We start from the raw sequence: 57,671 nt of genomic DNA, 5'->3' as shown, positions 1-57,671 counted from the left end.
AGTCGGAGGCCTCGGTCGCGCCGTATCTGATCGCCGCACTCGTCGCCGTCGGTGCTGTCGGGGCCGTCAGTCTCGTGCGCGTCCTCAGCCGGGATAGCCGCCCGCAGAATTCAGGGTCACTCCGCGGGCTACGCTCCTGGCTTGCGGCAGGCGTCGCCTCCCTGGCCGTCGGTGTAGCGGCAGCACTCGCGTTCGCGTTCACCGCACCCGACGCCTCGATCGGCGCCCTCCTCGGCGCCGGTGCATTCCTGCTGGTCTCGGCGGCCGCCTACCTCGCCGCCGCAGGTGCGATTCAGCGGGTGCTCGGTGCAGCCGTCGGACAGGCGGTCAATCTCGCGCTTCTGCTCGTACAGGTCGTCGTCTGCGGCGCGGCGTACGCGTCGAACGCGGCGATCTGGGGTCAGATGTCGGCCTTCGTGCCGATGGCCTACACCGCGGCCGGTGCCCGCGACATCGGCGACGGGACCATGACGTCGACGGCCTGGGTTGCCGTCGCACTCACCGTCGTTCTGCTCGTGATCTCCGGTCTCGTGTACCGAGGAGTCTCGACGACGCGGGTGCCCGAGGAGTCCGCAAGCCTCGCGTAGCCGTCGAATTGTCGGAAAGCGCCGGTACGGTCATATCGGACGCTCCACCCGGCACCCGACGCGAAGGGGAATCGTGCACGACAAGGCGACGCGGAAAGACTGGCTCGGGCTGAGTGTCCTCGTCATTCCGATCCTGCTGGTCTCGATGGATATCTCGGTGCTGTACCTGGCCTTGCCCGCGGTCACCGCGGATCTCGAGCCCAGCAGCAATCAGACGCTCTGGATTCTCGACCTGTACGGATTTCTGCTCGCGGGCCTGCTCATCACGATGGGATCGGTCGGCGACCGCATCGGCCGACGCAGGTTGCTGCTGATCGGCGCGCTCGTGTTCGGTGCGGCATCGCTCATCGCCGCATTCTCCACCTCGCCTGAGATGTTGCTCGTCGCGCGAGCCCTGCTCGGCGTCGGTGGCGCCACCATCGCGCCCAGCACGCTTTCGTTGATCCGCAACATGTTTCACGATCCCGCGCAGCGCAAGGAAGCCATCGGACTGTGGACGGCGGGCTTCGCGGGCGGCGGCGCGATCGGGCCCGTCGTCGGCGGCTTCCTGCTCGAGCATTTCTGGTGGGGTTCGGTGTTTCTCGTCAACATCCCGGTGATGGTGCTGTTGCTGGTCAGTGCGCCCCTGCTCGTCCCCGAATTCAAGGATCCCGATCCCGGGAAGTTCGATCCCCTGAGCGTCGTACTGTCGATCGCCGCGATGCTCGGGGTCGTCTATGCCATCAAGCACGGCGCGCAGGACGGACTCGACGCCGCGACCATCGGGGCCGCCGTCGGCGGGCTGATCCTCAGCTTCTTCTTCGTCAGGCGTCAGCGCCGCGGACGAGACCCGCTCATCGATGTCACCCTGTTCTCCGAACGTGCCTTCACCACAGCCGTTCTCGTGCAGTTCCTCGTCATCTTCGCGGTCACGGGTTTCAGTCTGTTCGCGTCGCAGTACCTGCAACTGGTGGTCGGACTCGGCCCGCTCGCCGCCGGCCTGTGGCTGCTCATCCCGGCCGCGGCTGCCGCAGCGGGAGCCGTCTTCTCTCCGGCCGTCAGCAAGGTCGTCCCGACGGGTGTCATCATCGCCGGTGGTCTGCTGCTGATCAGCATCGGCGCATTCACGATGACCTTCATCGAAGCCGGATCGGGACTGCCACTGCTCATCACCGGTATGACGGCGATGATGCTCGGCATCGGTGCGGCGTCGACGATGAACTCGGACATCGTTCTCACCGCAGCGGCACCGGAGAAAGCAGGTGCCGCATCGGCGTTGTCCGAGACCGGTGCCGAGCTGGGAGGCGCCGTCGGCATCGCCATCCTCGGCACGATCGGTACCACCGTCTACCGCAACCGTGTCTCCGACGCCCTACCGCCCGAGACACCACCCGAGGTCGCCGGCCCCGCGTCGGAAACCGTGGGTGGCGGTATGGCCGTCGCCGACTATCTCCCAACGCCGCTGAACGACATGCTGCGTGAGTTGGCCGCATCGAGCTTCGTCGACGGCTTCAACCTCGCCGCGGCATGGAGTGCAGCGGGAATGGGTGTCGCCGCGGTGGCCGTCTACCTGCTGCTTCGTTCGCGGCAGGCCGTCGTTGACAAGGTCTAGGCCTTGCTGCGCAGATAGTTCGCCAGCCAGGTCGTCGCGCTCGTTCCGTTCGCGTCGACGGCGTAGCTGCCGTACTCCTGGTGGATGCCGGAGCGGTAGAACGCGTCGATCTCGCGTCGACGCTGCTCGTTGGCCTGATCGGTCAGCTGGCCCTGCAGGATCGGTAGGCCGCCCGCGTCGGCGATGTCACCGAGCAGAACCTGCGCCTCCTGCCCAGCCTGCTGCAGCACGTTCGGATTCGGATCGGACGACACCGCGAGGAACCCGGCGAGGCGCGCGATGTAGTCGTCCTTCGGCGTCGAGCAATACAGATCGCCGACGGCGCAGAACGTCCGAACCACCGGGCTGACGAATCCGAAACCGCCGACCCGAGGCCCACCGACGCCGGTGCCGACGACCTCGGGCCCGACCAACGCGTCGACGTCGGAACGCTTGGGGTCGGAGATGAGTCCGACGGCGACCAACCGATCCGCGGGTACGACGCCCAGACCGCTGCCGATCGAGGCCGCGAGGTCGCCTGCCGCGTCGGCACCCTGGCTGTAGCCGATGACCGCGAGTTTCGTTGCGCCGCAACGATCCGCCATCGCCTTCAGCATGCCGCCCGCATTGGCCGTCGCGATCGCGCGTGACTCGCCGTACACGCCGCCCTCCCACGGGAACGCGGTGGCGGGGTACGACACGTACTCGGTGCGAATGTCCGCGCTCGCGATGCGATCCGTGACGGCGGTCAGCATGCCCGGCCGCGGGGCTGCGCCCGAACTGGTCTCCCACGTGCCGGGAATCGCGGCGACGTAGAGGCTGGGACAGTCGGCAGGATCGGCCGACACGGGACCGGCAGTCAGAGCAGCGGTCCCCGCGACGACGGCCGCAAGTGTTCCGACGGCAGCGACGAGCTTCTTCACACGCATTCTGGACGGCCTCACTGATACTCGGGCGTGACGTTGTCATCCGTGACAATGCCAGCCGTCCATGTCGAAACGATGCCCGTCCGGTTAACGGAGGTAACCGAAGCGCTCGCCCACGAACGCACGCCCCCCAAACGCATCGATGGACCGTAGCAACCGTCTATCGGCTGCTGCGGTCCATCGATGCCGGCCGGGAGCGGAGCCTGCGGAGTGACCCAACGATGCCCGGGGGCGGGAGAAACTACCGCTGCGGCGCCTGCGTCGGCACGATCGGCGCGGGGAGCGCCGTTGCACCCTGCAGGAACGTGTCGACAGCTGCTGCGCAGGAACGACCTTCGGCGATCGCCCACACGATGAGCGACTGGCCACGGCCCATGTCACCGGCGACGAAGACGCCGTCGACGTTGGTTGCCCATTCGTTGGTGCGCTTGACGTTGCCGCGCTCGTTCAGGTCGACACCGAGATCGGTGAGCAGACCCGGCTTCTCCGGTCCGACGAAGCCCATCGCCAGCAGGACGAGATCGGCCTCGAGCGTGAACTCGCTACCCTCGACCTTCTCGAACTTGCCGCCCTTGAACTCGACCTCGTGCGCCTCGAGCGCGGTGATCTTGCCGTCCTTGCCGACGAAACGCTCGGTGTTGACGGAGAACACGCGCTCGCCGCCTTCCTCGTGCGCGGACGCGACGCGGAACATCAGCGGGTACATCGGCCACGGCGTCGAGGTGGCGCGCTCGGCAGGCGGGCGAGCCATGATCTCGAACTGGTGGACACTCTCGGCACCCTGACGGTGCGACGTGCCGAGGCAGTCTGCACCGGTGTCACCGCCACCGATGATGACGACCTTCTTGCCCTTGGCCGACACGGGCGGCTCGGCGTAGTCGCCCTGCTGCACACGGTTGGCGTGCGGCAGGAACTCCATCGCCTGGTAGATGCCCTCGAGCTCGCGGCCTTCGATCGGCAGGTCGCGCCACGCGGTGGCACCACCGGACAGCACGACGGCGTCGAACTGCGCGCGCAGCTCGTCGGCGGTGATGTCGACACCGACGTTGACGCCGGTACGGAACACCGTGCCCTCGGCCTCCATCTGAGCCAAACGGCGGTCGATGTGGCGCTTCTCCATCTTGAACTCGGGAATGCCGTAGCGCAGCAGACCACCGATGCGGTCGGCACGCTCGAACACCGTGACGGTGTGGCCGGCGCGCGTGAGCTGCTGTGCCGCAGCCAATCCCGCGGGACCGGAACCGACGACGGCGACCGTCTTGCCGGTCAGATGCGTCGGATAGACCGGAGCGACCCAGCCTTCCTCGAACGCCTTGTCGATGATCTCGACCTCGACCTGCTTGATGGTGACCGGATCCTGGTTGATGCCCAGGACGCACGACGCCTCACACGGCGCCGGGCACAACCGACCGGTGAACTCCGGGAAGTTGTTGGTCGCGTGCAGACGGTCGATGCTCTCGCGCCAGCGATCCTTGTAGACCAGGTCGTTCCACTCGGGGATCAGATTACCGAGGGGGCAACCGTTGTGGCAGAACGGAATTCCGCAGTCCATGCAGCGGCTGGCCTGTGTCCGCAGGGTGTCCTTCGAGAAGTCTTCGTAGACCTCTTTCCAGTCCATCAGACGCAGGTCGACCGGCCGACGCTTCGGCAGTTCGCGGACGGTGTTCTTCAGAAATCCCTGTGGGTCACCCACGAGCTGCCTCCATGATCGCCTCGTCCACGTCCGCGCCCGACTTCTCGGCCTCGGAGATGGCAAGCAGTACCTTCTTGTAGTCGCGCGGCATGACCTTCACGAAATGGTTCACCTGCTGTGACCAGTCCGCCAGGATGCGTTCTGCGACTGCGGATCCCGTTTCCTCGTGGTGACGGGTGACGATGTCCTTGAGCCACGTGAACTCGTCGCCCTCGAGCTCCTCGATGTCGACCAGCTCGGTGTTCAGGTTTGCCTCGAACGTCTTGTTCGGGTCGAACACGAACGCCACGCCACCGGACATACCGGCGCCGAAGTTGCGTCCCGTCTCACCGAGAATGACGACCTTGCCGCCGGTCATGTACTCGCAACCGTGGTCGCCGACGCCCTCGACGACGGCCACCGCACCGGAGTTACGGACGGCGAAACGCTCGCCGACGACGCCGCGGATGAGAGCCTCACCCTGTGTCGCACCGAACAGGAAGACGTTGCCACCGATGATGTTGTCCTCGGCGACGAAGCCCTCGGGAGCGTTCAGCGACGGGCGCACGATGATGCGTCCACCCGACAGACCCTTGCCGACGAAGTCGTTGGCGTCGCCGTGCAGGCGCAGGGTCATGCCCGACGGAACGAAGGCACCGAAGCTGTTGCCCGCCGAACCGGTGAACGTGATGTCGATCGTGTTGTCGGGCAGGCCGACTCCGCCGTACGCCTTGGTCAGCTCGTGTCCGAGCATGGTGCCGACCGTGCGGTTGACGTTCGTGATCTTGGTTTCGAACGTGACCTTCTCGCCCTTGTCGAGAGCGTTACGGCTTTGGACGATGAGCTGCTGGTCGAGAGCCTTCTCGAGTCCGTGATCCTGGACGCCCGTGTTGTAGAGGTCCTGGTTCATGAACGCGGATTCGACCTCGTCGAGGATCGGCGACAGATCGAGCTTCGACGCCTTCCACGCTTCCTTGGCAGCGGTCGTGTCGAGCAGCTGGACCTGGCCGATGGCCTCGTTCAGCGTGCGGAAGCCGAGCTCTGCGAGGAGCTCGCGAACCTCTTCTGCGATGAACATGAAGAAGTTCTCGACGAACTCCGGTTTGCCGGCGAAACGCTTGCGCAGCACGGGGTTCTGCGTCGCGACACCCACCGGGCAGGTGTCGAGGTGGCAGACGCGCATCATGATGCAGCCCGACACGACGAGAGGTGCTGTGGCGAAACCGAACTCCTCACCACCGAGCAGTGCGGCAACCATGACGTCGCGACCGGTCTTGAGCTGGCCGTCGACCTGGACGACGATGCGGTCGCGAAGTCCGTTGAGCAGCAACGTCTGCTGGGTCTCGGCGAGGCCGAGCTCCCAGGGTCCACCGGCGTGCTTGACCGACGTCAGCGGCGTGGCTCCCGTGCCACCGTCGTGACCGGAGATCAGGACGACATCGGCGTGCGCCTTGGAGACACCTGCTGCGACGGTTCCGACACCGACCTCGGAGACCAGCTTCACGTGGATGCGTGCCTCGGGGTTGGCGTTCTTCAGGTCGTGGATCAGCTGTGCCAGATCCTCGATCGAGTAGATGTCGTGGTGCGGCGGCGGCGAGATCAGGCCGACGCCGGGCGTCGAGTGACGAACCTCGGCGACCCACGGGTACACCTTGTGCGCCGGAAGCTGGCCGCCCTCACCGGGCTTCGCTCCCTGCGCCATCTTGATCTGGATGTCGGTGCAGTTGGTCAGGTAGTGCGAGGTGACACCGAAGCGTCCCGACGCGACCTGCTTGATGGCACTGCGTCGCCAGTCGCCGTTCTCCTCCGGCTCGAAGCGCGAGACGTCCTCGCCGCCCTCGCCCGAGTTCGACCGTCCACCAAGGCGATTCATCGCGATGGCGAGAGTTTCGTGCGCCTCGGCCGAGATGGAGCCGTAGCTCATCGCACCCGTCGAGAAGCGCTTGACGATCTCCGATGCCGGTTCGACCTCGTCGATCGAAATCGGCTGGCGCTCTTCGGTCTTGAAACGGAACAGGCCACGCAGCGACGCGAGACGCTCGGACTGGTCGTCGACCATCTTCGTGTATTCCTTGAAGATGTCGTACTGACCCGTGCGAGTGGAGTGCTGCAGCTTGAACACGGTGTCGGGGTTGAAGAGGTGGTACTCCCCTTCACGACGCCACTGGTACTCGCCGCCCGTCTCGAGCTCGCGGTGTGCGCGCTCCTGGCGGTTGTCGAGGTACGCGACGCCGTGGCGCGTGGCGACGTCCTGCGCGACCTGATCGAGGTCGATGCCGCCGAGGTGGCTGTTGAGGCCGGTGAAGTACTCGTCGACGAGCTCCTGCGACAGGCCGATGACCTGGAACAGCTGCGCACCGGTGTACGACGCGAGGGTAGAGATGCCCATCTTGGACATCACCTTCAGGACACCCTTGCCTGCTGCCTTGATGTAGTTGGCGACGGCCTTGTCGAACTCGATGCCGGTGAGTGCGCCGCGCTCGATCATGTCCTCGATGGACTCGAAGGCCATGTACGGGTTGACCGCTGCCGCACCGAAACCGATGAGCAGAGCCATGTGGTGCACCTCGCGGGCGTCACCGGACTCGATGATCAGACCGACCTTGGTGCGCGTCTTCTCGCGAACCAGGTGATGGTGCACAGCCGAGGTCAGCAGCAGCGACGGGATCGGCGCGAGCTTCTCGCTCGATTCGCGGTCGGACAGCACGATGATGCGTGCGCCACCGGAGATCGCGGCAGACACCTGAGAACGGATGGCCTCCAACGACTTCCGGAGTCCTTCACCACCCTCGGCGACGGGGTACAGACCACGCACGACGACCGAACGCAGTTCGTCCTGGGTGCCGTCGTCGTTGATGTGAACGAGCTTGGCCAGATCGTCGTTGTGCAGGATCGGCTGCGGAAGCACGATCTGCTTGCACGCGTCGGGGCCAGGGTTGAGCAGATCGCCCTCGGGTCCGATGGTGCCACCGAGACTGGTGACGATCTCTTCGCGGATCGCGTCGAGCGGCGGATTGGTGACCTGCGCGAACAGCTGCGAGAAGTAGTCGAACAGCATGCGCGGGCGCGCCGACAGGACGGCGATCGGGGTGTCGGTTCCCATCGAACCGATTGCCTCGGCACCGGTCTTCGCCATCGGCGAGACGAGGACGTTCAGCTCCTCGGTGGTGTAGCCGAAGATCTGCTGACGGATGAGGACGCGGTCGTGCGGCATGTGCACGTGCGGGCGATCCGGCAGATCGTCGATCGAGGTCAGACCCTCGTCGAGCCACTGCTGGTACGGGTGCTCGGCGGCGAGTTCGTCCTTGATCTCGTCGTCGGAGACGATGCGTCCCTGTGCGGTGTCCACGAGGAACATGCGACCGGGCTGCAGACGAACCTTCTTGACGACCTTCGCCGGATCGATGTCGAGGACGCCGACCTCGGACGCCATGACGACGAGGCCGTCCTCGGTGACCCACAACCGGCTGGGGCGCAAGCCGTTTCGGTCGAGAACCGCGCCGATCACGGTGCCGTCGGTGAAGCAGACCGATGCAGGTCCGTCCCACGGCTCCATGAGCGACGAGTGGTACTGGTAGAACGCCCGACGAGCGGGGTCCATGGACTCGTGACGCTCCCAGGCCTCGGGAATCATCATCAGGACCGCATGCGGAAGGCTGCGTCCGCCGAGGTGCAGCAGCTCGAGGACCTCGTCGAACCGAGCGGTGTCACTGGCACCGTGGGTGACGACGGGGAAGATCTTCTCGAGCGCCTCGGATCCGCCGAACACGTCGGAGGCGATCAGAGCCTCGCGAGCGCGCATCCAGTTCTCGTTGCCGGTAGCGGTGTTGATCTCGCCGTTGTGGGCGACGCGTCGGAACGGGTGCGCCAGCGGCCACGACGGGAACGTGTTGGTGGAGAAGCGGGAGTGGACCAGGCCGAGAGCACTCTCGAGCCGATCGTCCTGCAGATCCAGGTAGAAACCCTTGAGCTGAGGCGTCGTCAGCATGCCCTTGTAGACGAACGTCTGCGACGACAGCGAGGGGAAGTAGACGGTCTCGCGACCGGGAACGTCCTTTCCTGCACCCTCTTCGCCGAGCTCGTGCTCGATGCGCTTGCGAATCACGAAAGCGCGGCGCTCGAGTTCCAGGTCGGTAACGGAGAGGTCGGGAGCGGCGAAGAACAGCTGACGGAACGTCGGCATCGCGTCGCGCGCAAGTGCACCGAGGGAGGAGTCGTCGGTGGGGACCTCACGCCAGCCGAGGACCTGCATGCCCTCGTCCTCGACGATTCCGGCCACGTCTTCGCACGCACGCGCGGCGTCCTTCTTGCCCTGCGGCAGGAACGCAACTCCGGTGGCGTACGCGCCTTCGGCGGGCAGCTCGAAATCGACAACGGCACGGAAGAAGGCGTCCGGTACCTGGATGAGGATTCCGGCGCCGTCACCGGTGTTCGGCTCGGAGCCGGCGGCGCCCCGATGTTCGAGATTGACCAGCGCGGTGATGGCCTTCTCGACGATGTCTCGACTACGACGACCATGCATGTCCACGACGAACGCGACACCACAGGAGTCGTGCTCGTTACGGGGGTCGTAGAGGCCTTGCGGGCCCGGAGTGTGCTTCATACCTAGCCTTCGGATAAGTCCAGCCTTCAAGTACGTCGGATCGGCTCGGCACGAATTGCCGGCCGTCGCGGACGGCTCTTCGGTGCCGTTCGCCGTTGAAGCAGCACCCCCGGATCGACGATCTTCGACTAACCTCGAGCGGGTGGGCTCCGGTGTAGTTCGCAGCGTCGTACGGGCGGATCGGGCATCGGGTACGCCGGTCCAACCACAAACGATAAGTCAGTACCTAGCCCACCTCGCAAATTAGGTATACCTATTCAGGCCCTCTACCTGGTGTTTCGTGATTTCTCACGTCGCTCACAGCGCCCCCCTGCGCTCGAAAATGCATGCGTCGTAACCACCCTCGGCACGGAAACTACTCCCACGGGGGTCCACGCGCACCGAGATCCGCGCTCTGGGGCGGGATTTGGGGAAATTACACACCTGTGGTTTCGCCGCGTCGCACAGGCACGTGCATTCGTGGGAGAAGGCAGAGTTTGCCGGGCTCGCACCGGGGGTATGAAGCGGCGGGCTGTGGACAATCCCAGAAATGACAACTGGCCGCAGCGATCGAATCAGCTGCGGCCAGTGTTGTGGGCGGAGGGGGACTTGAACCCCCACGTCCCGAAGGACACTGGCACCTGAAGCCAGCGCGTCTGCCATTCCGCCACCCGCCCGGGCGACGTCGAAAACACTAACACGCACATCCGGCAGCGATGAAATCGCGTCGTTACCAGCCCATCGGCGGCGACGCCCGGCAACCGGCAACGTATATCATGCTTGGACGACGACCTCGAGCCGACACGCGCTCGTCGGTCACAGGAGGATCGAGACCGGGAGGAGAGGTCACCCATGGGCATTGTCCAGCGCTTCGAGCGAAAGTTGCAGGGAGCGGTCGGTGACGTGTTCGCCCGCGTGTTCGGCGGCGGTGTGGTTCCGCAAGAAGTGGAAGCCGCGCTTCAGCAGGAGGCGTCGGACCGAGTCACACAGCTCGAGAGTGGCCATTACCTCGCACCGAACAGCTATGTGATCACCATCAACAGTTCCGATCACGACGAACTGGCTGCCGACCGAGATCTGACGGTGAAGGCGTTCTCCCGTCACCTCGGCGATTACATCCGAGATCAGGGCTGGCAGACGTACGGCGACGTGGCAGTCAGATTCGAACCGTCACCCACTCTGCACACCGGACAATTCCGGGCCAGTGGTTCGGTGGATCCCGATGTGGGACGATCACCGACTGCAACCGCACGACCTCCGCGCCCGTCAGCCCCACCCCAGTCGACATCAGGAGCCGGCCCAATGACGCAGAACCCAGGCTACGACCCCAACCGCGATCCGGCCGACGGCTCTCGCCAGGATCCGCGGAGTCGTGGCGGATACCCGGCACCCGGGCAGGATCCGCGGTACGCGCAGCAGAACGGCTACGACGCGCAGGGACGCGACCAGGGCTACCGCAACGGCACGCCTTACCCGGGCAACGCGCCTCAGGACGATCGCTACGACCCGCAGTCGTACGACCAGGGCTCCTACGAGCGGGGTTACGACCAGCAGGCGTACGGACAGCAGGCCTACTCCGACCAGAACTACGCCGACCAGGGCTACGGCCAGCAGGCGTACCCGGAGCAGAACTACGGCCAGCAGGCCTACGAGGGCCAGGGTTACGCCGATCAGGGCTACGGCCAGCAGGCCTACTCGGACCAGAACTACGATCAGACGGCCTACGAGGGCCAGCGCTACGACCAGCAGGGGCGCCAGGGCTACCAGCAGCAGCCGTCGTACGACTACCCGCCGCAGCCGCAGGGCGGCTACCAGCAGGGCGGCTACCGCTACGACGAGCCCACGTACGGCGACAGCCAGGGCTTGACGGCGACGCTGCAGCTCGAGGACGGCAGCGGCCGCTACTTCCAGCTACGCGACGGCCAGAACATCATCGGCCGCGGCCAGGACGCTCAGTTCCGCCTGCCCGACACCGGCGTGTCCCGTCGCCACGTGGAAATTCGATGGGACGGACGCGTCGCGATGCTGTCGGATCTCGGCTCGACCAACGGCACGACCGTCAACGGCGCTCCGGTGCAGGACTGGCAGCTCGCCGACGGCGACGTCATCCGCGCCGGACACTCCGAGATCTTGGTCCGCATCGTTTAAACGGCCCCACCAGTATGGTGATCTCCACACGCAGCTTCACCCTAGGATGCTGCGTGAGATGCCGTGTCCGCACGACGGGCACGGCCACGGGGGCCGAATTCGGGGCTCGTCTCACCGTGAACGAACAAGATGGTGGCGAAGGAGGTGGACGGCTGTGCAGGGCTTGATTCTGCAGCTGACCCGAGCAGGCTTTCTACTGTTGCTGTGGTTCTTCGTCTGGGCCGTCCTCCGGACCCTTCGTAGCGACATCTACGCAGCGTCCGGCATGCGGATGCCCGCGCGGTACACGGGTGGCTCGAAGGTGCTCCCGTCGTTCTCCAAGCAGAAGGTTGCCAAGAATCTCGTGGTAACGCAGGGCGGTCTCGCCGGAACCCGCATTTCACTCGGCACGCAGCCGGTTCTGATCGGCCGAGCCGACGACTCGACGCTCGTGCTGACCGACGACTACGCGTCGACCCGTCATGCTCGCCTGTCGCCACGCGGCGGCGACTGGTACGTCGAGGATCTCGGTTCGACCAACGGCACCTACCTGGATCGCGCCAAGGTCACCACCGCCGTCCGCGTTCCGCTGGGCACGCCGGTGCGCGTCGGCAAGACCGTGATCGAGCTGCGCCCGTGACTCTGGTACTCCGCTATGCGGCCCGCAGCGATCGCGGACTGGTCCGTTCGAACAACGAAGATTCCGTCTATGCCGGTGCGCGCCTGTTGGCACTCGCCGACGGTATGGGCGGCCATGCGGCAGGCGAGGTCGCGTCGCAGTTGATGATCGCCGCGCTGGCGCATCTCGACGACGACGAACCGGGCGACGATCTGCTCGGCAAGCTCGAGGCAGCGACGCGCGAAGGCAACGCGTCCATCGCCGACCAGGTCGAGGACGAGCCAGAGCTCGACGGCATGGGTACGACCCTGACCGCAATTCTGTTCGCGGGCAAGAAGATCGGGCTCGTGCACATCGGCGACTCCCGTGCCTACATGTTGCGCGAGAAGAAGCTGACGCAGATCACCCGCGACGACACGTTCGTGCAATCGCTCGTCGACGAGGGACGCATCACGCCGGAACAGGCGCACACGCACCCACAGCGATCGTTGATCATGCGTGCGTTGACCGGCAACGAGATCGAGCCGACGCTCACCGTGCGCGAGGTTCGTGCCGGGGACCGCTACCTCCTGTGTTCCGACGGCCTGTCCGACGTGGTCAGCGACGAGACCATCGAGAACACGATGAACGAGGGCGACTCCGGTGAATGCGCCGACCGCCTCATCGAACTCGCGCTGCGCAGCGGTGGACCGGACAACGTGACGGTCGTCGTCGCCGACGTCATCGACCTCGACTACGGGCAGAGCCACCCGATCCTCGGCGGCGCTGCCAGCACCGAGGACGAAGAGGACTCCCCTCCCCCCAACACCGCTGCCGGACGCGCCGCGGCGATGCGGCCTCCGCGCGCGACACCCAAGCGGATCACGACGCCCCCGCCCGAGCCCGAGAAGAAGTCGCACAAGCTGCGGTGGACTCTCGTCGCGCTCGCCGTCGTCGCGCTGCTCGTGGGCGGCGCGTTCGTCGCCAACACGCTGATCCGAAACAACTACTACGTCGGTGAGGACACGGGCCGCGTCGCCGTGCTGCGCGGCGTGCCCGGATCCATCCTGGGCTATTCGCTGCAGTCCGTACACACCATCGGCTGCCTCGACGCCGAGGGCGCGTTGAAGTTGACGGCGCCGGACACCGCGCCGAGCGACTGCGACGCCTTCGAGATCGACGACTTGGCACCGGCTGCGCGCGAGCAGGTTCGCGCCGGACTGCCGTCGGGACGGCTCGAGGACGCGAACGGTCAGATGTACCGCCTCGCCGACGGTGATCTGTTGCCTCCGTGCGAAGCGACCACCGAGACGGCGACGCCGACACCCACCCCGAACCAGCCGGTGACGACGCCGGAACCCGGGGCACCTCCCGTGGTTCCGACCACGGATGCTCCGCCGGCGCCGGAGGCACCGCAGCCGCCGGTCACGACCGTCGAACCCACTCCCTCGGTGCCTCAGGTGGCGGGTCAGAACTGCAGGGCCGGTACCGGATGAGTTCCAATCCATCTGTGGGCGCGTCGTTTCCGAGTCCACCGGGAGGATTCGCTCCTGCTCCGGTGCAGTCGAACCGTCGCAACGTCGAGTTGTTGCTTCTCGGTGCCGCGGTCCTGATCACGACGCTGTCGTTGATTCTGGTCGAAGCGAGCCAGGAACAAACCATCACGTGGGACATCGCGAAGTACGGACTCGCCTACCTCGCACTGGTCTCCGTGGCGCACTTGGCCGTTCGTCGGTTCGCGCCGTACGCGGATCCGTTGTTGCTGCCCATCGTGGCGTTGCTGAACGGACTCGGCCTCGTGTTGATCCATCGCCTCGATCTGGCGGATCAACAGACGGCCGCCTATCTGGGACAGGAGATTCCGTCACCCGACGCGACCCAGCAGGTGCTGTGGACGACGCTGGCGATCGCAGGTTTCATCGCCCTGCTCGTTCTGTTGCGCGATTACCGCACGTTGGCTCGCTACAGCTACACCGTCGGGCTCGCCGGCCTGGTGTTGCTGGCCATCCCCGCGATCCTGCCGTCGGCGTTCTCCGAGGTCAACGGATCGAAGATCTGGATTCGGTTGCCCGGCTTCAGTCTTCAGCCCGGTGAGTTCGCGAAGATCCTGCTGCTGATCTTCTTCGCGTCGCTCCTCGTCGCCAAGCGTGAACTGTTCACCACGGCGGGCAAACACGTCCTCGGCATGGACTTCCCGCGTGCACGCGACCTGGGTCCGATCCTGCTGGTGTGGATCGTGTCGGTCGGCGTTCTCGTGTTCGAGAAGGACCTGGGCACGTCGCTGCTGATCTTCGGCACGGTGCTGGTCATGATCTACATCGCGACCGAACGTGTCGGCTGGTTGATCATCGGCTTCGGCTTGCTCCTCGTCGGATTCCTGTTCGCGTACCAGGTGTTCGGACACGTCAAGATTCGTACCGACACGTGGCTGCACCCGTTCGACGACTACAACGACACCGGCTACCAGATCGTGCAGTCGATGTTCAGCTTCGCGACCGGTGGCCTCGCGGGCACGGGCCTGGGCAGCGGACGGCCGTCGCAGGTGCCGTTCGCGAAGACCGACTTCATCATCGCCACCGTCGGCGAGGAGCTCGGTCTGATCGGTCTCGCGGCCGTGCTGATCCTGTACCTGGTCTTCATCATCCGTGGCCTGCGGACCGCTCTCGCCGTTCGCGACAGCTTCGGCAAACTGCTGGCCGCGGGCCTGTCGTTCACGATCGCCATCCAGCTGTTCGTCGTCGTCGGCGGCGTCACCAAGCTCATCCCGCTGACCGGCCTGACGACGCCGTATCTGTCCTACGGAGGATCGTCTCTGCTCGCCAACTATCTGCTGCTCGCGCTTCTGATCAAGATTTCCGACGCCGCCCGTGAACCCGCGACGCCGAAGAAGAAGCCGGCTCCGGCCGCGCCGATCGCCGACGCACCGACCGAGATGGTGAAGCGCAAGTGAACACTCCCCTCCGGCGCGTCTCCATCGCCGTCATGGTGATGGTCGTCGCCCTTCTCGCCAACGCCACCTATCTGCAGGTCATCAAGGCGGACGATCTGCGCAGCGACCCGCGGAACTCCCGCGTCCTTCTCGACGAGTACTCCCGCCAGCGCGGGCAGATCTCGGCAGGCGGTCAGGTGCTCGCCGCGTCCGTCGCCACCGACGACCGCTACAAGTACCTGCGCACGTACCCGCCGAATCCGCTGTCGACGTCGAGCCCGTTGGCCAACGCTCCGGTCACCGGCTTCTACTCGATGTTGTTCTCGAGCAGCGGACTCGAACGCAGCGAAGACGAGGTGCTCAACGGATCCGACGACCGACTGTTCGGCCGCCGACTGTTCGATCTGATCTCCGGTCGCGATCCGCGGGGTGGCAACGTCGTCACCACGATCGATCCCGTCGTGCAACAGGTCGCGTACGACCAGCTGACCTCGCGCGGATACACCGGTTCCGTCGTCGCGATCGAGCCGTCGACCGGCAACATCCTCGCGATGGCGTCGACACCCAGTTACGACCCGAACACCCTCGCCAGCCACGACGGCGAGCAGACGACGGCAGCGTGGGACGCCCTCAACGCCGACCCGAACAAGCCGCTGCTCAATCGCGCGATCTCGGCGACGTATCCGCCGGGTTCGACGTTCAAGGTTCTGGTCACCGCTGCAGCACTCGAGGAGGGCGCGACGCCGGAGGATCAGCTCACCGCCGCACCGAACATCACGCTGCCCGGTACCGAGACGACCCTCGAGAACTACAACGGCAGCACGTGTGGCGGGGCACCGACCGCGTCGCTGCGGGAAGCGTTCGCCCGGTCGTGCAACACAGCCTTCGTGGAGCTCGGCATCAAGACGGGTGCCGACGCGTTGCGCGACACGGCGTCGGCGTTCGGCATCGGTTCCGAGACGACGTCCGTACCGCTGCCCGTCGCAGACAGCACGATCGGTTCGATCCCCGACGACGCCGCCCTCGGCCAGACGAGCATCGGCCAGCGCGACGTGGCGCTGACGCCGTTGCAGGACGCGATCATCGCGGCGACCGTCGCCAACGGCGGCGTCCGCATGGCACCGCACATGGTCGCGCAGCTCCAGTCTCCCGACCTGTCGGATCTGGCGACGACGACGCCGCAGTCCGAAGGGCAGGCGATCAGCCCCGAGACTGCTGCGACGCTGACGTCGTTGATGATCGGAGCGGAGAACAACGCCGGATCCGAAGGCAAGATCCCCGGCGTGCAGATCGCGTCGAAGACGGGAACGGCCGAGCACGGCACCGATCCGAGGAACACGCCTCCACACGCGTGGTACATCGGGTTCGCACCCGCCGACAACCCCAAGATCGCGATTGCCGTCATCGTCGAGGACGGCGGCGACCGGGCACTCGCCGCGACGGGTGGTTCGGTGGCCGCCCCGGTGGGACGCGCCGTCATCGCGGCCGGATTGCAGGGGAGGTGACGTCATGCCGTTGAGCAACGGTGCACTGATCGCACAGCGCTACCGACTGATCCGACTGATCGCCACGGGCGGCATGGGTCAGGTCTGGGAAGCGATGGACACCAGGCTGGACCGCAAGGTCGCCGTGAAGGTCCTCAAGGCCGAGTTCTCCGAGGACCCGGAGTTCCTGCAGAGGTTCCGGTTCGAGGCGCGAACGACCGCCCAGCTCAACCACTCCGGCATCGCAGGCGTCTACGACTACGGCGAGACCCGGGACGAAGCAGGCGAGTCGCTCGCGTACCTCGTCATGGAACTCGTCAACGGAGAACCGCTCAACGCGGTGCTCGGACGCGTCGGCCGACTGCCGCTCGGTCACGCCCTCGACATGCTCGAGCAGACCGGTCGAGCGCTGCAGGTCGCGCACTCCACGGGCGTCGTGCACCGCGACGTCAAGCCCGGCAACATCATGATCACGCCTGCAGGCCAGGTGAAGATCACCGACTTCGGTATCGCCAAGGCAGTCGACGCGTCGCCCGTCACCAAGACCGGCATGGTCATGGGCACGGCCCAGTACATCGCACCCGAGCAGGCTCTCGGCAGCGAAGCGACCGCGGCCAGCGATGTCTATTCGCTCGGTGCCGTCGGCTACGAGGCGTTGTCGGGATCGCGGCCGTTCACCGGCGAAGGCGCCCTGACGGTGGCGATGAAGCACGTCCGCGAGATGCCTGCTCCGCTCCCGACCGACCTTCCGCCGCACGTGCGCGAGCTCATCGAGATCACGATGGCCAAGGATCCCGTCGCGCGCTACTCCAACGGCGGCGAGTTCGCCGACGCCGTGGCCGCCGTCCGCGCGGGCCGTCGCCCACCCGCCCCCGGGAACGGACGAGGACCGGGAACCGGACGCGTGATGATGCCCGGTGTCGTCGCACCCAGCAGTACGCAGATGATGCCGACGTCGCAGAACCAGTACTCGGGACCGCAGACCGGCGCGGCCGTTACACCGCCGCAGGACGAGAAGTCCGGCATGACGAGTGCGCAGAAGGCGCTCGCGTGGGGCGGTGCCGGTCTGCTCGTTCTCGCGCTGCTGATCGGTGGGTTCGTCCTGTTGAACGGGCGTGACGACACGCCCGCCCCGTTCACGCCGCCGACGACGACCACCGCACGGCCTACGACCACGACGACCACCGTCGAACCGACGACCGAGCCGCCGACCACACGGCCGACGACCACGACTGCGGAACCGACGACCACCACCCCCGAGCCGACCACCACCACACCCGAACCCACCACGACGACGCAGCCGCCGACGACGACAGCTGCTCCGACGACCACGACGGGTGGCGGCTTCACCTTGCCCAGCTTCACGTTGCCCGGGCTGCCGGGCGCAGGCGACGAGGACAGCCAGGGCGAGGAACCCTCGAACCCCTTCATGCCAGATCGACAAGGACAGCGATGACGACTCCCCGCAATCTCTCATCCCGGTACGAGCTGGGCGAGATTCTCGGCTTCGGTGGCATGTCCGAGGTCCATCTGGCGCGCGACGAACGACTGGATCGCGACGTCGCCATCAAGGTTCTGCGTGCCGATCTCGCGCGTGACCCTACGTTCTACCTGCGATTCCGCCGTGAAGCTCAGAACGCGGCAGCACTCAACCACCCGGCCATCGTCGCCGTGTACGACACCGGTGAGGCCGAAACCGAGGCCGGACCGCTGCCGTTCATCGTCATGGAGTACGTGGACGGGCACACCCTGCGCGACATCGTGCGCGCCGAAGGCCCGATGGCACCGCGTCGTGCGATGGAAGTGATCGCCGACGTCTGTGCCGCGCTCGACTTCAGCCACCGCAACGGCATCGTGCACCGCGACGTCAAACCCGCGAACGTGATGATCAACAACGCGGGTGCGGTCAAGGTGATGGACTTCGGCATCGCCCGAGCCATCGCCGACAGCTCGAGCCCGATGACGCAGACCGCCGCGGTGATCGGCACGGCACAGTATCTGTCGCCCGAGCAGGCCAGGGGCGAGCAGGTCGACGCGCGTTCCGACGTCTACTCCCTCGGCTGCGTCCTGTACGAAGTGCTCACCGGCGAGCCGCCGTTCAAGGGTGACTCACCCGTCGCCGTCGCGTACCAGCACGTCCGCGAAGATCCGCAGCTGCCGTCGCGCGTCAACCCGTCGGTGCCGCGTGAACTGGACTCCATCATCTTGAAGGCGATGGCGAAGAACCCGGCGAACCGGTACCAGACCGCCGCCGAGATGCGGACCGACCTCGTCCGTGTTCTCGGTGGGCAGCGACCGAGTGCGCCCACGGTCATGAACGACGAGGACCGCACGACGATCCTCGGCTCGATGGATTCGCGTTCGTCGCACAGCTCCGAATCGCGGGCCGTGTCGACGTCCGGGGGACGGCATTCCGACGGCCGCGACGACCAACCGAAGCGACGCGGACTCCGCATCGCGTTGTTCACCCTCGCCGCAGTCGTCGTCATCGGCATCGTCGGCGCGTTCCTGTGGTCGCTCGGTCCCGGATCGAGTCCGGACCGCGTGTCCATTCCCGACGTCACCAACCTGTCCTCGTCCGACGCCGAATCGCGCCTGCTCGAGGCGGATCTGCGCGTCGCCATCCAGGAGAAGGCCGACGCGACCGTCCCCGCAGGCAACGTCATCACGACGCGGCCGGGCGCCGGCTCCCAGGTCGACTCGAAGAGCACCGTCAACCTCGAAGTGTCGACGGGCCCGGAGCAGGTGCAGGTACCGCAGCTGAACGGCAAGACGCAACAGCAAGCCGCGCAGGCCCTGTCCGCGCTCGGGCTCGAACTCGACGGAAACGTCGGGCGAGCAACGTCGACGCCGGAGAACCTCGACAAGGTCGTCGACCAGAACCCGTCGTCCGGTGTGAGTATCACGGTCGGTTCCGCGGTTCGAGTGACGCTCGGAAGCGGGCCGGCTCAGGTTCGCGTGCCCGACGTCGTCGGACAACAGCTCGAGGTGGCACAGCCGAACATCGAAGGCGCCGGATTCAAGGTGCAGGTCGAGAACATCGACTCGAGTCAGCCCGCCGGGCAGGTCGTATCGACGTCGCCCACGGGTGGATCGAACGCCACGGACGGTGACACGATCACCCTGCGCGTGTCCAACGGCGACAAGATCCCGATGCCGGACCTACTCGGACTGACGCCGACGCAGGCACGAGATGCGCTAGAGGCCGCCGGGTGGACGGGTACCAGCTCGAGCATCACCTCGACGAACCAGAGCACGCTCGACCCGACGCTCGTCGGCAAGGTCGTCAATCAAGCCGAGCCCGCCGGGTCGGAGATCACGAAGCAGCAAAGCCTGAGCATCAGCGTCGGCACCCTCGGAATCCCGCCGCGATAGTGCGCTCCGCGGCCTCGATGGGTCGTTCCTGCAGGCTCCACTCCCGGCTTCGCCGCCTCGATGGGTCGTTCCTGCAGGCTCCACTCCCGGCTTCGCCGCCTCGATGGGTCGTTCCTGCAGGCTCCACTCCCGGCTTCGCCGCCTCGATGGGTCGTTCCTGCAGGCTCCACTCCCGGCCGTGCGCGAATAGTTGGAACCTTGGCCAACTAAGCACGCACGGGTGGCGCAGCCGCACTCGCGACCTGCGCCTCGAGCTCACGGACCAGACCGTCGTTCAGCTCCATGCCGCACACCGCGAGCCAGTTCGCCAGCATCCGGTGACCGCCCTCGGTGAGGATCGACTCGGGGTGGAACTGGACACCGTGGATCGGCAGCTCGCGGTGACGCATCGCCATGACCAACCCGGTATCGGTGCGGCCGGTGACTTCGAGAACGTCGGGAACGGTGTCGGCCAGTACCGTCAGCGAGTGATACCGCGTCGCGGTAAACGGTTCCTCCAGGCCGGCCAGCACGCCTTCGCCCGAATGATGAACCTTGCTGGTCTTGCCGTGCAGCAACTCGGGTGCACGATCGACGGTACCGCCGAACGCAGCACCGATCGCCTGGTGGCCGAGGCACACCCCGAGCAGAGGCGTGCGTGCTTTCGCAGCAGCTTCGACCAGGTCCATCGTCGCGCCCGCTCGCTGCGGCGTACCCGGTCCCGGGCTCAGCAGAATGCCGTCGAACTCCTCGGCGACGGCGTCGCGGTCGGCGAGCCGGTCGTCGTCGTTTCGCCACACCGTCGCGTCGACCCCCAGCTGCCCGAGGTACTGCACGAGGTTGAAGACGAAGCTGTCGTAGTTGTCGACGACCAGGATGCGCATACGGCAAGGATAGGCGAGCCGCTCGACACGAGCCGACGTCACCTCGCGGGCTGAGCGAACCTCGTCCGGACGACTCCCGTATATCCCGGCACCGAGAGCTCGTCCGCCGATCTCGCCTCGTATCCGAGCCCGTACCGCTGCGCGTACTGCTGATACACGCGGACGCCCCGGTCGTTGTCGAGTGCCGCCGTCAGTCTTCGAGGATCGCCGAGGGCGGTGACGACGTACGGCGGACTGTAGGTGCGGCCACCGAGCAGCAGCGTGTTCCCGATGCATCTGGGTGCGATCTCGCTGACGATCCGCTGGTCCTGCATCGCGATCGCCGACGCGCCCCCGGTCCACAGCGCGTTCAATACGCTCTGAACGTCCTGTTGATGAACGACGAGGTCGTCAGGTCTGGCGTCGGTCGCATAACGGCCGTCGGCGCCGCGCGACGCATCGGTCAGCGTGACGACGACGCCCGCGCCCGACTCCGGGTGCAAACCCGCCGCACCTCCCAGCGCATCGGACTGCGCGAGGGCGTCGCCCACCTCGGCGTCCCGTGAACCGGCCGAGCTCTGCAACTCCTCGAGCCGACGCGTCAGCTCGGCGCGGGTGGCCTCGGCTTCGTCGGTGCTGCTCTGCGCGCCCCGTACGAGGTCCGACACCCGGGTCGTGTCCGACCTGCGGATTTCGTCGCCCGCGGAGATCTGCCTGGTCGTCGCGAGCAGGATTCCGGTCACGACGCACACGACGACCACCATGATCTGCCAGACGCGGTCCGTCGGACGCTGTCGGTGATGGTCGGTCATGTCGAAAGTCCGGTGCTCTCCCAAGAGAAAGTCCTGCGCTAGCGTGTACTGGACGAGTATCGCCACGTGCGACGCTCTCTCCGCAAGCAGACGCTACCCGCTCGCGCGCACAGGCGTTGTCCACAGTCTGTCCCATGGTTGTCCACAGGCGAGACGACGTCCGCGAGCAACGACGACGAAAGGGTTCACCCATGCCCAAATCGAAGGTTCGCAAGAAGAAGGACTACACGGTCGCCCCGGCGACCCGAACGCCCGGCTCCGTGAAAGCGGGCCCGTCCAGCACCCTCTACGTGTCGGTCATGCTCGGATTGATGCTGGTAGGGCTTCTGTGGCTGCTCGTCTACTACCTCGCTGCCGAGAACCTTCCGTGGATGGACGCACTCGGTGCGTGGAACTTCCTGATCGGTTTCGGATTCATGGTCGTCGGGCTCGTGATGACCATGCGGTGGCGATGACGACGGGACGCTCCCGCCTAGTTACACACATGTCATTCACTAACAATGTGGATAACTACTGTGGATAAGTCTTCGAACCATCCACAGGATGTGCACAACCTGTCCTGGGCGACGCCTATGGCCGCAGTGATTGCACTCGCGGTCGGCGGATTCGTGCTGGTCATCGTCGCGTTCGTCACAGATGTCGATCCTGCCGGCCGGTTTCTCGTGTCGGCTGCAGCCCTCGGCCTGTGGATAATTGCCGGATTGGCAGCATTCCAGCGGCCGCGGCTGTGGATAGACGGTGGATCGTTGTCGATGAAGCGTCTGTCGGGGGTGCACACCTACCGAGCCGGCGAGGTCAGCCGGATCAAGCTCGTCCGCTACCCACGCCTGGGTCGACGCGTCCCGATGCTCGAACTCGATCTCCGCCGAGCCGGCGAGGACGACGACCGGCTCGTCATCCTCGGTCGCTGGGACCTCGGCGCCGATCCACGAGACGTGTACGACGCACTCGAGCAACACGGGTTCGTGCCACCGCACCGTTAGATGCGGGTGAGCACCTCCACGCCGTCGTCGGTGATGGCGATCGTGTGCTCGCTGTGTGCGGTCCGGCACCCGGTCGCGCTACGCAGAGTCCAGCCGTCGTCGTCGGTGACCAGTTCGTCGGTGTCCACCATGACCCACGGCTCCAGCGCGAGAAGAAGTCCCGGTCGGAGCGTGTATCCACGGCCGGGGCGTCCGGTGTTCGAGACGTGCGGATCCTGATGCATCGTCGAGCCGATGCCGTGACCGCCGAATTCGGTGTTGACCGAGTAGCCGGCGTCGTGAAGCACGGTTCCGATGGCGTGCGAGACGTCTCCCATGCGCGCCCCCGGCCCCGCGGCCGCGATACCTGCGGCGAGTGCGCGTTCGGTCGCGTCGATCAGCGCGACGCTCTCCGCAGGCCGCGCGTCGCCGACGATGAAACTGATCGCGGAATCAGCAGCGAGACCACCGGTGATCACGGCCAGATCGAGTGACAGCAGATCGCCGTCGGCAAGCGTGTAATCGTGCGGCTTGCCGTGCAGCACAGCGTCGTTCACCCCGGTGCAGATGTAATGCCCGAACGGTCCGCGGCCGAACGACGGCGCATAGTCGACGTAGCAGGACTCGGCGCCCGCGCCCAGAATCATCTCTTTCGTCCACCGGTCGATGTCCAGGAGGTTCGTTCCGACGGTGGCCCGTTGCTTCATCGTCTGCAGGATCTCGGCGACGAACGCGCCTGCCTTCCTCGCCTGCGGCAGCTGGCTGGGACTCAGAATCTCGATCATGGGGCGCCTTCCTCGTGAAACCAATAACTATCCCGGTCATATTATCCCGGTATTAGTATTGGCGACATGGTCAGGTTGCCACTCACACCCGTGGAGGTCGAGCGAGGTCAGCGTCTCGGCTCCCTCCTGCGTCGAGCTCGAGGCTCTCGTTCGATGCTCGAGACCGCCCTCGATGCAGGGGTGTCACCGGAAACCCTGAGGAAGATCGAATCGGGCCGGGTCGCGACGCCCGCGTTCCCGACCATCGCGGCCATCGCCGACGTCCTCGGCCTGTCGCTCGACGAGGTGTGGACGGAGATCAACGCTCCCGCGGCGCGCGAAGCGTCGTAGACGTCGGTTCTAGATACCCATCTGGGCACGGATGTCGAGGATGCGCACCGCGATGATTGCCAGCGCGACGACCGCAACCGCGGCAACTCCCGCCCACGCCACCTTCGGCGACCGCGTGCGGCTCGGCAGAAACACGACGGCTGCGGTAGCGGCGGCTCCTGCTACGAGCCCGCCCATGTGTCCCCACAGCGAGATTCCCGGGATCGAGATGCTGATGACGATGTTGAGACCGATGATGACCAGAACCGGCGTCGGGCTGCGCTTCAGTCGCAGCAGCACGACGGCCTGAGCACCCAGAAGACCGAAGATCGCACCCGACGCACCCACCGTGACGGCGCCGGGCGACTCGAGGACCAGCACCGACGCACTGCCGCCGAGCAGCGACACGACGTACACCGCGACGTAGCGGGCCTTACCGAGGATCGCTTCGAGATCGCGACCGATGATGTACAGCGCGAACATGTTCACGAGCAGGTGGATGGGCCCGTAGTGCAGAAATCCGCTACCGATGACGCGCTGGACGTCGCCGGTGGCGACCAGAGGCGCGTACAGGGCCCACTCCTGGAAGAGCGCGGACCCGCGAGTGTTCTCCATCAACGAGCCGGACTGTGCGGCGGTGACCGCGAAGGCCAGCACGTTGAGGCCCATGATGATGTACGTGACCAGGCCGTACCTGGACGACGCAGGCGCGCCGACGACGGTACGCACCGGCGCGGCCGACCGGTTGGCGGCCTGAATGCAGTCGACGCAGTGCTGACCGACCGCTGCCGGGCGCAGACACTCCGGGCAGGCGGGTCTGCCACAACGCGAGCAGGCAAGACCCGTGGGTCGATCGGGATGCCGAACGCACCTCGACTGAGGTGGGGTGGGCTGATCGCCGGGCGCGCCACCCCAGCCGGGGTTCGTCATGTATCGAGTTCCTTCTGTGGGAGAAACCGTCAGGAAATCGTGATGCTGTTGATCTTGACCTCGTCCACCGGGCGGTCGCCGCGGCCGACAGCGGTACCGGAGATCTCGTCGACGACCTTCTTCGACGCCTCGTCGGTGACCTCGCCGAAGATGGTGTGCCGACGGTTCAGGTGGGGCGTCTTCACCGTGGTGATGAAGAACTGCGAGCCGTTGGTGCCCGGGCCCGCGTTGGCCATGGCCAGCAGGTAGGGACGGTCGAACGACAGTTCCGGGTGGAACTCGTCGCCGAACTTGTAGCCCGGTCCGCCGGTTCCGGTGCCCGTCGGGTCGCCGCCCTGGATCATGAAGTTGTCGATGACGCGGTGGAAGATCGCGCCGTCGTAGAACGGGCCGGAGTTTCCGCCGGACGCGTTGGTGGTCGTGTACTCCTTCGAGCCGTCGGCGAGGCCGACGAAGTTCTCGACCGTCTTCGGCGCGTGATTGCCGAACAGTTCGATGACGATGTCGCCGCGGTTGGTGTGCAGCGTTGCCGTGGATGTCTTGTTTGGTGAAGTCACACCACCATCGTGCCATTGTCGCCGCTCCTCGTGGCCGGGTGCCGGGGCATGACTGCCTCCATATGGAACAGTGGTGTCATGACCAGCACATCGAAGGTTCGCGACGTCGCCGTCGGCACGGGTGGCAATTTGCTGCATGCTGCGAGGATCGCCAGCACCGGACCTGCCGGTATCGGTGCCGCAGTCGCTACGCGGGGCTATTCGATCGCCCGCACCGAACTCGCGCGTCGGAAGAAGGCGAAGAAGCAGAAGGCACGGTCGACGGCGGGTGTGTCCCGACGGACTCGCCGCCTGGTCGTCTTCGGAACCTTGTTCGGTGCTGCAGCAGGTGCGGCCTTTCTCGCCACCAAGCGTCGACGGACCGTCCAGCCTCCCGCCGACGCGCCGCCCAGCCTGTCCGATTACGCCAATGACACCCCACGCATCGTCGAGACACCGCAGGTCTGAACGGGTCATTCCTGCGGGCTTCACTCCCGGCTCCAGTCCAGTCCTGCAACCACCCGAGCAATCGCGTGCTGCGATGTCGTGCCGTCGGTGAAGTAGTCGCTGTGTCCGTCCGATGCGCGCAGGTCGCCTGCTGCCGTGGTGGGCAACTCCTCGACGCCTGCGAGCTCGCTCGGATCGGCACCGAACACACCGAGATCGACGACGACGTCGCCGGCCGCCTCGCCGACGTGGATGTGTCCAGGCGGGATCGACAGTTCGTGCACGGTCCCGACGCCGAGGCCCGGCGAGCCCACCGAGACGAACTCGTCGACACCGGTCGCCGACGCGTCGCGCACCGCATGTGCCGCGGTCAGCGAACCGTACGAGTGTCCGAGCAGCGACAGGTGCGGGTCGCTGCGTCTCGACGCGTCGAGGCCGTCGAGGAACGTGGTGAGCCTGGCACCACCTGCGACGGCAGCGCCTGCGCCGGCGACGGAACGGTTCGGGTCGAACAGACTCCACCCGGTGTGTGGCGTCGAGTAATTCATCCACGTCACCACCGCGGCCGTGTCGTTCGACGGAAGCTGTTGTCGGACAGCTTTTTCGAGGGCATCCATGTCGCCGTCGTACCGAATCATGTCGCTCTGCACGTCGGAGTTCATTCCCGGGACGAACACCGCTACATGGGTTGCCGTGTCGACGTCACCCACCGCGACAGCGGCCAACGTGTCGTCGGCGGAGTGATTGTCGAGCACCAGCAGTTGCCTGTTTCCCTTCGCAAGAGTGGTCGCGACGGCGTCCAACGCGCCCAGTCTCTTCTCGGTCTGCGCGAGCCCTGCGTCGGCGTTGCTGAAAGCTCCTCCGAACGTGTTGCCCTGCAATTCTTTTCGTAGTTCCTCGAGGACTCCTGCGAGCCGTGTTCGCTCCTGGGCAAGCACGCGACGGTTCGCGGCGTCGCGAACGTGGGCCGGAATCCCGTCGAGATTGCCCAGCAGTTCCGGTCGACGCACCAGGAGTTCGGTCCGTTCGGCCTGAGTCGCCGCGTCCCAGAAAGCTGCGTTGGCCGCCGGCGTTCCGGGCATCGGAGGGTCCACTGTGGCCGGCCCCGTCCGATCCTCGCCGTTCTCGCACCGGTTCAACGACTCTGCTGTACGTCCGTCCAATTCCTCTGCCCGAGCGAGCAATGCGACGGCTCGTTCCTCGAGCTCCCGCCGAATCCGCAGCCGGTCGCGGGCGATACCCCAGGCATCAGCGGCAGCACTCGTGTACACCGGAAGGCCGTCGACCACGGTGCCGTCGGAACCGATGGACATCGACGTGCCGTCCGCGTCGGCTGCGCACTCACGGACCGCATGCGTCAGCGGATACATCGCGATGGCCATCTCGTCCAGGCATCGGCCGACGGCGTTCAGCACTCGGGCACGTTCTCCGACATCGCTTTCGAGACCGTTCATCGCCGCACGGGCAGCATCTGCGGCCGGACCGTGCCAGTCGAGCTGTTTCAGTAACCCGGCCAGATCCATACTCCGGTCGTCCATGGATCTCGACGAGTCACGGATGCGCCGGGCGAGAATGCCGACCTCCGACGGATTCCAGTTACGAACATCCCCCCACGCCAACGACATGCCGCCCCCGCTCGATCGCCCACCTCGCGCCTCGACGGATGTGCCGACGCATCACGACAATTGAACCGCGAGCCGCGACCGCGACGTGAAATTCATCCACAGACTGTGGATGAATTCTGTGGAGCAAGCGTCAGCGCGCTATTCTCCACTCCGAATCGTCGGAGCCCGGCATTTCGGTCCGTGACGCCTTCTGTGCCCGCGATGGGCGAGCACGCTTGGCGCGGTAGAGATCGGCGTCGGCCGCACGGTAGACGTCCACCCAGCGTCGCGTAGCAGGCATGCACACCAGTCCCACGCTCCACTCGGCGCGATGTGCCCGTCGTAGACGGTCGATGATCTGCCAGGCCTCTGCCTCGAGAACGCCTGGCATGAACAACACGAACTCGTCTCCCCCGAGCCGTCCCAACACATCGCGACGACTGATCTCCGCCTTCCACGCTTTCGACACCCTGGACAACAAGACGTCGCCGGCGATGTGGCCGTACTCGTCGTTGATCTCTTTGAAATTGTCCAGATCCAGAACTGCGACACTGACGGACAATCCGCGGCTTGCGCACGCGGGCAACATCTTCTCGACTTTGGACTCGAACCCGAAGCGATTGAGGAGACCGGTCAGCGTGTCGTGTGTCGCCGAAAAACGCATACGACGTGCGAACGCGCCGAAAACCTCTGTAGCGCCGACGATTCCGAGTGCGACGAGGACGTAGATGACGAACGACGAGTCGAACGGACTGGCTGCAGCGCCCACGACTGCCGATATCGCGAGGACCGCCACCCATCCGCCGGCGTTACGCTCCGACCAGAACGCACCGATGTGCATGCCCAAGAAGATCGCAGCCTGGACGCAGATCAGGAAAGCAGGAAGCGTCACGACTGCGGAGAACGACGACGTCAACGCAACGATCGCGAGAAACGTCACGACGCCGATGGTTCGCTTGGGGCTCGGCGGGTTCGATCGAACGAGAACGACGGCTGCGGCCGTTCCGCACAGTGCGGACACCACGACCGCCGTGCGACCCCACGCGCCCAACATCGACCACGACGCGCTTCCCGCCGCCGCGTACAGAAGGGTCGACCCGGCCACGAACACGAACAGAGTTACTCCGGCCTCGTCGAATCTGGGCCTGATCACGCGTGGAGCAACCTTGCCACGGATTCCCCGGTACCGAGGCGGACAGCTGATGCGAGCAGAATTCGACCCGGCACGGCCCACCTCCCCATGAACACCACGTACTACCGACGTCGTGCGGGACTGTAACACCTTCGGCCGACTTTCCGGATGCGTAGTCAACGGATCGGCCGATGGCACGCGTCCTGGCGTGACGATCAGCCGAACGGCGTCGTCGTGGATACCGATAGTCCATACGTGAATGCACCCCCCTGCGGCGCATTCACGTCGGACGATTTCTGGTACTTACCGAAGAGTAGGGCCCAGACGGTGTGCGGGCACGCTACACAGCCGAAGACTGGGCATTTCGACACACCCGCCTACCCGCGTCTTGGCATCTCTCACAGTCCAGGAAAGACCTGCGCAGATGATGGCAGTTTTTCGACGTACATTGTCATCACTGCCACTGTTCGACCGTTTTCGCAGCACAGACACTCTAAGCATGACAACTTTCATCGCCCTCGTGATCGTCATGGTCTTCCTTCACGTCGTCACGACGACGTACATCCGACACGGACGGTCGCAGTCCGTCCGTGACCTCTGGGACAGCCCGTACCGCTACAACTGGTTCCGGGAGAGCTGACGGATCAGGCGCCACGTGCCACCACACAGTAAGGACGTTGCACAGACACGAAAAAGGCGTCCGATCCGTGCGGATCGAACGCCTTCTTCTTTGTGGAGCCTAGGAGATTCGAACTCCTGACATCTGCCTTGCAAAGGCAGCGCTCTACCAACTGAGCTAAGGCCCCGGGTCGTGCCGGACAAGCGAACAACAGCTTACACGCTTGCAACCAACGGACGTCAGGCGGCTGTAACTTCGTGCCAGACACCGTCTCCCGCACGCTGTGCGCGTACCTTCGACACTGTCACGATCGCTGCTACTGCCGCGCCGACGAGAACGAGAATCTTCACAGAATCTCACCTCTTCGTCTCGCTCGGTGTGGGCCTAGGAGGACTTGAACCTCCGACCTCTTCCTTATCAGGGAAGCGCTCTAACCGCCTGAGCTATAGGCCCGTGTACCTCGGTGACCGGAATGATTTCTCTTTCCGAACCGAGGAGAGAGATTACCGTATCGAACCGCCGTACTCCAAAACGGCCCGATACGGTGCCTCTCACCTGCGCATTTCAGTCCCGGTCGGCCAGTGTCACTTCGACACCGCCCACCAGGTCGGACGACAGGTTGTAGATGAACGCCCCGATCGTCGTCAGCGCCGTGAACAGGATGACGTTGATCACACCGATGACCGCTGCATACCCGAACACCTGTCCGGCGCTGACGAGTCCGCCGCCACCGGATTCGTTGACGATCTCGGTGAAGGCACTGTTCAACCTGTCCCAGACGCCCATGCCGTCGAGAACCGCGTACAGCAGCCCGACCGCGACCATCCAGACGAAGAACAACGACACCGCGATTACGAGCGAGATCTTGAGCGTCGACCAGGGATCGATCTTGCGCAGCTGAACCGTCGCACGCAGCGACTCACCCTCGGGTCGTGCGGCGACGAGGGCAGGCGCTGCGACGGCAGACTGCTTCTCGGAGCCGGACTCCGGGTGGCGAACCGCGGACAGATCCGGCATGTCCTTGGCCAGATCCTTGCGCTCGATGTGACGAGTCGGACCGTCGATGACCGCTGCCTTCGACTTCGCGGCCTCACGGCGCTGTGTCTTGGCGTCGGCGTCCTCGGCGACCGCCGGGTAGGCGGCCGTCCGATCCGCTGCGGCCGCGGAGACCTGCCCGCCGGTGGGCAACGATCCACCACGGTTCGACAGGTTGGTCTGCGGCGTGCTCTGCGGCGCGGACGCATCGGCCGGCTCCTGACGCTGCGTGCGCTGCCACGGCGGAGACTGCACAGCACCGTTGGTCGGCACCTGCTGGGTCTCGTTCGCCCGCAGAGGGTCACGGGGACGACTCTGTTCCGGCGTGGGTGCCGACGCGGAAGGCGACTGCGGGGCGCGCTTCTCGGGCTGACCGACCGCCGGAGCAGCCTCGGTCGGCGGCTGCTTGTTCGCTGACGGACGGGACGCCGGTGCCTGCTGCGGTGCCGGTGCCTGCTGGGGTGCCTTGGGCGCGGTAGCGCCCTGCTGCGGGCCGGACTGAGCCGCGGGGTGAGCCTGAGTTGCAGGCTGTTCCCGCGTCTGCGGAGTCCGGTCCGACGTCTGTTGCGGCGCCGGGCGAGCGGCCTGCGGGGGCTGCTGGGGACGCTGAGCGGCCGGACCCTGCGCAGGCTGCGGCCCCCGAGGAGGCTGACTCTGCGGGCCGGGACGTCCACCCTGCACCGGCTGTTGGCCCTGCGGAGGTTGTTGCCCTTGCGGAGGCCTCGGTTGCGGCCGAGCACCACCCTGCGGCGGCCCAGCGGGCCGCGATGCCGGTTGCGGCCTCACAGGCTGAGCTTGCTGTTCGGCTCGATCACTCTGCGGACCGGGCGTGCTGCCTGGCCTGTTGGGAGTGCTCACTACGACTCCTTCGATGCATCATCTTCGGTGCTCGTGGTACCCGGCTCGGGCTCGTCTGCTTCGTCTGCGTTGCGGGCGATAGCGAGCAGTGTGTCGCCTTCACCGAGATTCATCAACCGAACGCCCTTCGTCTGCCGGCCCGCCTTGCGTACCTGCTTCGCGGCGGTACGAATGACACCGCCACTCGAGGTGATGGCGTACAGCTCGTCGTCGTCGTCGACGATGAGCGCTCCCACCAGGGTGCCACGCTTCGGGTCGTACTGGATCGTGAGCACACCCTTGCCGCCACGACCCTGAGCCGGGTAGTCCTCCATCGCGGTGCGCTTGGAGTAACCGCCGGACGTCGCGACGAGAAGGTACTTGCCCTCACGGACGACGTTCAGCGACAGCAGCTGGTCGTCACCGTTGAAACGCATGCCCTGGACGCCGGATGTCGCACGACCCATCGGACGCAGAACTTCGTCGGTCGCCGAGAAGCGGATCGACTGCCCCTGTCCGGAGACGAGCAACAGATCGTCGTCGGACGACGCCAACACGGCGCCGACCAGCTCGTCCTCGCCGCGGAGGTTGACGGCGACGATGCCGCCGCTGCGGTTGGAGTCGAAGTCGGTGAGCTTGGACTTCTTCACCAGACCACCCTTGGTGGCCAGCACCAGGTAGGGCGCGTCCTCGTACGTCTTGATCTGGATGACCTGGGCGATACGCTCGTCGGGCTGGAAGGCCAGCAGGTTCGCGACGTGCTGACCGCGTGCGGTGCGGTTTGCCTCGGGCAGCTCGTATGCCTTCGCGCGGTAGACGCGGCCCTTCGTGGTGAAGAACAGAATCCAGTCGTGCGTCGAGCACACGAAGAACTTGCTGACGATGTCGTCCTGCTTGAGACCTGCGCCCTGGACCCCCTTGCCGCCGCGCTTCTGCGAGCGGTACAGATCGGTCTTGGTGCGCTTGGCGTACCCGGTCTCGGTGATGGTGACGACGACGTTCTCGCGAGCGATCAAGTCCTCGTCGCTGACGTCTCCGTCGTTGGCGATGATGCGGGTACGACGGTCGTCGCCGTACTTCTCCACGATCTCGGCGAGCTCGTCGCGCACGATCTGACGCTGGCGCTCGGGCTTGGCGAGGATGTCCTGCAGGTCCGCGATCTCACGCTCGATCTCGGCCAACTCGTCGATGATCTTCTGACGCTCGAGGGCTGCGAGACGACGCAGCTGCATCGCGAGGATGGCGTCGGCCTGGATGGTGTCGACGTCGAGCAGCTCGATCAAACCGGTCCGTGCCGCGTCCACGTCGGGCGAGCGACGGATCAGGGCGATGACCTCGTCCAGCGCGTCGAGAGCCTTGACCAGACCGCGCAGGATGTGGGCCCGCTCTTCGGCCTTGCGCAGGCGGTAGCGCGTGCGCCGAATGATGACGTCGAGCTGATGAGCCACGTAGTAGCGGATCATCTGATCGAGACGCAGCGTGCGCGGAACACCGTCGACGATCGACAGCATGTTCGCGCCGAAGCTCGTCTGCAGCTGCGAATGCTTGTAGAGGTTGTTCAGCACGACCTTGGCGACGGCGTCACGCTTGATGGTGACGACGATGCGCATGCCGACGCGGTCGGAGGACTCGTCGTCGATCTTCGAGATGCCGGCGAGCTTTCCGTCGCGGACCTGCTCGGCGATCGAGGTGATCAGGTTGTCCGGGTTGACCTGGTACGGCAACTCGGTGATGACGATCGTGGTGCGGCCGTTCGAGTCCTCTTCGATCTCGACGACGCCGCGCATGCGAATCGAGCCGCGGCCGGTCGAGTACGCGTCCTGGATGCCCTGGTTGCCGACGATGAGACCGTGCGTCGGGAAGTCCGGGCCCTTGACGCGTTCCATGCACGCGGCGAGCGTGGCTTCCTCGTCGGCCTCGTGGTTGTCGAGGGCCCAGAACACGGCCTCGCCGAGTTCGCGCAGGTTGTGCGGAGGAATGTTGGTGGCCATACCGACGGCGATGCCGTTGGAGCCGTTCATCAACAGGTTCGGCACACGCGACGGAAGTACCGTCGGCTCCTGGGTCTTGCCGTCGTAGTTGGGGATGAAGTCGACGGTTTCCTCGTCGATGTCGCGCAGCATCTCCATCGCGAGCGGCGTCAGACGGGCCTCGGTGTATCGCATGGCGGCGGGTCCGTCGTTGCCGCGTGACCCGAAGTTGCCCTGACCGTCGACGAGCGGGTACCGCATCGACCACGGCTGGGCGAGACGCACGAGCGCGTCGTAGATCGAGGTGTCACCGTGCGGGTGATAGTTACCCATCGTTTCGGCAACGGGCCGAGCGGATTTCACGTAGCTACGGTCGGGGCGGAAGCCCGAGTCGTACATCGCGTAGAGGACGCGGCGGTGCACCGGCTTGAGGCCGTCGCGCACCTCGGGCAGCGCGCGGCCGACGATGACGCTCATCGCGTAGTCGATGTAACTACGCTGCATCTCCTGCTGAATGTCGACCGGATCGATCCGGTCTCCGCCCTCGGCGTTCGTCGTCTGTCCGGGAGGCCCGACAGGAGGCTCGGTGGTATCCGACATCAAATTCTCCTTGAATCAAAGATAGTGCGTGGCAACAGGTTTCGAGCGCGCTACACGTCCAGGAACCGAACGTCCTTGGCGTTGCGTGCGATGAAACTGCGTCGGGCACTGACGTCTTCACCCATCAGGACGCTGAAGAGCTCGTCCGCGGCAGCCGCGTCGTCGAGCGTGACCAGACGCAACACACGGACCGCCGGGTCCATCGTGGTCTCCCACAGCTCTTTCGCGTTCATCTCGCCGAGACCTTTGTAGCGCTGGACGCCGTCGTCGACGTTGATCTTGCGCTTGTTCGCCAGGCCGGCTTCGAGCAGGCCGTCACGCTCACGGTCGGAATACGCGTAGTCGGGCTCGCCGCGGTTCCACTTGATCTTGTAGAGCGGCGGCATCGCGAGGTAGACGTGGCCGTGCTCGATGAGCGGACGCATGAAGCGGAACAACAGCGTCATCAGCAGAGTCGAGATGTGCTGACCGTCGACATCGGCGTCGGCCATCAGCACGATCTTGTGATACCGCAGCTTGCTGATGTCGAACTCGTCGTGAATGCCGGTTCCGAAGGCCGTGATGATGGACTGCACTTCGTTGTTCTTCAGCACACGGTCGATGCGCGCCTTCTCGACGTTGATGATCTTTCCGCGCAGCGGCAGGATCGCCTGGAACATCGAGTCGCGGCCCGACTTCGCGGAGCCTCCTGCGGAATCGCCCTCCACGATGTAGATCTCGGACTTCGCCGGGTCGTTGGAACGGCAGTCGGCGAGCTTGCCGGGCAGGCCACCGATGTCGGTTGCGCTCTTGCGCCGCACCAACTCTCGCGCCTTGCGCGCGGCCATGCGCGCCTGCGCCGACGACACGGCCTTGTTGATGATGGTCTTGGCATCGGCCGGGTTGGACTCGAACCAGTGCGCGAGGTGCTCGTTGCACGCCTTCTGCACGAACGAACGGACCTCGGTGTTGCCGAGCTTGGTCTTGGTCTGACCCTCGAACTGCGGTTCGCCGACGCGTACCGAGATGACGGCCGCGAGCCCTTCGCGGATGTCGTCGCCGGTGAGTTTGCCGTCCTTCTCCTTGACGAGCTTCTTCTCGGCTGCGTACTTGTTGACCGTCGACGTCAGTGCGGTACGGAAGCCCTCTTCGTGGGTACCGCCCTCGTGCGTGTTGATCGTGTTGGCGAACGTGTGGACCGACTCGGAGTACCCGGCGTTCCACTGCATCGCGATCTCGACCTCGTGTCCCTCACCCTTGGCGGTGAAGCCGACGACGGAACCGTGGATCGCGGTCTTGGTCTTGTTGATGTGCTTGACGAAGTCGACGAGGCCGTCGGGGTAGTGGTAAGTGCGCTTCTTGGCCTTGGCGGCCTTGGGCGCCTCGGCCTCTGCCTCTTCTTCGGACGCGGTCTTGGGTGCTTCCGCCGTCTCGGCGAGTTCGTTCTCGCTGGCGTCGGACGCCGCGACCCGCTCGTCGGTGAAGTTGATGGTCAGTCCCTTGTTCAGGAACGCCATCTCCTGCAGGCGACGGTGCACGGTCTCGAAGCTGAAGTCGAGCGTCTCGAAGATCTCGCCGTCGGGCCAGAAGCGGACCGTGGTGCCTGTCGCGTCGGTGTCGCCGACGGTCTCGAGGGGGCCGGGCTTGGCGTAGTCGTACGACTGCTCGTAGCGGTGGCCGTCGCGTGCGATCTGCAGCTCCACCTTGGTGGACAGCGCGTTGACGACCGAGATGCCGACGCCGTGCAGACCCCCGGACACCGCGTAGGAGTCCGAGTCGAACTTTCCGCCTGCATGCAGCTGGGTCATGACGACCTCGACGGTGGGAACACCGGACGCGTGCGTGGCGACGGGGATGCCACGGCCGTCGTCGACGACCTCGACGCTGCCGTCGTCGTGAATGGTGACGTCGACGGTGGTGGCGTATCCGGCCATCGCCTCGTCGACGGAGTTGTCGACGACTTCCCAGATCAAGTGGTGCAGGCCGCGCTCACCGGTGGAACCGATGTACATACCGGGCCGCTTACGAACTGCTTCCAGTCCCTCGAGGACGGTGATCGACGAAGCGCCGTAGTCCTTGTTCTGAGTCTCGCTCTTACCTGACTTCTGGGCGGCCACGGTTCGGTCGTTCTCCTTTACGCGTCTTCACTCCCCCTCGCACCATCGGTGCTACCGCGCTCGCACCATGGCAGGTGCCACCGCACGGACGCTCGCGTTCCCCCTGATGTCCACGGACATGGACACCCGGTTCGGCGCGGTAGATCCGAAGGGCTTCTCTGTTACCGGTCCATACTACTGGTACGCACCGACAGGAGGGGGACGATGACACCCCGAAAAGCCCCCTGAAAGCCTCTCTGAGGGATTTTCTCAGCATCCGTCGACAAAGATGGACGGTGAAACCGTGTCGAACGGCTAGAGGTCCAGCACGATCCTTCCGCCCTTCGAGCGGGAGACGCAGATCAACATTTCGCGACCGCGCTCCTCCGGCGTCAGTCTGTCGTCGCGGTGCTCCGGGGTGCCGTGCAGCACCCGAACCCGACACGTTCCGCAGAATCCTTGCCGACAGGAATAGGCGACGTCCGGCTTGACCTCTCGAATCGCCTGCAGCGCAGTCGTATCCGCCGGCACAGTCACCACCGTTCCGGATTCCACCAACTGAACCTCGAATTCGACACCGCCCCGAACGGGTGGCGGGGAGAAGCGTTCGAAGTACAGGTGGGTCGCGCGAGAGTCGTCGAATGCCGTCCTCACGGTGTCGATCATCGGCGGCGGGCCACAGCAGTACACCGCGCCACCCGTCAGGTCGTGCAGCAGAGACGAGCCGATCTGCACACCGTCGACGTCGTCCGTGAAGACCGTCACACGCTTCGAGTTCCACGACTCGATCTCGTCGAGAAACGGCAACGATGCACGCGAGCGGCCGCAATAGATCAGACGCCAGTCCATGCCGACGCGTCGGGCAGCACGGACCATCGGCAGAATCGCGGTGATACCGATGCCGCCCGCCACGAACAAGGCCTGCCCCTGCGGCACGAACGGAAACCCGTTACGTGGCCCGAGAACGGTCACCTCGTCGCCCGGCTCGAGGGCATGCATCTCCGTCGACCCACCGCCGCCGTCCGGAACGAGCCGCACCGCAACGGTATACGTGCTGTCCGACGGGTCGCCGCACAGTGAGTACTGGCGACGACGTCCCGACGGCAACCGGACGTCGATGTGCATTCCGGGCGACCACGCCGCGAGCGGGACGCCGTCGGTGGCCGCGAACGTCAATCGAACCACCGGCTGGTCGTCGCACACCACCTCGCGTCGCTCGAGCGTGAGCGACCTCGCGTGCACGACGGCCGGAGCCGCATGCTCGGGCGAGTAGGTACCTGCGTCGAGCAGTGCGAACCATTTGTCGAGCGCGTCGGTGACGAGCGACATCGTCTGGTCCGGAACCGGGTCACCGTACAGATCCGGCGGAATCGTGCGTCCCACCCGAAAGGATTCGACCGCCTTCGTCATGTCGGAGAGCTTGCGTCGAACACCCATCTCGCGCCTATCCTGCAGCCGCTCGTGCCGCGGGCGACGACGCCAGATAGCGCTCCGCCTGTTCGGTCGATCCCTCCTGTGAGGGGTGGTAGTCCGACCGGAAGTACCGCAGCGATGCGCGCAAGACCAGCATGGGCCCGGGAAACAACCCCTTGGCCGTGACCCGCCGGTACCGACGGAACGACGGCCGACGCTTCTTCACCGGCACATTCTGCAACGACGGATCCTGGCTCATCAGGTAGCGCACGCCGCGCGCCCAGAACCACATCAGTGCGGGCGCGATCACCAGATAGGTACGGATCCGCCTGGCCGGTCGGACGTCGAAGTACCGCATCACTTCGTATGCGACACAACGATGTTCGACCTCCTCGGCACCGTGCCAACGCAGCAGATCGAGCATCGTCGGATCGAACTCGACGTCGTCGAGGGCGTCGGCGTTGAGGACCCAGTCGCCGAGAAAAGCCGTGAGATGTTCTACGGCAGCGATCAGGGCGACGCGCTCGACGAGGCTGTTCTGACCGTGGTGCGTCCGGTTGCCGAGTGCGCGTCCGAACAGGAACTGCATCTGCTCGACGTACGGCGTCACGTCGATGCCGTACGCGGTCAGTTGATCGAGAACTTGCGTATGTGCTTGCGCGTGAACGGCTTCCTGTCCGATGAATCCGATGACGTCGTCGCGCAACTGCTCGTCGTGGATCAGGGGCAACGCTTCCTTGAACGTTCTGACGAACCATTCCTCGCCCTCGGGCAGGAGCAGATGCATCACGTTGAACAAGTGCGTCGCGAGGGGATCGCCGTCGACGTAGTGAAGTGGCAGGGACCCCCAATCGAACGCCACGTTCCGCGGCCGGAGAACCACTTTGTCGGACGGTCCTGCTTGCTCGGTCGATGACATGCACTCACCTCGTCTTTGCGAACGTCGGTGGCGCCCCCGCACCGATCTCTCCTGGGGTCGAACGGCACGCTACGCGACAGAGTCGCGCGAAAGCAACCAAGATCACAGTTGACAAGTGCATGTTACCGAGCAGACAACGGTTTCCAGGGAGAAGAACGGTCTATCCGTACGTGTCGCGTGGACCGCGCCCTTTGATGTGGCGTTCGCCCTTCCGCCAGCTCTTGGTGACCGGACCGGTGATCTTCAGGGACGTCACCACACCGTGTCCGACGGCCGCCGCGATCTTGGCCAGGATCTGCGACTGCATCAATCGCAGTTGAGTCGCCCACGCGGTCGACTCGGCAGACACGCTCAGCACGCCGTCCTCGAGTTTCGTCGGAGTGGCGTGCGAGGCGATGTCGTCTCCGACGACGGCCGTCCAGCGTCCCAACACGGTTCCTTCCGCCACCTTGTCGGACCATCCCCGCTTCTTCGCGATCGCGCCGGCCAGCGACCCGAGCGTCTGCGGATCCCGATCGTCGGGACCGGGACCGGACCACCCTCGCTTGCGACGACCGCGGAGCGCGCGAATTCCACCCGACGGCGACGAACGACCCTGTCCGACGGATTTGCCGCTCGCCTTCGCTGCCGCCCGTGCCTCCTCGAGCGCACGACGCGCGAGGTCGACGCCGCGCAGTTCGGGCTGTGGTTCCGGTGCAGCTTCCTGGTCGTCGCTCACGGCGTCACACCTTCGCTCTCGTCGATCGCGCTGATCCTCGACACCCGACCAGTGTCCTCCTGGTGCGCAGCAACTCCCCAGCGGCGCGCCTCGAGCTCCGGGGGTACGTCCTCGGCCACCGCCGCGGTGATCAAGACCTGTTCGGCATCGACGGCAACCCGCGCCAATGCACTACGACGCTTACGATCGAGTTCGGCGAACACGTCGTCGAGCATCAGGACCGGATCCGTGCCCTCCGCGCGAAGCAGACCGAACGACGCCAGTCGGAGCGACAACGCGAAGGACCACGATTCGCCGTGGCTCGCAAAGCCTTTCGCCGGCTGATCGCCCAACGTCAGCTCCAGGTCGTCACGATGCGGTCCGACGAGGCAAACTCCGCGCTCGATCTCGCGCTGACGCATCACCGAAAGTTGATGCAGGAAGGCAGCTTCCAACACGTCGGCGTCGTCCGCCTCGGGAGTGCGTGTCGGATCGGAGAATTCGGGAGGTAGCGCGTCGGCGAGGCTGCTACGGTACCGGATCGCAGCGGGTCGAGACTCCGGCGCGATCGACGAATATGCTTCTGCGACATACGGAGTCAGCTCGTGCACCACACCGATGCGCGACGCCAGCAGCTGCGCACCGTGCGCCGCGAGGTGGCCGTCCCATACATCCAGCGTCGCAAGAGCACTCGCACCATCGCTCGAGGAGGATCCTCGCCGCAACGCACCGCCCGCCGTCTTCAACAACGCCGATCGTTGACGCAGTACCTTGTCGTAATCGCTTCGGACACCGGCCATTCGGGGTCGGCGCGTGGTCATCAGTTCGTCGAGGTAGCGACGTCGGTCACCCGGGTCGCCGCGTACGAGCGACAAGTCCTCGGGCGCGAACAGCACGCTGTGCAGCACACCGAGAATCTCCCGCGGCCGACGCACCGGTGACCGGTTCATGCGCGCCTTGTTCGCCCTGCCGTCCTGGATCTCGACGTCGATCGTCAGCTCACGACCATGATTGACGACGGTTGCGCTCGCGAACGCACGATCCGCACCCGCTCTGATCAGCGGCGCGTCCGACGAGACACGATGCGAGGACAGCGTCGCCAGATATCCGAGCGACTCGAGCAGGTTCGTCTTGCCGTGCCCGTTCGGCCCGACGAACACCGTCGAACCCGGCTCGAGTTCGACGGTGGCGTCGTCCCACGATCGGAAATCACGCAGGGAGAAAGAACGAACGAACAAGGCTTATTTCTTGGGGTCGGGAGCGCGCAACGTCTCTTCGGTGGTGGCTCGTTTGACGGCGTGCCCGCCGAACTGGTTGCGCAGCGCGGACACTGCCTTCATCGCCGGCGAATCCTCCTGGCGCGACGCGAACCGCGCGAACAGCGCCGCGGAAATCACCGGAGCCGGGACAGCGTGTCGGATCGCTTCCTCGACGGTCCACCGTCCTTCGCCGGAATCCTCTGTGTAACCGGAGATCTCGCGGAATTCCGGGTCCTGAGCGAGTGCCTGAACGAGCAGATCGAGCAGCCAGGACCGCACGACGGTGCCCTGACTCCACGCACGAAGGACGCCGTGCACGTCCTGGACCAGGTCTTCCGCCTCGAGGAGTTCGTAGCCCTCGGCGTACGCCTGCATCAACCCGTACTCGATGCCGTTGTGCACCATCTTCGAGTAGTGGCCTGCACCGACGGGCCCGGCATGGACGAAACCGTCGGCGCGCTCGCCTTCCGGGCGCAACGCGTCGAAGATCGGAAGTGCGCGCTCGACGTCGGCCTCGGAGCCACCGACCATGAGGCCGTAGCCGTTCTTCAGACCCCACACACCGCCGGACACACCGGCGTCGATGTAACCGATGCCCTTCTCCGCGAGCAGGTCGGCGTTCATCCTGTCGTCGGTGAACCGGGAATTGCCGCCGTCGATGACCAGGTCGCCCTCCTCGAGGACGTCACGCAGCGAGGTGATCGTGTCACGCGTGATGTCGCCGGCGGGCACCATCACCCAGACGACGCGCGGCGCGGTCAGCGCTGCAGCGAGATCGCCGAGCGACGGCGTATCGGTGACCTCGGGTCGCGGGTCGTATCCGATCACTTCGTGGCCGTGTGCGCGAAGACGCTCGCGCATGTTGAAGCCCATTTTCCCGAGGCCGACCAGTCCCAGCTGCATGAGAGACGTCCTTCTCTAGTGTGCGGTCATTCGCGCGTTCACCTTCGGGCGAAGGCGGGCGCACGTAGTCCGTACCCGATCAGCCCGGAAGTCGAACCGGCATCAGCAGGTACGTGTACGCGCTCTGCGGTGCTGCGAACTTGCCCGACGCGTCGGGTACCAGTTCATCATCGGCGGTCGGCCGCAGAACTGCAGGACGACTGGGAGTGGTGAAACCGAAGGTGACCTTCTCGCTGTGGAGCGACGACAATCCGTCGATCAGGTAGCCCGGGTTGAACGCGATGGTCAACGCTTCACCCTGGAAGTCCGCCATCAGCGATTCCTCGGCGCGACCTGCATCGTCGCCACCGGCCGACAGCAGCAGACCTTCGGCGGAGAACTCGAGTCGAACCTGTGCACCGCGCTCGGCGACGAGAGCGACACGTTTGATCGCCTCGACGAGGGGAGCGACCTCGACGACGGCCACAGCTGTGTGTTCCGCGGGCAGGAGCTGACGGAACTTCGGGAAGTCGGCGTCGAGAAGCCTGGTCGTCGTGCGACGGCCCTCGCTGATGATGCCGAGAAGACCGTCGGCGCCGACGGACGAGCCCGAACCCAGAGCGAGCTCGACAGGTGAATTCGCGTTGCCGCCCAACGTCTTTGCGGATTCGGACAGAGTCTTGGCCGGAATCAGAACTTCGGTCTTGGTCTCGCCGTTCGCCGGCATCCACTCGAGCTCGCGGACGGCCAGACGAAATCGGTCGGTCGCGGCGAGGACCACGGTCGTGCCGTGGATCTCGACGCGGATGCCGGTCAGCATCGGCAGCGTGTCGTCGCGTCCGGCGGCGACGGCGACCTGGGAGATGGCTTCGGAGAAGACATCGTTGGCGACGGATCCGGTCTGCGTCGGCAGTTCCGGCAGCTGAGGGTAGTCCTCGACAGGCATCGTCGGCAGCGAGAACTTCGCGCTACCGCACGTGATGAGCACCCTGGTTCCGTCGACACCGACGTCGACGGGCTTGTTCGGAAGCGACTTCGTGATGTCCGCCAGGAGCTTGCCCGAGACCAGTGCCTTGCCTGCGGTCGATACCTCGGCGGACACCCGGACCTGCGCGGACACCTCGTAGTCGAAGCCCGACACGGTCAAGCCCTGCTCGTCGGCAGCGAGAAGAACTCCACCGAGGACAGGAACGGGCGGCCGGGACGGCAGGCTTCGAGCTACCCACGCAACGGAATCGGAGAAATCTTCACGAGCAACGCGAAACTTCAGACTTCCAAGCTCCATCGCTCGGCATTTCCTCTCGGTCGGGGCGGTTCGTCACGAAGAAGGGTCTTCGGTGAGTGCGGGGCACTCGAGGGCACCGGTGCATCACTGAGTCTGACACAACCGGCAGATGCACACCGTATGCCCTTCGCGACCAACTTGGAAAGCCGAACCTGGCGCGTGCGGACGCGTCGACGAGGGGCTGTGAGGGGATCTGTCCCCAACACCTGTTTTCAAAGAAGATCCCTTCGAGAGAAATTCTTCGTATTAATAGGTCCTGTGGAATCTGTGCACTCGCCCCTCGAGCCCCTGGTCGCTCGGCGTGGTGTCGTGGGGATGAATTCGGGACCAATCGGCGGTTGCGATGGGGAAGCTTGTGGACGAATCACGAACGGTTCACAGCCTCCCACAGTCCATCCCCAGAAGAGCGCGTTTCTCCACATGCTTATCCACAGGTGTGAATCATTGGAGGCCACCCCGAAAAAAGTTTTCGGGAACGTCTCTCGAGGGGGCCCGCAGACGAGAAACGCCGGGCGGATCCTCTCTCTCGAGGGGTCCGCCCGGCGTCGGGACGAGGAACGTCAGCGCTTGGAACGCTGTTTGATGCGAGCCGTCAGCTCCTGTACCTGGTCGTAGACCTTGCGACGCTCGGTCATCTCCTTGCGAATCTTCTTGTCGGCGTACATGACGGTGGTGTGATCCCTACCGAACGTCTGGCCGATCTTGGGCAGCGAGAGATCGGTGAGCTCGCGGCACAGATACATCGCGATCTGACGGGCCATGGCCAGTGCCCTGGCCTTACCCGGCCCGCACAGGTCGTCGATCGTGGTGTCGAAGTACTCGGCGGTGACGGCCATGATCGTCGCCGCGTTGATCTCGAGGCTCGAGGAGTCCGGCATCAGATCGCGGAGGACCACTTCGGCGAGCGTCAGATCCAGAGCCTGTCCGTTGAGCGACGCGAACGCGGTGACACGGATGAGCGCACCCTCGAGTTCACGAATGTTGCGCTCGATACGGCTGGCGATCAGCTCGAGGACGTCGTGCGGCACGTCGAGCCGGTCCATCCTCGCCTTCTTGCTGAGGATTGCGATGCGGGTCTCGAGTTCCGGCGGCTGAACGTCGGTGATCAGGCCCCATTCGAACCGGGTACGCAGGCGTTCCTCGAGGGTGGCCAGCTGCTTCGGAGGACGATCCGACGAGACGACGATCTGCTTGTTCGCGTTGTGCAGTGTGTTGAAGGTGTGGAAGAACTCTTCCTGGATACCTTCCTTGCCCTCGATGAACTGGATGTCGTCGACCAGAAGGACATCCGTTTCGCGGTACCGGCGCTTGAACGCGACCTTGCGGTCGTCACGAAGACTGTTGATGAAGTCGTTCGTGAACTCCTCGGTCGAGACGTACTTCACGCGCATGCCAGGGAAGAGGCGTTGAGCATAGTGACCGGCCGCATGGAGCAGGTGAGTCTTGCCCAGACCCGACGCGCCCCAGACGAACAACGGGTTGTAGGCGCGGGCGGGCGCTTCGGCGATCGCGACGGCGGCCGCGTGCGCGAATCGGTTGGAAGCGCCGATGACGAAGGTGTCGAACGTGTACTTCGCGTTCAAGCTGCCGGCGCCCGCGGGAGGAGTTGTCGTCTCGGGTGGCTTGGTGAAGTAGGTCGGCCACGAGTTCTGCACGCTCGTCAGAGCGTCACCGTCGTCGTCGACTTCCTCGTAGTCCGCCGTCTCGGAATCCGACGGTTCGTCGTCGGTGCTGGTCAGGAACCGACGACGGTAGGTCGGTGAACTGGGAGTTTCAGGGTACGACGCACGTTCGGTCTCGTGCTTGTCCTCCTCGGGAGCCGAGATACGGACGCCGAGGCCCTCGACACCCTGGCCGAGGTGACGGCCGAGTGCGTGCAGGATCGGTTCGCGGAGATCCCTCTCGATGGCTTCTTGCGCGAAGGACGAGGGGACCGCGAGCAGCGCGAAGCCTTGCGTGAGCGTGAGCGGTTCGACCAACGCCAGCCAGGCCTTCTGTCCCTTGGTCAGGTCTGGGCCGCCGTGCCGATCGGACGTCAACTCCGTGACAACCTCAGGCCAGACGCGCGCCAGCGCACCCGGATCGTCGTTCACGGTGCCTCCCATTCGAACAGTGCTGTCAACCGGCTGAATCCGATGATCTTTTCCCACCCGCGTCACGCCGAATTCGGCTATCGTCCCCTCTCAGCGACGTTCTTCGGGGGATTCACAGTCGAGCAGTGCACACGTGCCGGATACGAATATGCCACCTGGCCCGTGTTTCCACACAATTATCCACAGGTGTGGATTAACGACATCGTTGTCACCCGGACAGGGGCTCGCCGGCCGTATCAGTGCGGTTGTCCGGCCTTGACCTGCTGCTTTAGGTGAAACCGGCAGACTCGAGTTATGGGCTTGCCCTGTGAGTAACGGAGGACACGCGTCCGAATGCGTTTATACACACACCGTTCTCCCCATGGGTGTGGATGAATTACACGGATGTAGTCCCGAGGGCGTACATTCGACGAGTTTGACCACCGCCAAGTCGATCAGTACTCTCGAACAGTCACCCAAGGCGAGGTGGCCGATGCTTGCTGGCTGCATACAGTCTGTGGTTACTCGGATTTCTCGCTCGGGGATGTAATTGGAGTTCGACCGAACTCGTTACCACCGTTGCCGACGCCTTCGGGCGTCAATGATTTTCGAGGAGTGTTCACCGTGGCCAAGGGCAAGCGGACGTTCCAGCCGAACAACCGACGCCGCGCGCGTGTTCATGGCTTTCGTCTTCGTATGCGTACGCGTGCAGGTCGTGCAATCGTCTCTGCACGCCGTGGTAAGGGCCGCAAGGAACTCACCGCTTAATTCATTGTTCGTCCGAACGTACGGAGCTCGGGGTGTTGCCTGAGCCGCACAGATTGCATCGCAGCGCTGATTTCTCACGTGTGATGCGTCGAGGCCGCCGCATGGGTAGACAAGACCTGGTCGTTCACGCGTTCGCGCGTGACGACGAGAACACTGTCGTCAGCCCCGGTGCTTCGAGGTTCGGATTGATCGTCAGTAAAGCTGTCGGGCCGGCGGTAACTCGTCATCGAGTTGCACGCCGGCTTCGGCATATCTGCGCTGAGGTGATGCTCGAGGTGCCCGCCACCAGCGACGTCGTCATCCGAGCTCTTCCGGGCGCAGCCGATCTGTCCTCGAGTGACCTACAGCGCCAAGTTCGTTCGGGCTTGAAGAAGCTGGGGTACATCGACCCGGCGAAAGACGCGCGCTCATGACGCTGCTTCGCGCCGTCCGCTCGCTTCCCGCGCGGGCGCTGATCTTCTGTATCGAGCTGTACCGCACCTATGTGTCTCCGCTGAGGCTGCCCACCTGCCGTTTTTCACCTACGTGCAGTGAGTACGCAGTCGACGCGTTGAGAACCCACGGTGCGATCAAAGGCTCTCTGTTGTCCGTTGTCCGGTTGCTGAAATGTGCACCCTGGCACCCTGGAGGGTGGGATCCGGTTCCCGAACGCGGCTCATGGCGTCGCGCCTCGCCGGCGACAACCGAACAGACTTCGACCGAAGAAAGCCACGATCTCGTGAGAGTGGACGAACAGAGGAGTACATAGAGCCGTGCTCGATTTCATTTATTACCCGGTCTCCTGGATTCTCTGGGTGTGGCACAAGGTATTCGGTGCCGTTCTGGGTGCCGACAACGGATTCGCGTGGGCGCTGTCCGTGATGTTCCTGGTGTTCACTCTGCGACTGATTCTGTACAAGCCCTTCGTCAAGCAGGTTCGTACGACGCGTCAGATGCAGGAGCTGCAGCCGCAGATCAAAGCCCTGCAGAAGAAGTACGGCAAAGACAAGCAGCGCATGGCCGTCGAGATGCAGAAGCTGCAGAAGGAACACGGATTCAACCCGATCATGGGTTGCCTCCCGGTCCTGGCCCAGGCTCCGGTGTTCATCGGCCTGTTCCATGTGCTTCGTTCGTTCAACCGAACGGGTACCGGCGTAGGTCAGCTAGGCCTGGATCCGGCGGTCAACCGCACCCTGCCGAACTACGCCTTCAACGTGGAGGACGTGAACTCGTTCCTCGACGCCCGTCTGTTCGGCGCACCGATCTCGGCGTGGATCACGATGCCGAAGACGCAGCTCGAGGCGTTCGCCAACCCCGAACTCGGCCTCGGCGTCCCGTCGGTCTGGACGATCGTCGCGGTGTCGGTTCCGCTCATGGTCATCGCGGCCGTGGCCACGCACCTCAACTCGCGTGCATCCGTCGCTCGCCAGAGTGAGGCCGCAGCGGCCAATCCGCAGTCCGCAATCATGAACAAGCTTGCGTTGTATGTCTTCCCGCTCGGTGTTCTCGTATTCGGTGCGTTCCTGCCCATCGCCATCCTGCTCTACTGGGTGTCGAACAACCTGTGGACCTACGGCCAGCAGCACCTCGTGTTCGGCAAGATCGACCGTGAGGAAGAAGAGAAGAAGAAGCTCGCCCTCGAGAAGCGCACCGAGAACGCGCCGAAGCCGGGCGTCAAGCCGGTCACCAAGCCGAAGCCCGGTGCCAGGCCCAAGCTCTCGAAGATGACTCCTCCTCCAGTCGTGGACGCAGCCGAGCAGGATGGAACGTCCGACGTCGAAGCGAACCCGTCGGACAGCACTCCCCCGGCAGGTGGAAACGGGGCAGCGCGTCCCAAGGGACAGCGCCCGCAGCCGAACCGCAACAGGCCCAAGCGCAAGCGGCGCTGAGCGGCTCGATCGACGACAAGGGACGAAGATGCCTGCAGATGCCGAAGAAACAACGAGTACGGACAACGCAGTGAACGCTGGGGACGGAGCTGGTGAGGTCGTGGCAGTCGAAGCCGACAAGACAGTCGAAGACGAGGCCGTGAAGAAGGCCGCCGTCGACGAGACGATCGACGACGCGATCGATGACGACGAGGATGCCGAGGACTACTTGGTCGAAGAGGGCGAGATCGCCGGCGACTACCTCGAGCAGCTTCTCGACGTTCTCGACTTCGACGGTGACATCGACCTGGATGTCGAGGGCGACCGAGCGATCGTCAGCATCGACGGCGGCAACGATCTGAGCAAGCTCGTCGGACGGAAGGGTGAGGTGCTCGACGCGCTCCAGGAGCTGACGCGTCTCGCGGTTCAACAGTCGACCGGTGAGCGCAGCAAGCTGATGCTCGACGTCGCCGGCTGGCGCGCTGGGCGTCGGAGCGAGCTGAGCACCTTGGGTGTGGAGGCTGCGCGCCGCGTGCTCGAGAGCGGCGAGCGCGAGGAACTCGCCCCGATGACACCGTTCGAGCGCAAGATCGTGCACGACGCGGTCGCCAAGATCGACGGCGTCGAGAGCGAGAGCACTGGCGTCGAACCGTCACGGCGAGTGGTTGTCGTCAAAGCCTGACGATCACCCCGACACCTGGAAGGCCCCCAACTCCGGTTGGGGGCCTTCGTCGTTTCCGGGTTTCGATGCCACTCGCTGATGCGATGCCTATCGCCGCCCACACGATGCGAACCGCATTCCGCTCCGCTGTCGATCAAATCGTGTGGTGGAATTGCATGCATGTAGTTCGATCACGCCCTGGTTTCACGTGAAACGCGCGATGCGGCGAAACGTCACAGTGACGATGCGCGCCTAGGCCCTGGGTCGCGAGAATTCGGGGTTGAGACGCGATTTCAGCGCGTGGAGGTGGATGCCAAACGTCGTGGGCTGAGGTCTTTCGGTTTCACGTGAAACCGCGTCCGGTAAGAGCGGGTGTGTCGCAGCGTAGCTCGTTAGCGCTTCGTGGTTGGCACTCTCGATCGAGCGGGCTGCATGTGCGGGCAGTCTCGTGGCACGTCTTCCTTACTTCGCCGGCGGATGCGTCGACGCACACACCGATCTCGGATGTGTGTGTACAGAGATGGTGTCGGAAGCCAAGCGTCTGTATGGTCAGTCCTCGCCCATGAACGAGCTACTGGAGTGTGCTCAAAGTTTCGAGTGGCGCCGACGGTGTTGTCTCGAGGTGTGCGAACGACTTCGCCGGAACAACGCCTCGAGCTGACTGGGCGTGGATGCGTTGTGGTCGGGTGGGGCGGTGTCCGAACGAGGGTGAACACTCAACCGTGGCTCGGTCCTCCCCTGCCCTGCCGCTGCGGGTGGCGGCGAAGGTTGGTCAACTCCGAGTGGCTTCTGAGTTCGGTGCCGCGCGGATGCAGGCGGGCGCAAGCTGTCGTGTGGGTGCTGTGGTTGGCGGTAGCCGCGGTGCCAGGTTCGATTTGTTTCACGTGAATCGATGGCCGACGCAAGGTGGCCTGCGGAGCGATCCGACTGTCGCACCCGGCGGTGGTCGGTTCTGGGCGGTGGTCGGTTCGCGTAGCGATGGCGCAGCCGCATCCGTTTCACGTGAAACAGAAGAGGCTTTGCTCTGAGCACCGACCGGTCTGCCGGAAGACAGGTAGAAGCGCGGGACTATCGCGGTGCAGATTCCGCGGGGTGGTCGACGCGGTTCTGTCGGGTCGCACATGTCGTCCGGAAGCCGCATCATGGCTTCGAGTGCGCACAAGGACCGCGGCATGCTGCCGTCCTTATCCTCCGCTCTCCCGCGACGGGATCGGGTGGGTGCGCAGCGCACCGCCGTACAACCCAGGCGGGTCCCGACGGCACCCCATCGCTGTGGTCGCCGGGCAACGTATCGCGAGAGGAAGCCTCGAGAAGGAGCACCCACGTGAAGATATCGCGTGGTTCCGATTCCCGAAGCTTCACCGTGGACGTGGGCCCTGGGTCGACCAATCGGTCCGCCACGAACCATTTACCTCCACCGGAGATTTCGCAGTGCATCGCGAACCTGGGTCCGGGCCGTGTATCGATCGCAGCTCGATCGACGCCGGAAAATGCGACGTCGACCAATGGGGTGGGTTGGCGATTCGGATCAGGTGGCCGCGCTGGGGCAGCCCGGTGGAACCTGAGTCGACGTCTGCCCGGCCGTCGGGCCGAGCCCTGAATGAAGAATGGCTTCGGCCTACTGTTTCACGTGAATCAGCGAACATATGAAGAAGCACTCACGACGCGATCAGCTCTAGAGAAAAGCCCTCGGCTTCGTTGGTCAGTCGTCGATCTAGCTGATCGGCAATTGTTCAGATCTGACCAAGAGGGTGGAGCCGTTATCCGCCGAACTTGGTTGTGGCAATGCATGTCCGCCGTTATGTAGATTGTCGGCTCGTCCGAGTCGGCTGCTGTCACCGACCTTCGGCACGAGCCGCTATATCAGTAGCGCCCGGTCCTCTGTTCGATATGAGCGTGAGCGTGCGGTTTCACGTGAAGCGTCGGCTCGCGACAAGTGCTTGCGACGGCGCACCCGACCTGACCCAGGCCACATCCTGCGTCGACACATGAGGACCGCGGGCGCGTCACCGGACGTGTTGAACTACAGCACAGCATTCGGGTCTCCCCTCCCCCAGTGGACATCGTCGTGCCAAGGGGCAGTGCTTGGCGCCGGGCATCTCGTGAACGACGGATCGGGCAACCACCGTCTCTGGAATGGGCTCGGTTCAGCCCCTGTCCCGCACACGTATTTACGCAACCGACGGCTACTCTCGGCGCGTGTGGTCCGCTCGTCAAGTTCACAATCCCCGGCGCCGATCCGAGAGTGTACGCACGGCGGGTGGTCTGCGTGCGATCGTCGATGCCGCCCGATCCGTGATGTGTGCGGCTGTGTTGCTCGGACGAGGCCCCCACGGGCGTTGCGGCCGAAACCGACGTCCGCGAGTTCACTCGTATGGTGGGCTCAGGCGACTGAGTTTCACGTGAAACCGTGTCCGACGTTTCACGTGAAACCCGGACTCCGAACCCGGCGATACTGGATTGTGATCGAGAGAACGAAGAGAAACGTGTCGGATGCGTCGGATAGTTTGGCGAAGTGAGGCCCGACGCGGGAGGATGATTCAGTGGACTCTGAGGCGTTGAATGACGACCATGTGATGGCAACTGCAGAGCGCATATTCGGCCCTCGCTTCGATCTCGCGAAGAAGTATCACGAGTCTCTGGCAACCGATGGCGTCGAGCGTGGACTCATCGGACCCCGTGAGGTTCCCCGGTTGTGGGAGCGGCACATCTTGAATTGCGCCGTCGTAGCCGAGCTGATCGACGAGGGCGAGCGCGTCGTCGATGTCGGTAGTGGTGCTGGCTTGCCCGGAATCCCACTCGCGATCGCTCGGCCCGATCTTCACGTCACGCTCGTCGAGCCCCTCCTCCGTCGGACCGTATATCTGGCGGAGTTCATCGAGGAGAACGATCTCAACGTTCTGGTCGTCCGAGGACGAGCGGAACAACCCGGTGTGAAGAAGGAAGCCGGCGGCGCCGACGTCGTGACGTCTCGGGCCGTCGCCCCGCTGGAGAAGCTCGCGAAGTGGTCCCTTCCGCTGATCCACGAGGGCGGGCGAATGCTCGCGTTGAAGGGCAGCAGTGCTGAGGAAGAGATCGAACGCGATCGGACTTCCCTTGCCCGTATGGGTGCTGGCAAGCTAGAGGTCGTGCAGTGCGGCGTCGGCGTCGTACCGACACCCACCATCGTCGTTCGCGCTGAACGGGTTCCACGACGCTTTCAACGTTCATGACGTCTTCCGAGTTGTCACTAGTTCTGCACCAATCCAGTTCCGCACTAAGGAGCACATATGTCGGGTGGATCTGATCCAGCTGTTTCACGTGAAACACAGTCCGAGAACGGCAGCAAGACGCCGCGAGTCGATCGTCCGTCCTCGGCAGGTTCGGACTTCGGCGCCTACAGCAGTATCTCCCCCGACGACACTCCCATCGGTGCGGCCGCGCATCGCGCGAGCCAGGTGCTCCACCCTGGCAGCGTGACGCTTCCCAAGCCCGCGCAGCGCCGCATGCTCACCATCGCCAATCAGAAGGGTGGCGTCGGAAAGACCACGACTGCGGTCAACCTCGCCGCTGCGCTCGCGGTCCAGGGACTGACGGTGCTCGTGGTCGATCTCGACCCGCAGGGCAACGCCAGTACTGCTCTGGGCGTCGAGCATCACTCGGGTGTGCCGTCGAGCTACGAAGTTCTCCTCGGTGAGGTCACTGCCCGCGAGGCGATTCAGAAGAGCCCGAACAGCGATCGTCTGTACTGCATTCCGGCGACCATCGACCTGGCCGGCGCCGAGATCGAACTCGTGTCCATGGTGGCGCGTGAAGGTCGCTTGAAGACCGCGCTTGCCGATCTCGAAGAGGTCGGCGCCGATTTCATCTTGATCGACTGCCCGCCGTCGCTCGGCTTGCTCACCGTCAACGCATTGGTGGCAGCGACCGAGGTGCTGATCCCCATCCAGTGTGAGTACTACGCGCTCGAGGGCGTCGGTCAGCTTCTGCGCAACATCGAGCTCGTGCAGGCGCATCTCAACCCGGTGCTGCACGTGTCGACTGTCATTCTCACCATGTACGACGGCCGCACGAAGCTTGCCGATCAGGTTGCCGAAGAAGTGCGAAAGCACTTCGGCGACGCGGTACTGCGAGCTGTCATTCCACGAAGCGTCAAGGTATCCGAGGCACCCGGATACGGTATGACGGTCCTCGACTACGACCCGGGCTCCCGTGGAGCAATGAGCTACTTGGACGCAGGCAGAGAGTTGGCAGCCCGATCGGCGGTCGCGGCAACGGATGGAACGCAGGAGCGCTAGAGATATGAGTCAGGCACGAAAAGGTGGGCTGGGTCGCGGGCTTGCGGCACTGATCCCTACAGGTCCGGAGGCCGGACCTCGCCTCGGCAACGCGGCTGCAGACGTCATCATCGGTAAGGAACGAACTGCCGCCGACGTCGAGAAGCCCGCTGTCGCGAAGGTCGAGAAAGAGAAGACGGCGTCTGCGCCGACCCCCACTCCCCCGGTGCGGAACACGGACGAGGATCTGGAGCCGGCCGGCGCCGTCTACCGCGAGATCGCACCGTCGCAGATTCGTCCGAACCCGAAGCAGCCGAGATCGGTCTTCGACGAAGAAGCACTCGCAGAACTGGTGCACTCGATCCGTGAATTCGGGTTGATGCAGCCAATCGTCGTGCGCGCCCTCGGTGACGACAAGTACGAACTCGTCATGGGTGAACGTCGGTGGCGCGCGAGCCAGGAAGCCGGCCTCGAGTCGATTCCCGCGATCGTCAGAGAAACCACCGACGACGCGATGCTTCGAGACGCACTGCTCGAGAACATTCACCGCGTCCAGCTGAACCCCCTCGAGGAGGCGGCTGCGTACCAACAGCTTCTCGAAGAGTTCGAGGTTACACACGAAGAGCTGGCAGCAAAGATCGGTCGATCACGGCCCGTCGTCACCAACATGATTCGTCTGCTGAAGCTGCCGATTCCGGTGCAGCGTCGCGTCGCCGCGGGAGTTCTGTCTGCCGGGCACGCCCGTGCTCTCCTGTCGTTGGACGCTGGTTCCGACGCGCAGGAAGCGTTGGCAGCACGCATCGTCGCCGAGGGTCTGTCGGTGCGCGCGACCGAAGAAGCGGTCACGTTGGCCAACCGAAACGACGATGGTTCGCCATCCCCGGCGCCGCGGCGCAAGCCGATCCAGATGCCTGGGCTTCAGGATGTGGCGGATCGGCTGTCGGATTCGTTCGATACCCGCGTCACCGTCAGTCTCGGTAAGCGAAAGGGCAAGATCGTCGTCGAATTCGGCTCGGTCGACGATCTCCAGCGCATCGTCGACATGATGGAAAATCAGAAGGGAAAATAGCTCCGAATTTTCAGGTGCAGACGTACCGGCTACTTACGTCACTGTGACGAAGGTAGGACCACGGAGGTCGTCGAACGACCAAGGAGGATCGAAAAGTGTTGTTGCACAGACCTTTCAGATCCTCCGCGATACAAGGCGGTCGCAGTCGGAGTGATCGCATATTCTTGACGAGGGTAAACGGCAACGGACGCTCACGATTGCCTGGATTCAGTGCTTGGAGGCTGAGGTAAGCAGTGTCGTCGTTCGTCACGGGGGTCACGCTCGACTCGTTCGATCAACTACCGGCGCACACTCGCCGGTGTCGCTTCTGGGTGCTCGATCCAGGAGTCGACGCACCCAGTTCCGACTCACTCGACCTCGACCTCGAGTTCGAGAACGAAGCGTGGCTGTCGATGATCATGCTCGAGTGGGGGTCGTGCGGCCAGATGCTGTCGACCGGAGGAGAGAGCATCGGTTGCGCGTTGTACGCCCCGCCCGGAGCGGTCCCCCGCGCTTCGGCGTTCCCGACCTCACCCGTGAGCGCCGATGCGGTTCTGCTGACGACGCTTCGGGTCGAGTCCGAGGTCGATCGTGAGGATCACTCGACCGCGCTGATACAGGCCGTGGTTGCCGATCTCGTCAATCGAGGCGTACGCGCACTCGAGGCGTTCGGAATACGCAAGACCGCTGAGGACGCGAACACCGGACCGACGGCCACATCGCAGCTGACATGTTCGGACACCGTGTGCATGATCGACGCGGATTTCCTGGAGAAGATGGGCTTCGACGTCGTCGCGCCTCATCATCGTTATCCGCGGCTTCGGCTCGAGCTGGATCGCGATCACGGGTGGAAGCAGGACGTCGAGAGCGCCCTCGAGCGGTTGCTGCTCGCGGCCAGCCTCACGATGGTCGATATCGAACACAAGGATCCGGTCGGCGTCGGATAGGAACCCGTGAACGACCGAGGGGCCGCAGGAGTGAATCCTGCGGCCCCTCGATCTATATCGTGCTCAGCCTCGTTCGGCGGCAGCCAACTCCTCGGCCAACAACTCGGCGAAAGTGAATGTGCCGGTGGGCTGATCGTCCTGCCCGAGCAGATACAGACGCTTCACGGCGATGAGAATGGCTTCGGCGATGATGTCACGCGATCGAGGATCGCTGAGTACTTCGACGTCGGATGCGTTGGTGAGGTATCCGATGTCGACCTGAACCGTCGGCATGTTGGTGAGTCGCAACAGATCCCACGTACGTCCGTGGCTACGGCAGTCGAGAAGTGGTGTGCGAGCAACGATTTCACGCTGGATGTAACCGGTCAACACCTGCCCGATGAGCGAGGTCGATCCGTGCGAATTGCCGAAGTGGAAGCTGGCGACGCCGTTGGCCGCAGGGCTGGAGCTCGATGCACATCGCAGCGAGATCATCAGATCGGCGTTGAACGCGTTCGAGGTCTCGGCGCGTTCGGCGACTGTGGGGTTGGTACCGCGAGCACGGGAGAGGAAGGTTTCCATTCCCGTTGCGGCCATGCGGCCTTCGAGTCGACTGGCGACGTCCCACAGGATCTCGGCCTCGCTGATACGACCGAACATGCCGTCGACGATCAGTCCGGTGTCCGCGCCTCCCAGATCGGGATCGATGACGATACGTTTGCCGGTCAGTTGCGGACCGGACTGCCGGACCAGTTCTTCTTCGCTGATCGCATGTGGTGATCCGCCGGTGACGCGAGCACCCAGCAAGTCGAGCGACCGCAGGGTCGCCGGGCCACAGATGCCATCGGGCGACAGGCCGATCTCACGCTGGAACGACGAGAGGCCGTCGTGCGTCTTGGGACCGAAGTAGCCGTCGACGCGTTCGCTGTAGAAACCGAGGTCTTGAAGCCGGGTCTGCAGAGTCGCGACGTCGTCGCCGTACAGCGGGGCGGACAGCTGATAGATGAGGGTGCGGGCGCCGAGCCGGTACGACGCCTCCTTCAGGAAGCGATAGGTGGCCGGTCCGACGACGCCGTCGACCAGGAGGCCGCGATGCTGCTGAAACGCGCGGACGGCGCTGTCGAGCGCATCGTCGAACTCCGACACCGGTGCGGTCCAGTGCAACGGGTCCGACGAGTGCGCCGCCGCGTCCTCGTGCAGAAATCCCAGGGAGACGAGAGTGCTCCGTACCTCCGCAACGGCGGGTCCTGAATCGCCGCGACTGAGTCGGTGCATACCTGATTACCTCTCGTCGAAATTAGGTCGACTGCCGTGGAGACAGTATCCGCCTCCGGACGACATCTCGAGGGACGTCCGGAGGGCACGATGCCTCATTCAGTAGCCGATGTGCCGACGAACGCGTCGGCACATCGAATGATTGTCGCAGAAAGTGTTCGCCGAACTGCAATCCAGGCCGTCCGGCGACGGATCACAACACCGCGTCGAGGTCCTTGAGCAGGGCGGCCTTGCCCTTCGCGCCCACGATCTGCTTCACGGGCTTTCCGCCCTGGAACAGGATCATCGTGGGAATCGACATGACCTTGAAGTCGCGAGCGGCCTGCGGGTTGGCGTCGATGTCCAGTTTCGCGATCGTGAGCTTGTCGGAGTGCTCGGCAGCAATCTCTTCGAGAACCGGTGCAACCATCTTGCAGGGACCGCACCAGGTAGCCCAGAAATCCACGAGGACGGGCTTCTCGCTGGTCAGGACGTCATCGACGAACGATGCGTCGGTGATGGTGACGGTCTTCTTGTCATCGGACATCTCGGGTGTCTCCTCGGTTGGTCGAGCGTGGGTTTTCGTTGGGTCAGGCGTTGACGGCGTCGACAGGCTGGTCGGCGTGCTCGAGCGTGTTGCTGGTGATGTCACCCTGCTCGGCGAGCCACCGCTCGGCGTCGATCGAGGCGGTGCAGCCGGTGCCTGCGGCCGTGATGGCCTGCTGGTAGACGTGATCCACCAGGTCGCCTGCCGCGAAGACGCCCTCGACGGACGTGGCGGAGGTCGGCGACGCAACCTTGACGTAGCCGGCGTCGTCCAGTTCGACCTGGCCCTTGACCAGTTCGCTGCGCGGGTCGTGACCGATCGCGACGAACATGCCCGTGACGTCGAGCGTCGACTTCTCGCCGGTGAGCGCGTTCTCGAGCGTGAGACCGGTCACCGACGTGTCTCCGAGAACCTCCAGGACGTTGGTGTCGGTGACGAAACGAATCTTCTCGTTCTTCTTCGCACGCTCGAGCATGATGCGGGATGCTCGGAATTCGCTGCGGCGGTGCACGATGGTGACACTGCGCGCGAAACGCGTCAGGAACGTTGCTTCCTCCATTGCCGAGTCTCCGCCGCCGATGACCGCGATGTCCTGGTCACGGAAGAAGAAGCCGTCACACGTCGCACACGCACTGACGCCTCGTCCGAGAAGCTTCTCCTCGCCGGGGATGCTGAGGTAGCGAGCCGCTGCACCCATCGCAAGGATGACGGCGCGCGCTCGGTAGGTCTCACCACCTGCGGAAATGGTCTTGATCTCGCCGGTGACGTCCAATTCCTCGACGTCCTCGGTGCGGATGTCCGCGCCGAACCTCTTGGCCTGCTCGCGCATCTGCTCCATCAGATCAGGGCCCATGATGCCGTCGCGGAATCCGGGGAAGTTCTCGACCTCGGTGGTGGTCATCAAAGCTCCGCCGAACTGTGTGCCCTCGAACAGGATCGGCTCCAACTCGGCCCTGGCGGCGTACACACCAGCGGTGTACCCGGCCGGTCCCGAGCCGACGATGATGAGATCGTGAACCTTGGGCGTAGTCATGCGGGCCTTCCGATAGTCGTTCAGTGCTGAGCCGGTGGGCCGTGCCGCCGACGGATATGACAACACCAGGGTAGAGGGTGTTGTTCCCAGCCGGGTCGAGGCGCGGATCGCGGGACGTTCAGCTCAGGTCGCGACGGAACAGGGGCTGCGGGTCGTCGACACCACAACCGGCACCCACTGCGAGGACGGTCAGACCGGCGTCGGGGCCGCGGGAAAGGACGAGCATGGTGCCCTCACTTCCGTCGATGTCGACGGCGGCGGCACCCAGAACGACGCTGTTGCGATCGATTCCGTTGGCCTGCAAGCAATCCGGGAGAAGTCCGGCTTCGACGAGCTGTACCGGATCGCGGTTGGCCATCACCGACTGCACCACGGAGTCGTCGATGAGGGACGACTGTAGCGTCAGGACCGATTCCTCGCCCGGTCCGGCGACCACGTCGGGCTCCGAGGTGGACGCAGAACGAACGAAAAGTGTTGTGGCGACGGCGATCACGATCGACGCAGCCGCAGCGATCAGCAGCGGACGGACCGAACGGGGAAGTCCGCGCGCGGGTCCTGTCGACCCCGCGTTCCCGGCACCGGCGAGCGTGCGGTCGATGCGTTCGGCCACGTCCGGGGGCATCGACTCACCACCGTCCAGATCGGCACCGACTGCGCGGAGCCGGGCCGACACCGCGTCGAGCGACGCCAAGATCCGCCGGGCATCGGCGTCGGCTTCCACGAGCGGCCAAAGCTTGGTGCTGACCGACTCCGGCAGAACGCCGGCATGGAGATCGGCGAGCAGTTCGACCGAGTAGGGCGCCATGGGTAGTGGCTCGGTACCGCGTGATGTCACTGCGGTCTCCTCTCCCGGCGCAGACGTACCTACACAGGGTAAGACGCGGTGGGCCGACTAACGGTTCCCGTCGTCCTGCAAGTACCGCAGCTGCACCGCCAGCTTCTGACGCGCTCTCGCGCAGCGACTCTTGACGGTTCCGGTGGGAACACCGAGCATCGCGGCGGCGTCCGCGACCGAGTAACCCTCCATGTCGACGGCCACGACTGCGGCACGCTGCTCCGGCGGGAGAGACATGAGGGCGCTGCGAACCTCGATCGAAGTCTCGACGTCGGACATCCGGTCGCGCGCATCGGGCGGTTCCTGCACATCGGTGTCGGCGAGCGGTGTCGTCGGTCGCGACCGGTTCCGTCGAATCCGGTCCAGACACGCATTGACGACGATCTTGTGCATCCAGCTCCGCACTGCGGCGTCCGCTCGGAACGATCCGGCCGTGCGGTGCGCCGACAGCAGCGCCTCCTGAAGCGCGTCGGCGGCATCCTCGTTGGTGTAGCTGGTGCGTCGCGCAGTCATCCACAGATGCTCGTGGTGCCGATGAACGAGCGCTGCGAACGCGTCGGGGTCACCCTGGACGTGCGCGTTCAGCAGTTCGACGTCGGATCGGCCCCCGAGAAGCCCCCCGGC

Annotated in this window: 49 protein-coding genes and 3 tRNA genes (1 of these 52 running past the window's edge); 23 read left to right on the top strand and 29 right to left on the bottom strand. The window is 64.8% G+C overall.

The features are described 5' to 3' along the window. Both RhoFasB10_RS11485 and RhoFasB10_RS11480 read left to right on the top strand, forming a co-directional pair. Nucleotides 1-587 carry the final stretch of a phage infection protein gene (locus RhoFasB10_RS11485; RefSeq protein WP_068429702.1) on the top strand. 895 nt of this gene lie to the left of the window's left edge, so 587 of the gene's 1,482 nt are visible here — the last part of the coding sequence; the start codon falls outside the window, past its left edge; its stop codon occupies nucleotides 585-587. Nucleotides 588-660: 73 nt separating this feature from the next. Further along, a complete protein-coding gene (locus RhoFasB10_RS11480; RefSeq protein ID WP_308115166.1) occupies nucleotides 661-2,178 on the top strand; it encodes an MFS transporter in 1,518 nt (505 codons plus the stop codon). Here the strand turns inward: RhoFasB10_RS11480 and RhoFasB10_RS11475 are convergent. The 4 genes from RhoFasB10_RS11475 to RhoFasB10_RS11460 form a co-directional block, all read right to left on the bottom strand. Next, nucleotides 2,175-3,086 carry a cutinase family protein gene (locus RhoFasB10_RS11475; RefSeq protein ID WP_167676483.1) on the bottom strand — a complete coding sequence of 304 codons (912 nt, stop codon included), beginning with the start codon at nucleotides 3,084-3,086 and terminating at the stop codon, nucleotides 2,175-2,177. The genes RhoFasB10_RS11480 and RhoFasB10_RS11475 overlap by 4 nt on opposite strands. A 238-nt stretch (nucleotides 3,087-3,324) precedes the next feature. After that, nucleotides 3,325-4,776 carry a glutamate synthase subunit beta gene (locus RhoFasB10_RS11470; protein ID WP_114330086.1) on the bottom strand — a complete coding sequence of 484 codons (1,452 nt, stop codon included), beginning with the start codon at nucleotides 4,774-4,776 and terminating at the stop codon, nucleotides 3,325-3,327. Further along, on the bottom strand, nucleotides 4,769-9,358 hold the full coding sequence (gltB, locus tag RhoFasB10_RS11465) for a glutamate synthase large subunit (protein ID WP_167676481.1): 4,590 nt from the start codon (nucleotides 9,356-9,358) through the stop codon (nucleotides 4,769-4,771). Before gltB ends, RhoFasB10_RS11470 begins: the two co-directional genes overlap by 8 nt. 573 nt (nucleotides 9,359-9,931) lie before the next feature. After that, nucleotides 9,932-10,014, bottom strand: a tRNA-Leu gene (locus RhoFasB10_RS11460). A 175-nt stretch (nucleotides 10,015-10,189) separates the two neighbouring features. On the opposite strand from RhoFasB10_RS11460, the gene RhoFasB10_RS11455 reads away from it, so the two are divergent. From RhoFasB10_RS11455 to pknB, 7 genes are all read left to right on the top strand, one after another. Then, complete coding sequence (locus tag RhoFasB10_RS11455) at nucleotides 10,190-11,485, top strand: DUF3662 and FHA domain-containing protein (protein ID WP_068429693.1); 1,296 nt, start codon at nucleotides 10,190-10,192, stop codon at nucleotides 11,483-11,485. 154 nt (nucleotides 11,486-11,639) lie between these two features. Continuing rightward, nucleotides 11,640-12,104, top strand: coding sequence for an FHA domain-containing protein (locus RhoFasB10_RS11450; RefSeq protein WP_068429692.1), 465 nt, complete (start codon nucleotides 11,640-11,642; stop codon nucleotides 12,102-12,104). After that, the gene (locus RhoFasB10_RS11445; protein ID WP_167676479.1) at nucleotides 12,101-13,558 is read left to right on the top strand and encodes a protein phosphatase 2C domain-containing protein; all 1,458 of its coding nucleotides are present in this window, start codon (nucleotides 12,101-12,103) and stop codon (nucleotides 13,556-13,558) included. The genes RhoFasB10_RS11450 and RhoFasB10_RS11445 overlap by 4 nt, the downstream gene beginning before the upstream one ends. Further along, the gene (locus RhoFasB10_RS11440; RefSeq protein ID WP_068429689.1) at nucleotides 13,555-15,012 is read left to right on the top strand and encodes an FtsW/RodA/SpoVE family cell cycle protein; all 1,458 of its coding nucleotides are present in this window, start codon (nucleotides 13,555-13,557) and stop codon (nucleotides 15,010-15,012) included. Before RhoFasB10_RS11445 ends, RhoFasB10_RS11440 begins: the two co-directional genes overlap by 4 nt. Continuing rightward, nucleotides 15,009-16,496 carry a penicillin-binding protein 2 gene (locus RhoFasB10_RS11435; protein ID WP_167676477.1) on the top strand — a complete coding sequence of 496 codons (1,488 nt, stop codon included), beginning with the start codon at nucleotides 15,009-15,011 and terminating at the stop codon, nucleotides 16,494-16,496. The genes RhoFasB10_RS11440 and RhoFasB10_RS11435 overlap by 4 nt, the downstream gene beginning before the upstream one ends. Nucleotides 16,497-16,500: 4 nt before the next feature. Beyond that, the gene (locus RhoFasB10_RS11430; protein ID WP_167676475.1) at nucleotides 16,501-17,931 is read left to right on the top strand and encodes a serine/threonine-protein kinase; all 1,431 of its coding nucleotides are present in this window, start codon (nucleotides 16,501-16,503) and stop codon (nucleotides 17,929-17,931) included. Further along, on the top strand, nucleotides 17,928-19,850 hold the full coding sequence (gene pknB / locus RhoFasB10_RS11425; protein ID WP_167676473.1) for a Stk1 family PASTA domain-containing Ser/Thr kinase: 1,923 nt from the start codon (nucleotides 17,928-17,930) through the stop codon (nucleotides 19,848-19,850). The genes RhoFasB10_RS11430 and pknB overlap by 4 nt, the downstream gene beginning before the upstream one ends. Nucleotides 19,851-20,056: 206 nt before the next feature. Here the strand turns inward: pknB and RhoFasB10_RS11420 are convergent, their stop codons facing one another. Together RhoFasB10_RS11420 and RhoFasB10_RS11415 are read right to left on the bottom strand one after the other, a co-directional pair. After that, entirely contained in the window at nucleotides 20,057-20,713 is a 657-nt protein-coding gene (locus RhoFasB10_RS11420; RefSeq protein WP_167676471.1) for an aminodeoxychorismate/anthranilate synthase component II, read from the bottom strand. A gap of 38 nt (nucleotides 20,714-20,751) precedes the next feature. Further along, complete coding sequence (locus tag RhoFasB10_RS11415; protein WP_167676469.1) at nucleotides 20,752-21,504, bottom strand: DUF881 domain-containing protein; 753 nt, start codon at nucleotides 21,502-21,504, stop codon at nucleotides 20,752-20,754. 191 nt (nucleotides 21,505-21,695) lie between these two features. Here RhoFasB10_RS11415 and crgA point away from each other — a divergent pair, with 191 nt between their 5' ends. Further along, nucleotides 21,696-21,959: a cell division protein CrgA gene (gene crgA / locus RhoFasB10_RS11410; RefSeq protein WP_068429680.1), complete on the top strand. Its 264-nt coding sequence runs from the start codon at nucleotides 21,696-21,698 to the stop codon at nucleotides 21,957-21,959. 45 nt (nucleotides 21,960-22,004) lie between these two features. After that, nucleotides 22,005-22,487 (top strand): PH domain-containing protein, encoded by a 483-nt coding sequence (locus RhoFasB10_RS11405; RefSeq protein ID WP_206030802.1) that lies wholly within the window; start codon nucleotides 22,005-22,007, stop codon nucleotides 22,485-22,487. Here the strand turns inward: RhoFasB10_RS11405 and map are convergent. Further along, nucleotides 22,484-23,251 carry a type I methionyl aminopeptidase gene (map, locus tag RhoFasB10_RS11400; protein WP_114330076.1) on the bottom strand — a complete coding sequence of 256 codons (768 nt, stop codon included), beginning with the start codon at nucleotides 23,249-23,251 and terminating at the stop codon, nucleotides 22,484-22,486. The genes RhoFasB10_RS11405 and map overlap by 4 nt on opposite strands. Nucleotides 23,252-23,317: 66 nt before the next feature. Here map and RhoFasB10_RS11395 point away from each other — a divergent pair, with 66 nt between their 5' ends. Then, entirely contained in the window at nucleotides 23,318-23,581 is a 264-nt protein-coding gene (locus tag RhoFasB10_RS11395; RefSeq protein ID WP_068429672.1) for a helix-turn-helix transcriptional regulator, read from the top strand. Nucleotides 23,582-23,590: 9 nt separating this feature from the next. Here RhoFasB10_RS11395 and RhoFasB10_RS11390 read toward each other — a convergent pair whose 3' ends face one another. After that, a complete protein-coding gene (locus RhoFasB10_RS11390) occupies nucleotides 23,591-24,490 on the bottom strand; it encodes a rhomboid family intramembrane serine protease (protein ID WP_167676467.1) in 900 nt (299 codons plus the stop codon). A 29-nt stretch (nucleotides 24,491-24,519) separates the two neighbouring features. Beyond that, nucleotides 24,520-25,047: a peptidylprolyl isomerase gene (locus RhoFasB10_RS11385; protein ID WP_068429666.1), complete on the bottom strand. Its 528-nt coding sequence runs from the start codon at nucleotides 25,045-25,047 to the stop codon at nucleotides 24,520-24,522. 78 nt (nucleotides 25,048-25,125) lie between these two features. On the opposite strand from RhoFasB10_RS11385, the gene RhoFasB10_RS11380 reads away from it, so the two are divergent. Then, nucleotides 25,126-25,494 carry a hypothetical protein gene (locus RhoFasB10_RS11380; protein ID WP_167676466.1) on the top strand — a complete coding sequence of 123 codons (369 nt, stop codon included), beginning with the start codon at nucleotides 25,126-25,128 and terminating at the stop codon, nucleotides 25,492-25,494. Between the two features lie 20 nt (nucleotides 25,495-25,514). Here RhoFasB10_RS11380 and RhoFasB10_RS11375 read toward each other — a convergent pair whose 3' ends face one another. Further along, a complete protein-coding gene (locus RhoFasB10_RS11375; RefSeq protein ID WP_167676464.1) occupies nucleotides 25,515-27,098 on the bottom strand; it encodes an alpha/beta hydrolase in 1,584 nt (527 codons plus the stop codon). 130 nt (nucleotides 27,099-27,228) lie between these two features. Further along, nucleotides 27,229-28,230 carry a GGDEF domain-containing protein gene (locus RhoFasB10_RS11370; RefSeq protein WP_346764381.1) on the bottom strand — a complete coding sequence of 334 codons (1,002 nt, stop codon included), beginning with the start codon at nucleotides 28,228-28,230 and terminating at the stop codon, nucleotides 27,229-27,231. A 478-nt stretch (nucleotides 28,231-28,708) separates the two neighbouring features. Here RhoFasB10_RS11370 and RhoFasB10_RS11365 point away from each other — a divergent pair, with 478 nt between their 5' ends. Further along, nucleotides 28,709-28,849 (top strand): hypothetical protein, encoded by a 141-nt coding sequence (locus RhoFasB10_RS11365; RefSeq protein WP_157105391.1) that lies wholly within the window; start codon nucleotides 28,709-28,711, stop codon nucleotides 28,847-28,849. Nucleotides 28,850-28,942: 93 nt separating this feature from the next. On the opposite strand, the gene RhoFasB10_RS11360 is transcribed toward RhoFasB10_RS11365, so the two are convergent. From RhoFasB10_RS11360 to dnaA, 13 genes are all read right to left on the bottom strand, one after another. Further along, a tRNA-Ala gene (locus RhoFasB10_RS11360) sits at nucleotides 28,943-29,015 on the bottom strand. Nucleotides 29,016-29,067: 52 nt separating this feature from the next. Further along, nucleotides 29,068-29,178: a DLW-39 family protein gene (locus RhoFasB10_RS26640; RefSeq protein ID WP_217266276.1), complete on the bottom strand. Its 111-nt coding sequence runs from the start codon at nucleotides 29,176-29,178 to the stop codon at nucleotides 29,068-29,070. 29 nt (nucleotides 29,179-29,207) lie between these two features. Next, a tRNA-Ile gene (locus RhoFasB10_RS11355) sits at nucleotides 29,208-29,281 on the bottom strand. A 111-nt stretch (nucleotides 29,282-29,392) separates the two neighbouring features. Continuing rightward, nucleotides 29,393-30,721 (bottom strand): DUF3566 domain-containing protein, encoded by a 1,329-nt coding sequence (locus RhoFasB10_RS26790; protein WP_346764380.1) that lies wholly within the window; start codon nucleotides 30,719-30,721, stop codon nucleotides 29,393-29,395. Further along, complete coding sequence (gene gyrA / locus RhoFasB10_RS11345) at nucleotides 30,721-33,270, bottom strand: DNA gyrase subunit A (protein ID WP_068429654.1); 2,550 nt, start codon at nucleotides 33,268-33,270, stop codon at nucleotides 30,721-30,723. The genes RhoFasB10_RS26790 and gyrA overlap by 1 nt, the downstream gene beginning before the upstream one ends. A gap of 50 nt (nucleotides 33,271-33,320) precedes the next feature. Then, the gene (gene gyrB, locus RhoFasB10_RS11340; protein WP_167676462.1) at nucleotides 33,321-35,366 is read right to left on the bottom strand and encodes a DNA topoisomerase (ATP-hydrolyzing) subunit B; all 2,046 of its coding nucleotides are present in this window, start codon (nucleotides 35,364-35,366) and stop codon (nucleotides 33,321-33,323) included. Nucleotides 35,367-35,660: 294 nt separating this feature from the next. Continuing rightward, nucleotides 35,661-36,755 carry a PDR/VanB family oxidoreductase gene (locus RhoFasB10_RS11335; RefSeq protein WP_240931041.1) on the bottom strand — a complete coding sequence of 365 codons (1,095 nt, stop codon included), beginning with the start codon at nucleotides 36,753-36,755 and terminating at the stop codon, nucleotides 35,661-35,663. A 34-nt stretch (nucleotides 36,756-36,789) separates the two neighbouring features. Then, nucleotides 36,790-37,677 carry a metal-dependent hydrolase gene (locus RhoFasB10_RS11330; protein WP_167676458.1) on the bottom strand — a complete coding sequence of 296 codons (888 nt, stop codon included), beginning with the start codon at nucleotides 37,675-37,677 and terminating at the stop codon, nucleotides 36,790-36,792. Between the two features lie 160 nt (nucleotides 37,678-37,837). Next, on the bottom strand, nucleotides 37,838-38,395 hold the full coding sequence (locus RhoFasB10_RS11325) for a DUF721 family protein (protein WP_167676456.1): 558 nt from the start codon (nucleotides 38,393-38,395) through the stop codon (nucleotides 37,838-37,840). Continuing rightward, nucleotides 38,392-39,612 (bottom strand): DNA replication/repair protein RecF, encoded by a 1,221-nt coding sequence (gene recF, locus RhoFasB10_RS11320; protein ID WP_167676454.1) that lies wholly within the window; start codon nucleotides 39,610-39,612, stop codon nucleotides 38,392-38,394. Before recF ends, RhoFasB10_RS11325 begins: the two co-directional genes overlap by 4 nt. Before the next feature lie 3 nt (nucleotides 39,613-39,615). Then, entirely contained in the window at nucleotides 39,616-40,536 is a 921-nt protein-coding gene (gene gnd / locus RhoFasB10_RS11315) for a phosphogluconate dehydrogenase (NAD(+)-dependent, decarboxylating) (protein ID WP_114330066.1), read from the bottom strand. A 79-nt stretch (nucleotides 40,537-40,615) separates the two neighbouring features. Continuing rightward, on the bottom strand, nucleotides 40,616-41,800 hold the full coding sequence (gene dnaN, locus RhoFasB10_RS11310) for a DNA polymerase III subunit beta (protein ID WP_068429638.1): 1,185 nt from the start codon (nucleotides 41,798-41,800) through the stop codon (nucleotides 40,616-40,618). 560 nt (nucleotides 41,801-42,360) lie between these two features. After that, nucleotides 42,361-43,893 carry a chromosomal replication initiator protein DnaA gene (gene dnaA, locus RhoFasB10_RS11305; protein ID WP_068430060.1) on the bottom strand — a complete coding sequence of 511 codons (1,533 nt, stop codon included), beginning with the start codon at nucleotides 43,891-43,893 and terminating at the stop codon, nucleotides 42,361-42,363. 603 nt (nucleotides 43,894-44,496) lie between these two features. Here dnaA and rpmH point away from each other — a divergent pair. From rpmH to RhoFasB10_RS11260, 9 genes are all read left to right on the top strand, one after another. Then, a complete protein-coding gene (rpmH, locus tag RhoFasB10_RS11300) occupies nucleotides 44,497-44,640 on the top strand; it encodes a 50S ribosomal protein L34 (RefSeq protein WP_026347786.1) in 144 nt (47 codons plus the stop codon). A 32-nt stretch (nucleotides 44,641-44,672) separates the two neighbouring features. After that, nucleotides 44,673-45,053 (top strand): ribonuclease P protein component, encoded by a 381-nt coding sequence (rnpA, locus tag RhoFasB10_RS11295; protein ID WP_084423907.1) that lies wholly within the window; start codon nucleotides 44,673-44,675, stop codon nucleotides 45,051-45,053. Beyond that, nucleotides 45,050-45,388 (top strand): membrane protein insertion efficiency factor YidD, encoded by a 339-nt coding sequence (gene yidD, locus RhoFasB10_RS11290; RefSeq protein ID WP_084423906.1) that lies wholly within the window; start codon nucleotides 45,050-45,052, stop codon nucleotides 45,386-45,388. The genes rnpA and yidD overlap by 4 nt, the downstream gene beginning before the upstream one ends. A gap of 4 nt (nucleotides 45,389-45,392) precedes the next feature. Continuing rightward, nucleotides 45,393-46,508, top strand: coding sequence for a membrane protein insertase YidC (gene yidC / locus RhoFasB10_RS11285; protein WP_068429633.1), 1,116 nt, complete (start codon nucleotides 45,393-45,395; stop codon nucleotides 46,506-46,508). Between the two features lie 100 nt (nucleotides 46,509-46,608). Continuing rightward, nucleotides 46,609-47,169: a R3H domain-containing nucleic acid-binding protein gene (locus RhoFasB10_RS11280; protein WP_068430056.1), complete on the top strand. Its 561-nt coding sequence runs from the start codon at nucleotides 46,609-46,611 to the stop codon at nucleotides 47,167-47,169. Nucleotides 47,170-49,724: 2,555 nt separating this feature from the next. Continuing rightward, nucleotides 49,725-50,360 carry a 16S rRNA (guanine(527)-N(7))-methyltransferase RsmG gene (rsmG, locus tag RhoFasB10_RS11275; protein WP_068430053.1) on the top strand — a complete coding sequence of 212 codons (636 nt, stop codon included), beginning with the start codon at nucleotides 49,725-49,727 and terminating at the stop codon, nucleotides 50,358-50,360. A gap of 57 nt (nucleotides 50,361-50,417) precedes the next feature. After that, a complete protein-coding gene (locus RhoFasB10_RS11270; RefSeq protein WP_167676449.1) occupies nucleotides 50,418-51,425 on the top strand; it encodes a ParA family protein in 1,008 nt (335 codons plus the stop codon). A 4-nt stretch (nucleotides 51,426-51,429) separates the two neighbouring features. Beyond that, nucleotides 51,430-52,473: a ParB/RepB/Spo0J family partition protein gene (locus RhoFasB10_RS11265; RefSeq protein ID WP_068429628.1), complete on the top strand. Its 1,044-nt coding sequence runs from the start codon at nucleotides 51,430-51,432 to the stop codon at nucleotides 52,471-52,473. A gap of 233 nt (nucleotides 52,474-52,706) precedes the next feature. Further along, nucleotides 52,707-53,399 carry a GNAT family N-acetyltransferase gene (locus tag RhoFasB10_RS11260; RefSeq protein WP_167676447.1) on the top strand — a complete coding sequence of 231 codons (693 nt, stop codon included), beginning with the start codon at nucleotides 52,707-52,709 and terminating at the stop codon, nucleotides 53,397-53,399. 63 nt (nucleotides 53,400-53,462) lie between these two features. Here the strand turns inward: RhoFasB10_RS11260 and RhoFasB10_RS11255 are convergent, their stop codons facing one another. The 5 genes from RhoFasB10_RS11255 to sigM all read right to left on the bottom strand — a co-directional run. Beyond that, nucleotides 53,463-54,653: an N-acetylmuramoyl-L-alanine amidase gene (locus RhoFasB10_RS11255; RefSeq protein WP_114330061.1), complete on the bottom strand. Its 1,191-nt coding sequence runs from the start codon at nucleotides 54,651-54,653 to the stop codon at nucleotides 53,463-53,465. Between the two features lie 193 nt (nucleotides 54,654-54,846). Next, on the bottom strand, nucleotides 54,847-55,179 hold the full coding sequence (gene trxA, locus RhoFasB10_RS11250) for a thioredoxin (protein WP_068429619.1): 333 nt from the start codon (nucleotides 55,177-55,179) through the stop codon (nucleotides 54,847-54,849). Between the two features lie 43 nt (nucleotides 55,180-55,222). After that, complete coding sequence (gene trxB / locus RhoFasB10_RS11245) at nucleotides 55,223-56,212, bottom strand: thioredoxin-disulfide reductase (RefSeq protein WP_068430045.1); 990 nt, start codon at nucleotides 56,210-56,212, stop codon at nucleotides 55,223-55,225. A gap of 118 nt (nucleotides 56,213-56,330) precedes the next feature. Then, nucleotides 56,331-57,047, bottom strand: a complete 717-nt coding sequence (locus RhoFasB10_RS11240) for a hypothetical protein (RefSeq protein ID WP_167676445.1) — start codon at nucleotides 57,045-57,047, stop codon at nucleotides 56,331-56,333. Nucleotides 57,048-57,104: 57 nt separating this feature from the next. Continuing rightward, the coding region (gene sigM / locus RhoFasB10_RS11235) for an RNA polymerase sigma factor SigM (protein ID WP_277345864.1) at nucleotides 57,105-57,671 on the bottom strand (567 nt) is incomplete at its 5' end.

Origin of the sequence: Rhodococcus sp. B10 (assembly GCF_011770055.1) — a bacterium.
GTDB lineage: Bacteria > Actinomycetota > Actinomycetes > Mycobacteriales > Mycobacteriaceae > Rhodococcoides > Rhodococcoides kyotonensis_B.
Note: the sequence above shows the minus strand (reverse complement) of the source record. Positions and strands in the feature narration are given on the sequence as shown.

Coding starts and splice junctions, on each gene's coding strand:
- gyrA (WP_068429654.1), bottom strand. CDS start 33,270: ATGTCGGATACCACCGAGCCTCCTGTCGGGCCTCCCGGACAGACGACG.
- trxB (WP_068430045.1), bottom strand. CDS start 56,212: ATGACTACGCCCAAGGTTCACGATCTCATCATCGTCGGCTCGGGACCG.
- RhoFasB10_RS11440 (WP_068429689.1), top strand. CDS start 13,555: ATGAGTTCCAATCCATCTGTGGGCGCGTCGTTTCCGAGTCCACCGGGA.
- RhoFasB10_RS11415 (WP_167676469.1), bottom strand. CDS start 21,504: ATGACCGACCATCACCGACAGCGTCCGACGGACCGCGTCTGGCAGATC.
- RhoFasB10_RS11430 (WP_167676475.1), top strand. CDS start 16,501: ATGCCGTTGAGCAACGGTGCACTGATCGCACAGCGCTACCGACTGATC.
- RhoFasB10_RS11335 (WP_240931041.1), bottom strand. CDS start 36,755: ATGACGAAGGCGGTCGAATCCTTTCGGGTGGGACGCACGATTCCGCCG.
- RhoFasB10_RS11420 (WP_167676471.1), bottom strand. CDS start 20,713: ATGCGCATCCTGGTCGTCGACAACTACGACAGCTTCGTCTTCAACCTC.
- RhoFasB10_RS11380 (WP_167676466.1), top strand. CDS start 25,126: ATGACCAGCACATCGAAGGTTCGCGACGTCGCCGTCGGCACGGGTGGC.
- gnd (WP_114330066.1), bottom strand. CDS start 40,536: ATGCAGCTGGGACTGGTCGGCCTCGGGAAAATGGGCTTCAACATGCGC.
- RhoFasB10_RS11375 (WP_167676464.1), bottom strand. CDS start 27,098: ATGTCGTTGGCGTGGGGGGATGTTCGTAACTGGAATCCGTCGGAGGTC.
- RhoFasB10_RS11390 (WP_167676467.1), bottom strand. CDS start 24,490: ATGACGAACCCCGGCTGGGGTGGCGCGCCCGGCGATCAGCCCACCCCA.
- rsmG (WP_068430053.1), top strand. CDS start 49,725: ATGGCAACTGCAGAGCGCATATTCGGCCCTCGCTTCGATCTCGCGAAG.
- yidD (WP_084423906.1), top strand. CDS start 45,050: ATGACGCTGCTTCGCGCCGTCCGCTCGCTTCCCGCGCGGGCGCTGATC.
- RhoFasB10_RS11265 (WP_068429628.1), top strand. CDS start 51,430: ATGAGTCAGGCACGAAAAGGTGGGCTGGGTCGCGGGCTTGCGGCACTG.
- RhoFasB10_RS11330 (WP_167676458.1), bottom strand. CDS start 37,677: ATGTCATCGACCGAGCAAGCAGGACCGTCCGACAAAGTGGTTCTCCGG.
- RhoFasB10_RS11405 (WP_206030802.1), top strand. CDS start 22,005: ATGTGGATAACTACTGTGGATAAGTCTTCGAACCATCCACAGGATGTG.
- RhoFasB10_RS11455 (WP_068429693.1), top strand. CDS start 10,190: ATGGGCATTGTCCAGCGCTTCGAGCGAAAGTTGCAGGGAGCGGTCGGT.
- RhoFasB10_RS11270 (WP_167676449.1), top strand. CDS start 50,418: ATGTCGGGTGGATCTGATCCAGCTGTTTCACGTGAAACACAGTCCGAG.
- gltB (WP_167676481.1), bottom strand. CDS start 9,358: ATGAAGCACACTCCGGGCCCGCAAGGCCTCTACGACCCCCGTAACGAG.
- RhoFasB10_RS11365 (WP_157105391.1), top strand. CDS start 28,709: ATGACAACTTTCATCGCCCTCGTGATCGTCATGGTCTTCCTTCACGTC.
- RhoFasB10_RS11395 (WP_068429672.1), top strand. CDS start 23,318: ATGGTCAGGTTGCCACTCACACCCGTGGAGGTCGAGCGAGGTCAGCGT.
- RhoFasB10_RS11255 (WP_114330061.1), bottom strand. CDS start 54,653: ATGCACCGACTCAGTCGCGGCGATTCAGGACCCGCCGTTGCGGAGGTA.
- pknB (WP_167676473.1), top strand. CDS start 17,928: ATGACGACTCCCCGCAATCTCTCATCCCGGTACGAGCTGGGCGAGATT.
- trxA (WP_068429619.1), bottom strand. CDS start 55,179: ATGTCCGATGACAAGAAGACCGTCACCATCACCGACGCATCGTTCGTC.
- dnaN (WP_068429638.1), bottom strand. CDS start 41,800: ATGGAGCTTGGAAGTCTGAAGTTTCGCGTTGCTCGTGAAGATTTCTCC.
- map (WP_114330076.1), bottom strand. CDS start 23,251: ATGATCGAGATTCTGAGTCCCAGCCAGCTGCCGCAGGCGAGGAAGGCA.
- crgA (WP_068429680.1), top strand. CDS start 21,696: ATGCCCAAATCGAAGGTTCGCAAGAAGAAGGACTACACGGTCGCCCCG.
- RhoFasB10_RS11475 (WP_167676483.1), bottom strand. CDS start 3,086: ATGCGTGTGAAGAAGCTCGTCGCTGCCGTCGGAACACTTGCGGCCGTC.